The sequence below is a fragment of the Vibrio aquaticus genome, assembly GCF_003970385.1.
Taxonomy (GTDB): Bacteria; Pseudomonadota; Gammaproteobacteria; order Enterobacterales; family Vibrionaceae; genus Vibrio; species Vibrio aquaticus.
The window spans coordinates 519042-576712 of sequence record NZ_RXZH01000002.1 but is presented as its reverse complement, the minus strand read 5'-3'; the positions used below and the strand labels follow the sequence as shown (position 1 = coordinate 576712).

Sequence of the window (57671 nt, the reverse complement as noted above, 5' to 3'; positions counted from 1 at the left end):
CGATCGGACTGCCCCACGATATCGGATTTGATTCGGCGGTTAAATTCGTGCTTGAGGGCGTATTGATGCCTTTGTTGTAAGCGCTTATCCATGCAACGCTGAACCGCTTGTAGCATTTGTTCTAAGTTGAACGGTTTAAGAATGAAATCTGATGCGCCGAGCTTAAGTGCAGAAATTGCCGTTTCAAGATCCGCATACCCCGTCATGAAGATCACGTCAGCTTTTTTATCTTGATCGTCAAACGCTTCTTCCCATTCGATACCTGATCGCCCAGGCAAATTAATGTCGAGCACAATCAAATCATAGTGGTTAGCCACTCGCAGCGCTTCGGCTTCTTCGATGCTACCTGCGCACTCAACTTTACCAAACCACTTGCCCAACGCTTTGTTAAGAATGGTTTGCATACCAACCTCATCATCAACGACAAGAACTGAGAATGCTTGATACTGAGAAGCCTTATTAGGATCAAATGACGCGTTCATACGGGGATACTTATTTTTTGTAATGATTGGGACAGAGTGTACCAAGTTTCATTAAGTGCGCCTCAAGTAATGTGCGACATTTTGTCTCAAATCAAACTTTAATATGCTAAGTCATTGATTAAACGTTTGAAAATAGTCACATACTTCTGGCATTAAGATTGCTTTATATGCGTGCCAGTTTATAACTCTGTCGTTGGCATAGGTATCACTCAGTCACTGAGTACCAAAACAAAATAAGAAAACGGAATATAACAATATGAAAGCTATCACTTTTACTTTAGCAACAGCGTCTTTGGCCCTAGTCAGTTACTCGGCTTCATCAGCGGGTGACAATCCTCATGTTCGCTTAGCAACCACAACCAGCACCTACCACTCAGGTCTATTGGATTACTTATTACCTCAATTCACTAAAGATACCGGTTATACGGTTGATGTTATTGCTGCCGGTACGGGTAAATCTCTCAAGATGGGTGAAAATGGCGATGTGGATTTGGTGATGACTCACGCACCAAAAGCTGAAGCGAACTTCGTTGAGAAAGGTTATGGCGTTCTTCCTAGAAAACTGATGTATAACGATTTTGTGATTGTTGGTCCACATTCAGATCCAGCAAAGATTGCTGAGCAAAAGAATGTTCCAGGCGTATTTAAGAGCATCGCGACCAATAACGTAACGTTCGTTTCTCGCGGCGATGACTCTGGTACACACAAAAAAGAGAAAGGCATTTGGGAACAGAGCCAAATTGAACCAAACTTTGGTGGTTACCGCAGTGTTGGTCAAGGCATGGGCCCAACGCTTAACATGGCCAACGAAATGCAAGGCTACACAATGACTGATCGTGGTACTTGGTTGGCCTACAACAATAAGCTTGATCTCGAGATCCTTTTCCAAGGCGACAAGCAGCTGTTTAACCCATATCAAGTGATCCTTGTAAATCCTGAGCGTTACCCAAGCATCAACTACCAAGGTGCGAAAGAGTTCAGTGATTGGTTGGTAACGCCTCGTGGCCAAAAACTGATTAACGAGTTCAAGTTAAACGGCAAACAACTGTTTGTTGCTAACGCGAACGAGAAATAACACCCTATGAGCCTATGGCAAACCACGCTTGATGCACTCAAGTTATTAGTGAGTTTTGACGCTGAACTGTGGGAGATCGTTGCGGTCTCCTTTAGCGTTTCTTTGTCTGCGATTTCAATTGTGTTGCTTCCTGCAATCCTGTTGTCGTTTGTACTCGCCTACACCAATTTTAGGGGCAAATGGCTGCTGCTTTCTTTGGTGAATACGCTTCAAGCCATTCCTACCGTTGTGATTGGCTTACTGCTATACATGATGCTGTCACGCTCTGGTCCCCTAGGCGACTGGCAAATGTTGTTCACCCAACAAGCCATGATTGTCGGGCAAATGCTCATAGGCTTCCCTGTTCTCGTTTCAATGATGCACGGCGCTTTACAATCAAGCGATCGCCGTGCGGTTGAAACCTCGATCACCTTAGGTGCATCGATCCCTCGTATTGTTGCGACTATGATTTGGGAAACGCGTTTTCCTCTTCTTGCTGCAGCCATTGCCGCTTTCTCGCGCATTGTGACTGAAGTCGGTTGTTCAACCATGGTTGGCGGCAATATTATGGGGATCACACGAAACATCCCTACTGCCATTGCAATGGAAAGTCATAAAGGCGCTTTCGCTCAAGGTGTGGCACTTGGTATCGTGCTATTGACCCTCGCTCTGGTTTTGAATTTCATGCTAACCAGCATGCGTGGCAAAGGCTATTTAAGGAGTTAGGTGCTGTATGACGATAAAAATAACCGCGCAGCAACTTTCAATGCGTTTCAAAGATCGTGTTCTATTCCATATTCCGACTTTGTCTATCGGCCCAAATGATGCCATTTATCTCAAGGGCGATAATGGCGTTGGTAAAACCACGTTATTGAAGATATTGTCTGGATTAGTCAAACCCACCACGGGCAAGGTTGAAGCCCCTAACGATACTTGGCTGCATAAGCTATTCCCTCGTACAGGCCGAAAAGACGTTATTTATCTGCATCAGTCTCCTTATCTATTTGATGGCAGTGTGTACGAAAACGTTGTTTATGGTATTCGTTATCACAGAGAAGAAGCAAAAGATAAGCGAGCTCAAGTTATCAATGCATTACGCATGGTAGGGTTAGAGACATTAGCGGATGAACATATTTCGGTTCTATCAGGCGGTGAGAAGCAACGCGTTGCTATGGCAAGAGCATGGATCTTAAGACCATCAATCCTATTAATGGATGAGCCAAGTGCTTCTCTTGATCAAGAATCTATCGAACGTTTGGTGGTGATGGCTCAAGACTTACTCGACCGAGGGTCCAGTTTAGTCATTACCAGTCACCAACAGAACGCTCTAACCGAACTATGCCGTAAACAATGGTGGATAAAAGAGGCAACTTTGATAGAGTCTCCTCTGCTACAAGTAATTTCAGATAAAGAGTTAAATAAACCATATGCTTCTTCCAAAGCAAACTAGCTGGGTAATTCTAGCTGGTGGGCAAGCAAGCCGAATGGGCGGCCAAGATAAAGGGCTCGTCCAACTCAATAATAAGCCACTCATCGAGCATGTTATTGAACGCCTTTCTTCACAAACTGATCGCATCTTAGTCAATGCAAATAGAAACATTGCGACCTATGAGAAATACGGTGTCGTATTTAGCGATCAGTTCCAAAACTTTCCTGGACCAATGGGCGGCATTCACGCCGGTCTCTGTCACGCTGATACCGAATGGGTAGGTTTTGTGCCATGTGATAGCCCGCAGATCAATATGGATCTGGTTGAGCGATTTTGCCAAGCCGTGAATGAAGAGAGTGAAATCTTAGTGGCCCACGATGGTGACCATCAACAGCCTGTTTTCACCCTTTACCGCAAGCGTGTGTTAGATCGCTTAACCGCATTTTTAGAACGTGGCGATAGAAAGATCATCTTGCTCTACAATGAATGTCACACACAATACGTTGACTTTAGTGACTCTCCGCAATGTTTTGTCAATTTGAATACGCCAGACGAATTGGCCCATTTTGGTACCATTAATTCATGAACATCCAATTACCTATTCCGATCTTAGGCTTTGCTGCGTACTCAGGCACAGGCAAAACAACGCTTCTTGAGGCCCTACTTCCTAAACTGACCAATGCTGGGTTACGTATTGGTATGTTGAAACATGCCCATCATAACTTCGACGTCGATAAAGAAGGCAAAGACAGCTACCGTTTAAGAAAAGCGGGCGCCTCTCAAATGCTGATCTCTTCTCGTAATCGTTATGCATTAATGACGGAAACCCCAGAGTCAGAATCTGAATTCGACTATCTGCTCACCCGCTTTGACACTGATAAGCTTGATATCATTTTGGTAGAGGGCTGTAAGAACATCGCCTTCCCAAAAATCGAGCTTCATCGTGAAGTCGTGGGTAAACCTTGGTTGTATCCGAGTGACAACAACATCATCGCTATTGCCGCTGACAGTAACGTGACCGATTCTTCATTGCCGCAAATGAACATCAATGACCTTGATGCCATCGCACAGTTTGTTATCGATTATGCGCAGCAGAACAATCAGCCAAAAGCTCAAAAGAGTGAAGGCGCTTGTTGCGATACACTTTCCCCTGCTTTCCTATCTGTCACACAAGGGCAAGAAAAAATCTTGTCTCTCGTTGCACCAGTACAAGAAGTGGAAGGCTGCTCTATCGCTGATACGGTAGGTCGCGTGCTCGCGAATGACGTTTCTTCACCTGTGAATGTGCCTCAGTACACCAATTCAGCAATGGATGGGTACGCTATCCGAGGTGAAGACGCAGAATTGAGCGACTTTGACGTTGTCGCAGAAGTCTTAGCTGGCCACGCTTACGATAAGCCATTAGAAAAAGGCCAAGCGGTTAAAATCATGACTGGCGCGCCAACGCCTGAAAATGCTGATACCGTTATCATGCGCGAGCAAGCACAACAAGAAGGTGACAAGGTCACGTTTAATGCAAGCATTAAGGTCGGCCAAAACGTTCGCCAAGCGGGTGAAGATCTCGCGAAAGGAAGCGCTGTCTTCGAAAAGGGCCAACGTTTTGCTTCACCAGAAATGGGCATGATAGCGTCACTTGGTTTCGGTCAGTGTGAGGTATTTCGTAAGCTAAAAGTCGCCATCTTTTCTACTGGTGATGAAGTCCAAGCTCCAGGAAGCGAACAGCAAGAAAACGCGATCTATGATTCCAATCGCTTCACCATTATGGGCATGCTCAACAATCTAGGTTGTGAGATTCTCGACTTCGGCATTATTGAAGACAATGAAGCACTCATGATTGAAGCGCTGGAGAACGCCTCCCAGCAAGCAGACGTGGTTATTACTTCTGGCGGCGTTTCGGTTGGTGATGCCGACTACATTAAGTTAGCACTGGATAAGTTAGGTCAAATTGATTTCTGGCGCATCAACATGCGTCCGGGGCGCCCTCTTGCTTTCGGTCAAATCAACAATAAGCCTTTCTTTGGTCTTCCGGGTAACCCCGTTGCAGTTATGGTGTCATTCATTAATTTCGTTGAGCCCGCACTGCGTAAGATGCAAGGTGAAGTGAATTGGCAGCCGCTTAAAGTGAATGCCATTGCGACGGAAGATCTGCGCTCTCGCCAAGGACGCACTGAATTTAGCCGCGGTATCTACGAATTAGACGCACGCGGTCAACTGACGGTTCGTACGACAGGAAAGCAAGGCTCAGGTATTTTACGCTCTATGAGTGAAGCAAACTGTTTGATTGAGGTTTCTCCCGCTGTAGATACGGTTAAAACCGGAGAAAGCGTGACAATCATCCCACTTCAAGGCAGAATCTAGCCCATCAACTCAGGCCAGCGCTGCTGGCCTTTTGTTTTATCGATTTGGAAACACTCATGGCTCGTACAATCCTGTATACCTACAAAGAAGAAGAGAAAACACTGACGTTCTCTTACCAACAACACCGTAATATTCATGAAGCCGTCGCAGAAGCGGAAGGTATTGATATCTCTGAGTATCTAAAAATGGAACAGCAGATCGAAGCGATCTCTGATACAAAATCAATGCGCAATTATCGCGACAATCACTTCAGAAAGCTTGGTTTTGGTCGCATTACGCTGGCACAGAAAGAAAACCTCGGCGTTGGTAAAAAGAAGCAATAGCCTTGCGCTTAAGCATAAAAAAGAGCTTGCCGTGGCAAGCTCTTTTTTGTTATTCATTCACCCTAGTTAAAGGGAGCATTCATTACTTAATGTTTAGGAATGCTGCGCCGCGAACACCGCCTGAATCGCCGTGCTTCGCCTTAATGATCTTTGGACATTTCGCTACTGACAGTAGGTATTTAGGAATACGTTTTGGCATCTCTTCGTAGATAAGTTCGAAGTTTGATAAACCACCGCCCAATGCCACCACATGAGGGTCATTACCAGTAAAGATGTTAGCAAAACAGATTGCGAGTAGCTCCATGAAACGTTCAACGTGCTCAACCGCTTTCTCTTCGCCTTGCTCATGAGCTTTGATGATCTCGATCGCTTTCTTTTCTTCGCCAAAGTAATGGGCGTAAAGCAGCTCAAAGCCACGGCCCGATAGATAACTATCAAGACAGCCCTTCTTACCACAGCCACAGCCAAGAAGCGGTGCGTTGTCACCAAGGTGGAACCATGCGTCAATGGGTAGTCGCATGTGGCCTAACTCGCCTGCTACGTTATTTCGACCGCCAAACACAGCGCCATCATAGATAAGGCCGCCACCGAAACCAGTACCTAGAATTAAGCCCATCACTGAAGGTTCGCCTTGAAGCTCATCATCCCACGCTTCTGACAGCGCAAAACAGTTCGCGTCATTTTCAATTTTTACGCTACGGCCAATTTTTGCTTCTAAATCAGCACGCAATGTTTTGCCTTTCGCCGCAGGAACGTTAACGGTGAGTACCGTTGCGTCATCTGCATCTTCCATTCCCGGAAGACCTAGGCCAATTTTGCCTTCACAACCAAACTCTTGGTCGTATTTATTGACTAATCCTGCAATGGTATCAACCAATTGTCCGTAATCTTCGGTTGGGGTTGGCACACGTTCCGTTGCTACCCTTTCCAACTTTTCGTTAAACGCACCGAACTCGATCTTAGTGCCACCAACGTCAAAGCCGTAGTACATTGTTTCTCTCCCAGAACAAACTTATAAAAATATGAATTAGGGCATTATCCATATTGATAGGCCTGCAAACTGTGATTTAGCACCGATTTAGCCTGTAGGTCGCCTTAACTGAACAGTCTCTGTCCAACCAAAGCCTATTTATTAGAGCCGTTTCTCTTTTTTAATCGACTTGATGATTCGGTTTCTGCGCTAGGTATCGCTGTAGCGCTGGTCTTGTCTCATCTGGTTTATGCCTTGTCTTGCTGTTCATGTAAGATTCGCGAAAGACACCAAACCAATCAGCCAGTACATTTGAAGCATGTTCACGACCTAATGCTTTTAGGACCAAAATCGCTACTTCTGCCGTTGCTAAATGTTGCTCATTGTCAGAGCGGCGCATCATGTACTTAGACACTTCACTCGGATTGATCGACATAACCGGCAAGCCATCAAGATAAGGGGACTTTTTAAAGATACGCCTTGCTTCACGCCAGCTGCCATCAAGGAAAATCATCAATGGTTTTTTGTCAGAGTTCAAGGGCTGCGTTTCACTAAACAGCAAACGCTCTTTCTGCTCAACGTACTCGTCAGGGAAAACAACGATTGGTTGATATTGAGGATCAGCAAGCACATCCAACATCTCTTGGGCGGGTTCTGTTCGGCTCCATTGATACGCATAGCCTTCTTGTACAGTATCAAGTATTAGTCGCCCAGTATTGCTCGGCTTAAACACTTCGTTTTCAGACAAGATCAGCATCACTGCCACATCGCTTTTGATGTCAGGCTGATGTTCGCACAAGCAGTCTTTCTGCGACACTTGGCAATATTGGCAACGAACAACTTTGCTGCCCCGTGCATTAAATGGTTTGGTCGATTGGGCTAAACGCTGTTGATATAAATGATGAAAGGCGTGGATTCTCATGGAGTATCGTAGATAATGAACAGGGAGAGCAAGTTTACTCACTCAACGTGGAGTTGCAAGGACTAGAACCATGTATGACCCAGATTCAATTCGACTGTTTTTTTTCATCCTAGTGCTGTGCTTATGCGGCCTTTGGGAGTGGCGGGCTCCTCGCAAATTACTCACTCAAAGTAAGTGGTATCGCTGGATGAACAATCTGGGCCTGATTGCATTCAATTCTTTGTGTTTGACCTTGTTGATGCCGCTATTGGCTTATCAAGCTGCAGTTTGGGCGCAATCGAATCAGTTTGGCTTGTTTAACCTGGTCGCAGACTTACCTATTATTCCAGTGACGATCATCAGCATCATCGTGATGGACTTGGCAATATACGTGCAGCATCTTATCTTCCATCATGTTCCCCTACTTTGGCGTCTGCACAGAATGCATCACGCTGACCAAGATATTGATGTCACGACCGGCACTCGCTTTCATCCAATAGAAATTTTGCTCTCGATGTGGATTAAGATAACGTTGATTGTATTACTTGGCATTCCTCCTATCGCCGTGGTGATCTTCGAGATCATCCTAAACGCCAGTGCGATGTTTAATCACAGCAACGCCTATTTACCTCTCAAATTGGACCGGCTCCTGCGAAAACTCATCGTGACGCCTGACATGCACCGAGTGCATCATTCCGTGATCACCAAAGAAACTCACTCTAATTTTGGATTTTTTCTCTCGGTTTGGGACCTAAGGTTCGGTACTTATCGTGACCAACCTGAACTTGGCCATAATGACGTTAAAATCGGCATCCCTCTTTTCCAATCTAGCCAAGAACAGCGCATCGATAAAATGCTTACTCAGCCGTTTAGGAACGAATAAACCTTAAGACAATAGACAAGTGTAAGTTGTCAGTTTACTCTGATTAGCGTCCGCATTTGCTCAGTTTGAGTAGGAAACTAAGGAATCGTAGTGACACCTTTAAAAAAGGTTTTTAGAGTGTCACTTTGTTCGATCAAGGAAGGGAGTAATTTGGCAATGAGCATCATCAAAAACAGGCATTTTCAGCTTGGTCTCTTGTCTTCCCTTCTTATTGGTTGCAGTAGCTCATCTCAGCACGACTTTAACCAACCGACTCCTAACGTCATTCACTCTGAACATCAAATTGCACAACAAAAAGTCACTAAATCTTCATTGCTCGATATTTATCAAGTTTGGAAGGGGGCACCTTATCGCCTAGGTGGAACAACGCTTGGTGGTGTCGACTGTTCTGCCTTTGTTCAAACGGCTTATAAGGATGGTTTAGGGCTGACTCTGCCTAGAACCACGCTGGCTCAGGTAGAAATTGGAAAAGAGATTGAGTATTCGGAAGCAATGATCGGTGATTTGGTGTTTTTCAAAACTGCGCCAAACACCCGCCATGTTGGTGTTTATCTTGGCAATAAACAGTTTATGCACGCATCGACATCAAAAGGTGTGATTATCTCTCGATTAGATAATCCATACTGGGCATCAAAGTATTGGCACTTTAGGCGAGTAAATTACTCGCCCACATCATTGTAACGGTTGAATCGATCAGTCGTACTTCGCAACGGCTGAATCAAATAGGTTTTTCAGTAGTGCTATGTACTCATCGAGAAATGAAATCTGTTCGTTTGTTGCAGGTTTAGCCCAAACACCAGCAAGCACCTCTCCAAGATCTTCAACCACAGAATCGGCTTCTTTCAATAGCTGAAAACGAACGCTAGAGTGCAACTCAGGGTTTTGTTCAAAGATCGACATAATATTACTAGCGACCATATCGGTTACAACATCTTCTACACTTTCAGAACCCGTGTCACCATCATCCGAAGCGAAAACATCAAGGTTAAAAGCTAAGTGTTCAATAAGCGCTAAATAGCCATCGGTTTCTACAACCACTGTTTATCTCCATTCTACAAACTCGGCGAGTTCGGCTTTTAGTAATAGTAAGCTATATCAGTAAGGATACACAACCAAAGCCCATTTATCTGCTGATAATTCCCACAACATCGCCAACTTACCGTACAAAAGAGTGTATGAAGAAACTGTTAGCATCAGATTTTGAACAAGTATCACAAAAGTTGACCACGGTTCGCTCCTAGCTAGAGCTGAAAATGATGAGAATCACAGTTTCGTCATTGTAAGCTGCAATATCTCTAAATGGTTGAATTTTTTGCACTATGAATCAGAATTCATTCAATCCTTCATCTACACTATAACAATATCGAACTGGGTGTGGGATAAGTTATGTGGCAAGCCATCTCTAAGCAATTATCAGAAACTCTATTGTTCTCTTATAACATAAACGAAAAAGTTAAGGTTCATGGCGGTGACATTAACGATTGTTATATGATCTCTGACGGTGAGCAGCGCTATTTTGTTAAAACGAATCGACGCGAGTTTTTGCCTAAATTTGATATCGAAGCGGAAAGTATTCGGCTTCTCCACGAAACCCGTACCGTTTTTGTTCCGGAGCTCATCCTAACCGGGAAATCAAAAGAACACTCTTTCATTGTGCTCAACTATATCCCCACTAAACCCCTCGATGACAGCAAACACAGTTACCAATTTGGGCAGCAGCTAGCGCGACTGCATCAATGGGGAGAACAGAAAGAATACGGGTTTGACAGCGACAACTACATCGGAACGACACTTCAACCCAATAAGTGGGAGAGAAAATGGGCACGATTTTTCGCTGAGCAACGTATCGGTTGGCAGCTTCAACTGTTGAAAGAAAAAGGCATCGACCTCGTCAACATTAACGATTTCACTCAGTTGATTCAAAGTCGATTGGCGAACCATCAACCAAAACCAGCCCTACTTCATGGTGACCTATGGCATGGTAATGTGGCGAATTCTGTCTTTGGTCCTATTTGCTATGATCCTGCGTGTTACTGGGGAGACCGCGAATGCGATATTGCCATGACTGAGTTGTTTGAAGGGTTCCAGCCTGAATTCTATCAAGGCTATGAAAGCATTCTTCCGCTTGATCTTGCTTATGGTGAGCGCAAAGACATTTACAACCTTTATCATTTGCTCAACCACTATAACCAGTTTGGTGGTCACTACTTAGAACAATCAGAGATCTTGATTAAGCGCATCCTATCTTACTAATCAACCGCTTAGACCTAGAATTACAACATTTGTCAAACCCTGCCCAGCTTTTTGGTGACATCACTATCGCTGGGTTTTTGTTTTCATTATCTAGGTCAACTTTCATACTTAATTCATGACTAATACTAACTTCTCAGCATATTATTACAGTGTCTAAAGGGAGACTTTCGTAAGTCAATTAGGCACTGTTTTCGAACATATTTAGCTCAGACAGTAGTGAGCCCATACTGCAGATGTTGGACTAGATATAATGATGTAAGGAAAAGAGTTATGCGAAATTACACTGAAAAAATGGTCTCATGCCCTCATTGTGGGCATAGCATTGGTATTACATTGGATGCATCAAATGGTGATCAGAACTTTTATGATGATTGTCCAGCCTGCTGTAACGCTATCCACTTAACCATGACGGTTAACGAGCAAATGGACAGTATTGAACTGCTCGTCGATGCCGATGACGAGCAGATTTTCTAACTCTTCAGTGAAGCTCGTCGCTCAGATCTGACAAATTCTTGGTCGGTAGCAGGCTTACACTTGCTACCGACTTTTTAGATCATCGCTTTTTGTGCAAGCACACGTTCAACCGTATCAACAATGGCCTGCGTTTGCGGATCAAATTCAACGTTGATCTTATCGCCTACTTGACGCTCACCAAACAGGGTACGTTGCAATGTTTCTGGAATAAGGTGAACGCTAAAACGGTTGCCTTCAACTTCACCAATGGTCAGTGAACATCCGTCTAAACCGATATAACCTTTTGCGAGTACATACTTGATCTTCTCTGCTGGGACTTCGAACCAAATCGTGCGGTTATTCGGAGTGTCGATAACTTCAGTGACTTCACCAACTAAACTGATGTGGCCAGACATAGAGTGCCCACCAATTTCATCGCCAAACTTTGCAGCACGCTCTATGTTGACTCGAGAGCCCGGCTCTAATTCACCAAGGTTGGTTAATGACAGGGTTGCCTGCATTAAATCAAAATCAACCAGCTCACCAGAGATCTTTGTAACGGTAAGGCAGCATCCGTTATGCGCGACCGATGCCCCAATGTCCAAGCCCTGGCTTAAAGCACCTGGAAGTTTCAAAGTGTGTGTCTGAAATTTGTCTCGCTTATCAATCGACACGATTTCAGCCATGCCCTGAACGATTCCTGTAAACATACGATAATTCCATTAGTTTTAAGCAGTTTTTATTGGTGCTTAGTGTGACATTTCTTTATCATCGCACACAATAATTTTCTGGTGTTCAATCTAGAAACTACCCTCCGTTCTATCACTATTTTTTGGAGTGCTCTCTTTGCATCGTTATAAAGAAGAAGCCAATACACTACTCAAACTCGCGACTCCGGTACTGATCGCCTCTATCGCACAAACCGGTATGGGTTTTGTCGATACCGTCATGGCTGGCGGCGTCAGTGCGACCGACATGGCTGCAGTCTCTATTGCTGCGAGTATTTGGTTACCATCCATTCTGTTTGGTGTTGGTCTTCTAATGGCCCTTGTGCCTGTTGTTGCTCAACTTAACGGCTCTGGCCGTCAAAACAAAATTCCTTTTGAGATTCAGCAAGGCATCACCATGGCATTGCTTATCTCAATCCCTATTGGCGCAGTTTTACTCCAAACCAAGACGATTTTGAACTTGATGGATGTCGAAGCGTTAATGGGGCAAAAAACCATCGGCTATATGCATGCTGTGATTTACGCTGTTCCTGCATTTTTGCTTTTCCAAGCCCTACGCAGCTTAACGGACGGTATGTCACTGACGAAACCGGCAATGGTGATTGGTTTTATTGGTCTATTACTGAATATTCCGCTTAACTGGATCTTCGTTTACGGTAAGTTTGGTGCACCAGAATTGGGTGGTGTGGGTTGTGGCGTCGCAACAGCCATCGTTTACTGGGTGATGTTCCTAATGCTGCTGTTCTATGTGTTAACATCAAAGCGCCTAGCGAAGATCAACCTGTTTGGTCAGTTTCATGCCCCTGAACTGAAAGCGTTAACTCGTTTATTTAAACTGGGTTTTCCGGTTGCAGCGGCGATGTTCTTTGAAGTAACACTGTTCGCGGTTGTTGCCTTACTTGTTGCACCATTAGGATCGCTCGTTGTGGCTGCGCACCAAGTGGCCATTAACTTCTCATCATTGGTCTTTATGATTCCAATGAGTATCGGTGCTGCCACCAGTATTCGTGTTGGCCACCGACTCGGTGAAGAACGCGTTGAAGCCGCTGCTATCGCGTCACGTGTTGGTCTCTTTGTTGCGGTATGTGCCGCTTCTCTGACGGCCTTGTTAACCGTGCTGTTTAAAGAGCAGATTGCCCTGCTGTATACGGACAACAGAGCCGTTATTGAATTGGCTCTTCAACTTCTTTTACTGGCGGCCATTTATCAAATTACCGATGCTGTTCAAGTGGTTGCCGCTGGCGCGCTGCGTGGTTACAAAGATATGGCAGCGATCTTCAATCGTACCTTTATCGCTTACTGGGTACTTGGCCTTCCTCTGGGTTACATCTTAGCGATGACAGATTGGATTGTAGAACCAATGGGCGCACAAGGATTCTGGCTAGGCTTTATCATCGGCCTATCATCTGCGGCGATTATGCTCGGCATGCGTTTACGTTGGATGCATAAACAGAGTGATGAGATGCAATTGAAGCTCGCGTCTAAATAAATACCGCATAAACCAATAAAGGGCCTAAATTAGGCCCTTTACTTTTATTCTATCGATTATTTTATTGAACGCGTTCGCGTAGATATCTTGCAAACTTTGGCACTCCGTTACTGGTATAGCCGTTATAACGGAATGTTATTGTCGTACCCAGTTCAGGAGGCTCTCTGCGAAGATCGTCACTCAACCCACTGCCGATATAAAACTGAAGCCCGGAATCTAACTGAACAAGCAGAGCCCCAAGCATGCCTTTGTATTTCCCGTTCCCGACTTTATAGCCAATCACCACCGCTTCGGCATCTTGGTGTTTCTTTAGCTTAAGTAAATCACTGCTTCGGCCTGCTTGATATCGACTGGTGATTTTTCTCAGCATCAGCCCTTCACCCGCTCGACCATCAACGTTATTCAGATATTCAAACAGTTCATCGTGGGATTGTATTGGGGAATGCTCAACATATTTTATGTGGTCGATTTTCAAAGAGTGCACTAGGTGGACCAAACCAAAATAGCGTTTTTGGTAGTCCCCAGCAGAATGAGGCATATCAAATAACATGAAATCAATCTTTTTCCACGCTTGGTCGTTAGGCTGACTATCAAGCACAGTTTGTTGAACCAAGTGGAAATTGCCTCGCCCAGCCCACAGCTCTCCTTCCACGGGAAAATTCGGTAACGGGTCGGTAAACCAAGTAGGCGCAATAATCGGATTACCATTGCGCGTCGTTAGGTGTTGCCCATCCCAAATAGCTCGAATGCCGTCAAGCTTTTCACTCTTCCAATAGTCTGAAACCTCTACGTCACTATCAAAGCTGGTCGCTAACACAACGGGCATAAAATGCTCAACTTTCTCAACCTGAGAAGCCATTGCTGAGGTGGATAACATAAGCGCCACGGTAAGCGCAGATAAGCGTAGTTCCATATCGGTTACTCAATAAAACATCTGCTGCTATTTACTGATCATTTAGTTATCTCCGCAAGGCGATCGATAACAACCTCCGATACATATCTAATCGTTCATTTGCTTACAAAATTATTAGTTACATACGTTTAGCTGACCAAAATCCTGTGACTTAGGCTGAATGTCAAATTGAGAAATTGAGTTTTTCAAATTGAGAAACCCGCACAACGAACACATAAGCATCTGAATTTTAACAACTTAAAATCTGGCATGCTATCTGCTCTAGTTAATACAACCCAACAAGGAGATAGCATTATGGAACTACGTAAAATTCAAGCAAACGAAACGATCACTACCCTAATCATCAACGGTAATTTAGACGCTGACGGTAGCCGATTCGCACAACCTCATATTGATGAAATCATCGCAGACGAAACCAATCGTGATATCGAAATTGATTTCAGCCAAGTGCAGTTCCTTGATTCTTCAGGTGTCGGCGCGTTGGTTTACTTATACAAACGTTTGATCGAGCGTCAACGCAATATGCGTATCGAAAACGTATCAGGTCAGCCGCTAGAGATCATGAATCTTCTACGTATTGATCAAGCAATTCCCGTTAATTCTCATACTCACTAATAACAATAATAAAAACACTAACAAAGGACGTTGGCATGAGCACTCATATTACACACATAGCCCTAATTGCGGCTGCCATAAGCTTAAGTGGCTGTAGTAGTTATCCTGAAGAAGGCCGTGGAGGGATTGGAGAGCAGTACATTCAATCTTCTTTCACTCCAGTGATGCCTGATGAACCACTCGGCCCAGAGCATGGATTACGATTCGACTGGCAACTTGCCAAGTTACAACTGGACACTCTAATCCGTGAAGGCGCTCGTTGGTGTTTCCCTGCCGCTGTGGTTCAAGCATTAGAAAAACAGAACCGTATAGCACGAGAACTAGAGGCAGGCCTATTACTTGATGCCGCTAACGACATTGTCATTCAACGCAAACGTCTTAATGAATTAGAACTACAACTGGACTATGTCACCTCTCAAGCCAAATGTGCACCACCAGCGAATGAATATTCATTCCAACAACATCTGGCCATCATTGATACCCTTTACAACTTGCTCAATGTCGACAATCAATTTGCCTTTAACTCGACCGAAATCAATCCAAAGTACATGGGCCATTTGGCTGAAGCTTCAAACCTATTAAAACAACACACCTCACTGCACTTAACCGTCACCGGCCATGCAGATTCAGTGGGTGATATGTCATACAACCAAGAACTCGCCATGGGACGCGCCCAACAAGTTAAGCGTTACCTAACCATTTTTGGCCTTTCTCCACAACGTATTGAAACCAAGTCTGTTGGTGAGTCTCTGCCACTGTATGAAGGCGATACCGATGGTGTACGTCTTACCAACCGCCGCGTAAGCATTGAAGTTATTGATACTCAAGAAGGCGAAGAAGTGCGTTTACAAGGAGGCTACCATGAAATGGACTAACCTACTGGCTATGGCCCTACTATCACTCACGCTTACCGCTGTTGAAGCAAGTGAAGAACGCGTTCAAATCGGTGACCTTGTTCAAGTCAATCTACCAGGAGAGTCAACACTCAACAAAGGCTTTCAAGTCGATAAACGCGGTCGAATCACCCTCCCTGAAGTGGGCGCACTCTACGTCGCTGGTTACACGGAAAGCCAGCTAGAAAACGCCGTGAAAGAGTCATTAGAAAAAGTCTACCGTGACCTCTCTTCGGCCTCAATTTACATTGCAGAACAGCAAATCTTAGTGTCGGTACAAGGTTACGTTAACTCTCCGGGTGAATACACCTTAGCGAAAACCGCAGACATTCAAATAGCGCTTCATGAAGCAGGTGGTTTAAGAGCCGGCGCTCAACTGAACAACCTGTTTATCAAACGTGGCAAGGACAAAATCACTTTCAATTACAAAACGTTTTTGGATACGGGTAATGAAGCCCTACTGCCAACGTTAGAATCACTCGATACTATTTTTGTTCCTGCGTCACCATTAGTGGGCAATATCGAACAAGAGTTTGACGCGAATAAGCTTGCCAACGCAGGTGACAGTGCCGATGGTCGCACAGCCATTAAAGTCTTTGGCGAAGTAAACGCACCCGGTTCGTTCAGCTTTAAGCAAAACACTGACCTTGTGGATGTCATAATGCGCGCCGGTGGTGTAACTCGTTATGCCTCTGTCGAGCAAATCCGCGTCATTTCCAATAACACGCCTAAACTATTTAACCTAAAAGCGTACTTGGACAGCGGTGATGTATCAATGCTGCCGACCCTAACGCCGGGCACAACCATCTTCGTTCCAAAGCAAGAAGAAGAGATCAAAGCCGGTGCCAATGTGGTTTACATCATGGGTGAAGTGGCCCATCCAGGCGCTTACGAAGGCAAGAACAACGCCTCATTTATGGATATTTTGGCTAATGCCGGTGGCCCAACTCGTTATGCTGAGTCTCGCCAAATCCGAGTCATTAAAGCCGATGGTCGAGTGGTTAAATTTGACCTGACGGCATTTACTGAAGGGTTAACACGCCGTAGCCCACCGTCAATTTCTCCGGGTGATGCTATTTTTGTTCCTGAAAAGACCGACATGAATGAAAAGTCATGGCTAAAAATCTCACCAAACCGTGCAGTTAGTGTGATCGGGGAAGTGGTTCGCCCGGGCCGCGTTGAGTGGTCTGACGAAATGGATATGATGGATCTCCTCGCTCACGTTGGCGGCCCGACCCTAAGAGCCGACACATCTAAAATAGAAGTTGTCACACAAAACAACCAGCTGCATATCTTTAACTTGGATGAGTTTATTCTCAATGGCGCACAACCGAATGAACTCCCAGTTATTTCGGCAGGTTCTATCATTCGCGTGCACGATCTTCCGCAAGATCCTTCTGATAATAAATCACAATGGGTACGTCAAAGCTCTGATGCGTCTATCTATGTGTTTGGGCAAGTGAATGCACCCGGTCGCTACCGTTTTACTAAAGACATGCACTTCCTTGATATTCTTTCGGCGGCAGATGGCCCAACAAAAGACGCCGACATTCACAACATTCGCATCACTCACCGCGATAAGAGCTACTCGAAAGTCAGCAAATTGAATCTATCACTGTACTTTGAAACGGGTGACGAAAGTTTACTGCCGAATGTAACCATGGGCGACACCATCTACATTCCGGAAAAAGACAAAATCTGGCTCGATCGCTCAAAAGAATCCACCGTTCGCGTGCTAGGTGCAGTCAACAACCCAGGTCGCTATGTCTTCGATGACAACATGACGATCCTTGACCTATTGGCAGAAGCCGGCGGCCCATCCGAACGAGCGTACTTAGAAAAAATCTCAATCGTGAATATGTCATGCTGCCAAGAGCAAGCAAGAACCTTTGATTTGATTGATTTCAGCAAAACCGCAAACCTATACAAACTGCCTATCCTCCGCTCTGGTGACACGATTTACGTTCCGGATAGAAGCGAAAGCTTTATGGAGAAAGCACGAGTAGGTCTTGAAGATATCCTTCGTCTAACAACCACCATTGTCTTAATAGGAGCGCTGTAATGATTATTCCTGCGACCCACACCGAAGTGGAACAGATTTATCTAGCGGCAGAAATGCAAGGCTGCCGCTCAGTGTGCGTAACCTCATGCCAACCTGGTGACGGCGTCACGTCTATTGTGACTGCGTTAGCCGAGCGTTACCTGTTTTCTGGCTACAAAACCTTGTTGGTTGACCTCAATACCTTCCACCCAGCGTTTGAAGGTGTCGAAGTAATGCCTATCGAGCAATCGGATGAACACGTTGGAACATTGATTTCTCATTCACATACGCATCAACTGTTCACCGGTTTGACCATCCCAAATACCCAAGCCGCGATATTGCCGTTCAAAGATCCAACTCACCTCTCTTCTGCCGTGAACCACTGGTTAAAAGAGTATGACCGTGTGATCTTTGATACCACCCCTATCCTGCACATCAACCGTGGCAGTATTCCAGCGCAGGTCGTTGCGAGTGCGTGTGACCAAACCATCATGGTGATTATGGGGGGCAGTACCTCTACGAGTCAGTTAGAAAAAGCGATGAACCTACTCGATAACAAGTCTATTTCTCTACTGGGCTCCATACTTAACCTCAAGCAACAAGCTTCACTCGGCCAAGAGCTGGTCCGCGAGCTCAATCGCTTTAAATTCATCCCCCAATCATGGCGTAAACGCCTTGGCGACAGAATCCTCGCCAATGATTTTCTCGCCCAAACCGCTTAGAGGAGATATTCCCATGAAGAAGTTCATCGCTGCATCTTTACTGCTAATCTCTTTGCCAAGTATGTCCACAGAGACACTGACTTTCGGTATTGTTCCCCAACAATCCGCCAGTCGGTTGGCTCAACACTGGGGGCCATTAATGGAGTACCTTTCTGAGGAAACTCAACTCAACATTGAGTTCAGTACCGCGGCGGATATTCCTACGTTCGAACGTCGCTTAGCGAATGGGGAATACGACCTCGCCTATATGAATCCTTATCACTACACCGTCTTCAGTCAAAAGTCCGGTTATCAAGCACTCGCAAAAGCGAAAAACAAACAAATCAAGGGGATACTGGTCACTCAAAAAGGCCGAAAATCAAATGACTTACAGCAGTTTGATGGCGAGACTCTGGCCTTCCCCTCGCCTGCAGCCTTCGCCGCGACACTGCTTACGCAAAGTGACTTGAATCTTGCCGGTGTGACGTACCAAGCCAACTACGTTTCTTCCCACGATTCTGTTTACCTTGCTGTTGCCAAGGGCCTTTACCCAGCCGGTGGTGGCGTTATGCGCACGTTTAACGCGATTCCCCAATCACTTCGCGACCAACTCGAACCGGTTTGGGTGACTCAACCCTATACCCCTCATGCCATCGCTTACCATTCCAATATTGAACCATCTAAACGACAGCCCATTTTAGAGGCATTAGAGCGATTGGATTCAACCGAAGAAGGGCAAGTGATTCTTGAACGGCTAAAAATTCGCGGCTTCATCCAAGCACAAGATAGTGACTGGGATGATGTACGACAACTCAATATTCAAGTATTGAAGTAGCGAGGAACCGATGATGACTTTACGTACCAAAACGATTTTAGGCATTGCATTTATAGAGATTGTCGTCTTGGCAGTGTTAGTCGTGAGCGCAATGGATTTCATGTCGACCTCAAACGAGAAACAGCTGATCCAAAGAGCCAATTCTAGCGCAACTATGTTTGCTCATGCCGCTAAAGACGCGGTGATATCAACTGACCTTGCAACACTCGATGACTTAGTTAATGAGTTCATGACATTAGAAGATGTCGCTTACGTTCGTATTCTGCGCGACGGCAATGAACTCGCCTGCGCCGGCGATAAAGCCTTACTTGAACGAGCTATGCAGAACGATGAGTCATTAGGCTCAGTGGATGATGGCATCTTCGATTCAAGAACACCGATAGAGGTTGGCGGTAAGCCTTATGCGTACGTGGATATCGGGTTTGAAACTGCCCCAATCAAAATGATGCTGCAAGACGCTAAGAAAGCGATTGTCGGCATCGCCAGTCTAGAAGTCGTTTTGGTCGCTTTCTTTTCCTTTGTCTTAGGCACTTACCTCACTCGTGGCCTATCACGCCTGACCTCTGCCGTGCATCGGGTGCGAGAACGAGGACCTGGTTACCAAATTCAGCACCATAGTAAAGATGAACTCGGCGAAGCCACACGCGCTTTTGATGATATGTCAGCTAAGCTAGAGCAGAATTACCAAGATCTCATGTCGGCCAGAGAAGGCGCCGAGCAAGCTTGTAATTCAAAGAGCCGATTCTTGGCCTCCATGTCTCATGAGATTCGTACACCAATGAATGGCGTACTTGGGATCCTTAACATTCTTGAAGAGACCAATCTCTCGAAAGAGCAACAAAAGCTTGTTACCACTGCGACTGAATCCGGCCATTTCTTGTTGTCTGTCATCAACGATATTCTTGATTTCACTCGTATGGAATCCAATACCCTGATTTTGGAACATAAAACGTTTGATTTTCGCCATTGTGTAGAGAGTGTCGCCGATTCGTTTACCCCAACGGCTGAAAGCCAAAACCTGATTTTGCACTGCTACATTGAAGGTGACGTTCCAAGCAAAGTGTGTGGGGATGAAAACCGAATCAAGCAAATCTTGCTTAACATCATCGGTAACGCCATGAAGTTTACCCACGAAGGCAGTATCACAGTCAAAGTCTCCGCAGAGCGAAAAGACGAGAACAAAGTACAGATCCATTGCCAAGTTCAAGACACAGGCATAGGTATCAATGACCAAGCACTTCGTTATCTCTTTGATGAATTTACCATGGTCGATCAAACCTATTCGCGAACCAAAGAAGGATCTGGCCTTGGGCTCGCGATCTGCCGCCGCTTGTGTAATTTGATGGACGGTGAAGTCACCGTGGAAAGTCAACCTGATGTGGGTAGCACATTCACTTTTGACATCACACTCGAGATGAGTGACGAGTTGATCTCTTCACCTATTGCTGTTCATCGCCAAGATCTGATCAATCACAATGTGCGTGTCCTTGTAGCTGAAGATAACCGAGCCAATCAACTGGTCATTAGAGAAATGTTTAAACGACTCGGAGTCGATATAGACATTGCAGAGAACGGCTTAGAAGCCGTCGAGATGTCGACACAATATCAATATGACATCATCTTTATGGACATTTCTATGCCACAAATGGATGGTATGCAAGCGTGTCAAAAGATTCGTCAATTTGAACAAGGCCAAAGTAACCAAACCACCATCATCGCCCTCACCGCCCATTCCTTAGCCGGTGATAAAGAGAAGTTTCTAGAATCGGGGATGGATGATTATCTTTCAAAACCCATTCGTCTTTCTCAACTGGTTGAAAAAATTAATCTATTCTTAACTGAAGAGCAGAACACTGCGTCAGTTCAAAAATCAGACCCTCTGCGTTTGAAAGAGCAACATGATGCACATATAACTAAAGTTACCCCACAGCATAATGAAAACAAGGAAACGTTGGATTTGGAACTCGTTGATGAAATCATTATTAAACAGGTTATCGAGGACACCTCCGCCGAAGTTCTCCCTATTCTTATCGACCATTACATCGAAGAGTCTGAGACAAGGCTGACCAAAATATACCAAGCGATGGCAGCCGCCGACAAAGATGTGCTCGAATTTGAATCGCACACACTGGGGAGCTCCGCATTGGCCTTGGGTAATCGTACCCTCTCTAATTTGGCGCGAAAAATCGAGCACCTTTGCCTTGATGGTCAACATGAACGAGCATTTACTTATAAAGGTGAACTCGAACAAATCGCCGTTGCTTCAATTGAGGCAATAAAAGAGCGAAAACAACAAGGGTTCAACGAACCAACAGCCAATTAAGTTAGGAAATCAGGAATGAAACCAAAAGTCTTATTAATCGAAGATTCCACCTCGCTGGCTATTTTATACAAACAATACGTCAAAGATGAGCCGTATGACCTTTTCCACGTAGAGACAGGTAAAGAGGCGATGGCGTTTATTGAGCGAAATGTGCCTCAGCTGGTGATTTTGGATCTTAAATTGCCAGATATGGATGGCGAAGACATTTTAGATTGGATCAATGAACGTCAGATCCCAACTTCTGTTGTGGTCGCCACGGCTCATGGCTCGGTGGATGTCGCCGTAAGCTTACTTCAGAAAGGCGCTAAGGACTTTCTCGAAAAGCCCATCAATGCTGATCGCTTGAAAACCTCCATCACCCTTCATCTCCAGCAAGTGAAGTTAGCCAACTTGGTTGACGACATCGAAAACAAATTTGACCGCAATCGGTTTCACGGCTTCATCGGTTCTAGCCTTTCCATGCAAGGTGTCTATAAGATCATTGATTCTGTCGCGCCAACCACAGCCAGTGTGTTTGTCATTGGTGAAAGCGGTACCGGTAAAGAAGTGTGCGCCGAAGCCATACACAAAGAAAGTAAACGCAAAGACAAGCCTTTCATCGCCATTAACTGTGGCGCGATTCCAAAAGATCTCATGGAAAGTGAGATCTTTGGTCATGTGAAAGGAGCGTTCACCGGTGCGACTGCGGATAGAAAAGGCGCCGCCACTATGGCCCATGGCGGTACCCTGTTTCTCGATGAACTTTGTGAAATGGAACTGGAGATGCAAAAGAAACTGCTGCGCTTTTTGCAAACCGGGACCTTTACCCCACTGGGTGCCACTAGAGAGTCTAAAGTCGATGTTAGAATCATTTGTGCGACCAACCGAGATCCACTTCAAGAAGTCGAAGAAGGCCGATTCAGAGAAGACCTCTACTACCGCGTACATGTTGTTCCCGTCGATATGCCAGCTCTGCGTGAGCGGGGTAACGACATCATTACCCTCGCCAATCATTTCCTAAAACTTTACGCCAAAGAAGATGGCAAAAAATTCAGAGCCGTTCATCGAGACGCGGAGTCGACCCTCAAGCATTACAAATGGCCGGGTAACGTTCGACAGTTACAAAATATTATCCGCAACATTGTGGTGCTTAATGATGATACCCATTTAAGGCTGTCTCACCTGCCAGCACAGTTTACTGCGAAGCAATCACCAAGTAAGGTCGCCTCAGTGGTCGCTCCTGCACAAGTCGCTGTCGCAGTCGCGCCATCAACACCAACAGTGCATGACTTTGAACCAACCACTTCTTCGGCTGAAAGAGGCCCAGTTACGATTAGACCAATGTGGCAGATCGAACGCGAAACCATTCAGCAAGCGATCGACTTCTGCGAGGGTAACGTGCTCAATGCTGCGGTTCTGCTAGAGCTTAGCCCTTCTACTGTTTATCGTAAAAAACAAGCATGGGAAGCTGAGGATGAACAGCAGCTCATCTAACGCGGTATGGCTGATCATAGATAGCCTCACATTTGGTGGCATTGAAACTCACTTGCTTGAGCTCGCAAAAGGGCTCAAGCAATTTAAAACGCCCGTCAAAGTTTGGATTTTACGCCAATATTCTGAACCGCCTTTATTACTCTCCAAACTGCAATCCGCCAATATTGACGTTGACTACTTACAAACATCAAAGCGTCATTACTTGCCCACTCTCATTAGCAAGATACGCCAGTACTCTCCTGCTGTTGTTCATGCTCATGGGTATAAAGCGAGCCTGGCTTGCAAACTCGCCAGAGTGATCACTGGTATTCGTCAGGTATCAACTTACCACGCCGGTGAAACGCCATCTGGTCGAGTCTGGCTCTATGATTGCCTCGATCGATACAGCGCATTTGTCTCCTCAGCTTCAATTGCAGTCAGTGATAAAATCGCGAACAAGTTGCCTGTCGCTTCACAGTCATTCAATAATTTTATCGATAGTAATGGTTTAGCCAACAGCAAGGGGAACGAAATCGCATTTGTTGGGCGTTTGAGCCATGAAAAAGCGCCTGATCGTTTTGTTGAATTAGCGCGGCTTAATCAGGAGTTGAATTTTCACATCTACGGTGATGGCCCGATGTCTTCGACCCTGCGGTCATCGGCTCCAACTAACCTCTCTTTTCATGGTCATCAAACGAATATGGACAAGGTTTGGCAGAATGTGGGTATTTTGATCATCTGTTCTCGTTATGAGGGCCTTCCGATGACAGCGATTGAAGCAATGGCGCGCGGCATCATCGTCATCTCACTTGATGTCGGAAATCTGCCAAAACTCATCCGTCATGGCCAAAATGGTTACATGACTCATTCCATGACCGCTTTAAGTGACGCATTGAATCAATATCTTGCATCTGATGTTCGACACCGAACTGAACTTAAGGCCCAAGCCGTTCACGCGGTCAACAGTGCGTTTTCTGTCAGCGCTGTTATCCCGCAATTACTCGCGCTTTACTTTCCACACTCGTGTCATTCTGATTATCAAATTGAGAAATAGATTTCCCACCCCCGGAAGAAACCCAACAAAACCTCTACAAAACAAAGCTTTAGTTTAGATTCAATATCTGGCACTCAGTTTGCTCTAATCACCTTATCTCCGCAATATTAATGCAATGTCAACGAGAGGGACTGGGTATGGCAAAGAAGATTTTATACGTACACTTTGGTGACAACTGGATTCGTGGTAGCGAAAAATGTTTACTCGATCAAGTGCGCTTTGTTCGCGAACATGGCTACCAAGCATTTGTCTGGACCAATAGCGAAGCACTAACCCATGAACTCGATAAGATGTATGTGCCTCACCAGCTTTCAGGGTTTCCAATGTTACTCGGTTGGCAAAAGCCCCGTTTTGACGTTTCTGCTTGGTTTGGCCTCTTTACAATGGCACGCGACCTTATCGAACAACGAAATATCGATATTGTTCACATCAATAGTGCGGCGCCTTGTCAGTGGGTGATTGCAGCCGCTCGAAGTAAACAAGTCCCCGCGGTTACTCAGTTACATTGTCACTACCCTGCCCGTGAGCGCCTGACGACAGGTGTCCATCTATCTCAACACATCATTACCGTAAGTCATCATGTTGCTGAGTCACTGCTTCAAGATGGTTATCCCATCGAACAACTGTCTACCATTCACAACGGCATTGATGTCGAGGCCCTTTCTGCGCAGAAAACCGTAAACGTAAAAAAAGAGCTAGAGATCGATGACGATGCCTTTGTTTTTGCCACCGTAGGCTCATTGATCAAACGTAAAGGCGTCGACCGTATTCTCACTGCTTTGCGTCACTTAGTGTTGGAGTACCCAAACGTTCGCTTGGTGGTGATCGGTGATGGTCCTGAGAAACATGAGCTAGAACTGCAAGCCGAATGCTTACACCTCGCTGACCGTGTTCACTTTGTCGGTGAGCAGAAAAACGTTTTAGGTTGGCTAAAGGGGTGTGATGGGTTTGTCAGTGGTGCTCGCAGCGAAGCGTTTGGACTAGTCGTTGCCGAAGCCGCATTGGCGAAGTTACCGATTGTCGCACCTTTTGAAGGCGGCATTCCGGAGTTTATTCAACATGGTAAAACAGGGGTGATTTACCCGAACCACAATGTTGCCCCTTTAGAAAAAGCGATGCGTATCGTGGTCGCAAACCCAACCGCATGTAACAAAATGGCCCAACGTGCCCACCAGCATATTCTGACGCATCACTCTGTTGAGCAGGCTGGCCAGAAGATTCTTGGCGTATATCGCGCTTTACTGCAACGTCCTGCGATTGAAAAGCGTTCTCTGTTTCACACATTTTCGCCAATCAAATCTTACCTTTCAAATCGCTTTATGACGGGAGAGCAACATGGCTAAAATCAATAAAACGCTCGTATTTGATCCTATTCCGTTTAAAGGTGGGTCAAAAATCGCCACCAGTGATGCGTTAACCTGTAGTAGTACGCAGCTGCATCAATTTGTTGTCCTCAGCGTGACACCTGACTATTGGGAATCAACCGATTTCTACGCCAAGCACGACGTCAGTGTTATCCGTTTGTTTCACTCTGGTTGGTTGATCAAGCACCATAACGGTCCCCTTTACTGGCTAAATCAATTGACGCTGCTGGTACAACTCTTCTTTGTGCTTTGCTTACAGGGCAAAATCACCAAAATAGTGGGAGCATCTGGCCCTGGCATCGACATGCCTCTCTATCTTGCCAAACGCCTGTTCTCTTTTGAGCTCATTCAAATGATCCATGGTAACGTTGGCTGTTCTCGTTCAATCGGTTACTGCTTAACCAATGCCGATTCGGTGTTCTATTTGCCGTCAGCGAGACCAAGCATGAAAACAGCACTCATTACCTATTTAAGCAGTCTAAACAACATTGCCGACACTGAGCACATCGCAGAGTGTTACCTTAAATCAGCCAACTACCAATCGTTTGTGAACGGGATTCCTGAGCACCGCTGGCCGACACAGAGCGAGCAGAGTTTGCCGATCTTTTTCTGGTCTGCGTCTCTACTCAAATGGAAAGGTCTCGATCTGTTTATTCAAGCCGCGCGAATTGCCTCAACCTTTAAGCCGTTGGCAATGAATATCTGTTTTATTCGACCTAAACAGACGTGCTTACCTATCTCTGAAGCACCGATTAACCTTAATCGACATACGCAGTGGTACGACGATCCAAGCAACCTCGATGAGATACGCGCCAATTCAAATATCTTTGTTTCTACCAGTGTTAATGAGCCGTTCGGGCTGTCGATTCTTGAAGCATTGGCGGCTGGCATGTGTGTCATCCTTCCTCAAGATGGCGCGTTTTGGGACCAACAGCTGGAACACAACGTTAACTGCATCAAATATCAGCCTAACGATCCTGAGTCTCTTTCCAATGCGTTACTGTTGGCTGCTCATGATCCCCTTTTATGCCAACTTTGTCAGACACATGCATTAGATATTGCCAAACAGTTTAAAGCGGAATATCGCTATATGAAGTTTGCTCAATGTTTGAATGGCGCTGGAGTGACACATTTGGTGAGTAGTCTCGACCACTCCTAATTGGCGGAAGGTGAAATATGAAATCAGCACAAATCAAGAGTATTAGCCTATACGCCTTCAGTGTATTCCTAATGAAAGGGTTTTCACTGATCACCCTTCCTCTTATGGCGTATTACTTGCTGCCAGAACAGCTCGGTCAGCTCGAACTTATTGGCATCACTACCGTTTTTGCGAGCCTTGTGATTGGGCTAGCAATGCATGAAAACCTGTATCGCTTTATCGGCACTGTCGATGACGAGGAACAGCAAAAAACCATTGCCTCAAAGCTCTATTACGCCACCCTGTTGATTTCCCTTGGCGCGACAACGCTGCTCGTTGCGGTTTACTATGCTGTCCCTGTTAAAATCGAGTCATTCAGCGATTCAATTCTGGGATTGATGGCATTAGTACTTTGCTATGAAGCGCCGCTTGCAATCTGCCTTGCCTGGTTACGCTTACAAGGCCAAGCAATGCGATTTTTCAAAATCTGCACCTGTACCGTTGCTTTGCAGTTCCTATTGTTGGTATGGGCGTTAAACAACAGCCCCACCGTCACGACTGTTTTCGCCATTAATGTGTTTTGTACATTGAGTCAGTACCTTTTCTTGCACTTCACCATTGGGTTTTCATTCACATTACCAACCCGTAAGGTGATTCTAGAATACGTTCGTTATAGCTCTCCCCTCATGCTGTCAGCCGTTGTTGCCTTTGGATTAAGTGGCGCAGAACGTTGGATCATTGCAGGCACCACCGACTTGGTGACATTAGGCATGTATGCGATTGCCGCGAAATTTGCCTTAGGCGTTGGTATTTTGATTCAACCTTTCCATATGTGGTGGATGCCGAAACGCTTCCACGCTTTGGAACAATTTGGACGACACTACACTGCGCAGATCACACAACAAGGCATTATGCTGCTTTGCTTTTTGGCGCTAATTGTAGCGTGGTTAAGCCAGCTGTTTATTCAATTACTCCTACCTACCAACTATCTATTGGCTGCGTCTTATGTCAGCTTAGCAATCATTACGATGCTGTTTAAAGAGCTAGTAGAACTGACCAACCTGGGCGTTTTGTATCGTAAAAAGACCACTCACCTTTTACTGATTAATCTCTCGGCAACCTTGATTGCTTTCTCACTTTGTTATTTCTTTAGCGACCTTGGTATCAAAGCGATTTTGGTCGCTCTGGTTGTCGGCCAAGTGGTGCGATTTGTGGCAACCTTTTGGCATAGTCAAACGCTCGCGCCACTTCGCTATCAGTCACCTTCGATTTTAGGGCTGATCCTCCTCACCACACTGTTCCTATTTACCAGTGGTTACCAAAACAATGTCGAACTGGCGCTGCTTATGTTGGTACTTCAACCATTAGCCTTGGTGGCATATGGACTTAAAGCCAAGCTCATCGATCCTGATACGTTCAAATCTGCGTTTTCTTATCTGCAGACTTACCTTGGTAAAGCATCATGAGCCATATTGATCGCACTAAGAGCCTTCTCACCATGACGCTCATTAGTGGCGTACTTGGTGCTGTTTGGTTTCTTGCACCTCACCCTGCTGTAGCGATCGTGCTCTGTTTTGCTCCCCTTGGCGTGCTGTTTGTTCTCAACCAAACGTTTTGGCTAGTCAGTCTGTTTGTTCTGTTCTCTTTCTTCCGCATCCATGAAGCTATCCCTGCTCTTTATTCACTGAAGATTCCACTTCTGCTATCACTTGGCGCGTTAGCAGGGCTACTATGGCATTCATTGATCAGCCGAAAAATGGATACCTATTGGCACCCTTGTTTTACGTGGCTTGCAATCTTTTGGCTGTTGGTAGTTATCGGTTCAATCTTGTCCTCTAACCCGGGGCTGGCCATCACTTATTTCAAAAACATCTACTGGAAGATCATTGTCATGACACTGGCGATTGCCTGGCTGGTGAATAGCGAAGAGGAAGTGAAGAAAATCGCCACACTGATTATCTTAGCCGGACTACTCATCGCGACGGTGGCCTTATACAACTCAGCCAGTGGCATTGGCCTAGTCGAAGGCTCTCGTGTCACCATTGGTCGAGCACTGGGTTCTGTACTTGGCGATCCAAACGACTTGTCATTGGTGTTAATGTTCCCCCTAGCCTTTGCGATCAGCTTTGCGACAACTAAGGGGATAGGAAGCGCGCGACTTCTTGGGCTAATCTGTTTGGTTTTAGCCATGGCTGCCGTTATCGCAACACAAAGCCGGGGCGGCCTGTTGGGCTCTGTCGCGGTATTTGGTATTTTTGGTCTTCGCTTGATTCGCTCTAAAACGGTGCTGTTTGTGATTGCAATTGTTGGCCTGCTCGTTCTTTTCTCCGTAGCCGGCATTTCAGATCGTCAGTCAGGAGGCGCTGCAGAAGAAGGCATTGATGCTTCAGCAATGGGTAGACTTTATGCTTGGGAAGCCGCGTTCAAAATGGCAGTGGATAACCCTTTAACCGGGGTCGGCCTCAACAATTTCTACTCAAATTATTTTTACTACAGTCCACACTGGGATGGTTTGAATCATGCTGTTCACAGCACTTGGTTTGGGGTGCTAGCGGAAACCGGCTTCTTAGGCTTAATCATCTTTATCGCGATCATTATTTCGCTCATTCAAACCAGCCGACACACACTCATTGCAATCGAAAACAGCGCTGAGCCAGTCAGCCCTTATATGTATGCGACTTCGTTGGCGGTTTACGCTGGAATCATCGGGACTATTGTTTCGGGCACCTTCTTAACCCAGGGCTTTACTTGGCCGATTTATATCCTTTCCGCTCTATGTGTGGCGCTTTCTCGAATCACGCAAAACTATTCTCAAAATGAGAAAACACCCAACTGAGTTTATTGTCTTTATTTAACTAACTGTTTTTATTAAATTATTATTTTGGCACGCAACATGAAATAGCTCTTTGTAAAATAGCAAAAGGAGCATGTTATGTTGGCAGCGCAAATATCTGAATTTAAAACTTGGCTAAAGAACAATGACAATCCATCGTATCGAAAATTGTTCGCTTTCCTTAAGGCAGTTCGCGCCTGCGACCTACCTACTCCCCACATCCTGAATCAGCTGATTGCTTTCTTGTATGGCACATCGACCAATCTATTCAACAATGTACTGCGAGTTCTTATTCATACTCCCGCTTTTAAAGGCAAACTTCGCCGTTACGGCCGCGGTCTCTATTTATTCGGAGGTGTCCCTTTTGTCTCTGGTCCACTGGCCATTGAATTAGGTAAGGATTGCCGTATATCTGGCCACACCACATTCAGTGCTCGCCCTGAGAGTCCTTCACCTGAGCTTATAGTCGGAAACAACGTTGATATTGGTTGGCAAAGTACGATAGCCATTGGTCGTAAGGTGATCATTGAAGACAATGTGCGCATTGCTGGTGGTGCCTTCTTATTTGGTTACTCCGGCCATTCATTAAACGCTAAGCTTCGCGCTGAAGGTCATGGCGATCTTGATTGCGATGTCGGTAACATCATCTTGAAAAAAGACGTTTGGTTAGGGACGAAAGTGACGGTTTGCCCAAATGTCACCATTGGGGAAGGCACCGTTGTTGCGACAGGCAGCGTTGTGACCAAATCACTGCCTCCGTTCGTTGTCGCAGCCGGAAACCCTGCAAAAGTTGTGAAACAGCTGAATCCAACGGGAGGCTATCATGCGTGATCTCATTGTCTTTGGCGAAGACTTTGGCGGTTTACCGTCAAGTACACAACACCTCATCACTCGTCTTGCTCAATATCGCAAGGTGCTGTGGGTAAACTCCATTGGTTTACGTCAGCCCAAGTGGACGACGCAAGACATCAAGCGCGCTGCGTTAAAATTGATGGGCAAAGGGAAATCTGGTTACCAAACATCAAAGCAACTGCCAAGTAACATCACAGTGGTTAATTTACGCACGATTCCTGCACCGAGCTCTATGTTCGCGCGTCAGGCAGCAAAAATGATGCTCTGCCGCCAGTTGAAGCCACTCATCAAACGGTTGAAGCTGAATAACCCCATCTTGTGGAGTTCGCTACCAACCGCTGCCGACTTATGTGGTCATCTGGGCGAATCGGCAGTCGTCTATTATTGTGGTGACGACTTCGCTTCTTTAGCAGGTGTGGATCATCAAACAGTCGCCGAACACGAGAGTAAGCTTATTGAGAAAGCGGACCTTATTTTTGCCGCGAGCAGTAAGTTAGTCAGCAAGTTTCCCCAAGCCAAAACACACTATGTTCCCCATGGCGTAGATACCCAATTGTTCAGTACACCTACTGCTCGTGCGTCCGATCTCCCTGATCCATGCCATAAAATCGCTGGCTTTTACGGTAGCCTGTCTAATTGGTTGGATTATGAAATGATTGAGAAGGTCTGCCGAACCAATAGTGACTGGCAATTCGTCTTTATCGGTCCAATTGAGCTGACAAGCAATCCGCTTCCCAAACTCAACAATGTGCATTACTTAGGGCCTCGGCCTCATCACGAATTACCAAGCTACAGTCAACATTGGGATGTGAGCTTACTGCCCTTCCTTGCTAACGACCAAATTGCTGCGTGTAGCCCACTTAAACTGCTGGAATACCTGGCTGCAAAGTCAAAAGTGATCAGCACGCCATTTCCAGCACTCACACCTTATTCCGAGCACGTTGATGTCGTGACCGATGCGGATGGCTTCTCGCTCGCACTCGCACGCATCGCCACAACAGCGTCACCCAACCGTTCCGTTTCAGAGATGTCGATTAACCGTAACAGTTGGGATGAGCGTTCACAGCAAGTGCAGCACATGTTGGAGTCTTTATGAACGAACTCAAGCTCAGATTCATTGTGATTCTTAATGGCATGTGGCGTCAGCGTTACGTGATTATCGTGCCGATCTTGATTTTCCCGTTTATTGGTTTGTTCGTCGCCAAAATGGCACCAACCAATTACGTTTCGCATACATCTATGCTGATTCAAGAGACTGCAAAGATGAATCCATTTTTGGAAGATATTGCTGTGTCGACCATGCTCAAAGAACGTCTCAATGCACTCAGCACCTTGCTCAAAAGTCGCCACGTTTTAACCGCAGTCGCCAAAGAGCATGACCTCATTAACGATCAAATGTCGGCGGCAGAGCGTGATCAAATGATTTATCGCCTCTCAAGTAACCTTAATGTCACTCAGCCAGGTAAAGATTTTTTGAAGATCACCTTTACCTCCAACAAGCCTGATGGCATGAAAGAAATGTTAGAGTCAATCAGCCAACATTTTATAGATCAGCTACTCGCCCCAGAGCGTTCATCGATACAAGACTCCTCCGAGTTTCTAGCCATTCATATCGAGAAGCGCCGTTTAGATCTGGAAGAAGCCGAAAACAAACTGGCCGAATTTAAAAACCGCTATGCATCCGTGACCCCTGAGATGCAAAGCCAAGCGTTAGGTCGCTTAGCGGCACTCAAGCAAAGCTATGCTGAGAAGAAAGCCGAGCTGGCGGGTGTAGAAAGAAGCTTAGGTTCACTCGATCAACAACTTTCTAAAACCAACCCTGTCGTCGGTAAGATAGAAGATCAGATCATTGAAATTCGCAGTGAACTTACCCTATTAAGAGCTAAATACACCGACAACCACAGCGCGGTTCAAGGTAAAGAGCGTGAATTGCGTCGACTCGAAAACGAGCGTGCCATCTTGCTGCAAACCGAACAACCGAATATCAGCAGCGATCAATTGTGGGACATCGCGAGCAGCGCGAAAGTCGAACAGTTGGGGGATGTTCAACCTCTATTGGTCACACAACTGCACAGCCTGCAACTGGTCAGAAGCCGATACGAATCGCTGTCAGAAGAAACCAAAAGCTTAGAGCGCATGATCAAAGAGCTTGAACAACAAGCGAACCGATTTGGTGATAATGCCAAAAGCATGCATCGTCTAGTTCGTGATGCCGAAATCAAACGCCAACTCTATGATGAACTCATACAACGCTATGAGATGGCCCAATTGACTGGCTCACTGGGTATTTTCGAACAAAACAAACGTGTAAAGATCATCGATTTGCCTTATACCCCAAGTCGCCCGGCTAACTTTCCAACGTTCGTTTACATTATTGCCGGAATCATTGCGGGAATGGGCCTTGGTTGTGGGCTCGCGATTGTCTTTGAGTTATTTGACTCTTCTATTCGCCGTAAAGAAGACATTGAGCGAATTACACGTGCACCTATGCTGACGCAAATTCCCAAAATTAAATCTCTAGATTCATAACGAGATTCAAATTGAAATATCACAATTCCAAACAGAAAAATCAACCCCAAACCAATGATATTAAACAACTTTAAATCTGGCACAGTTCATGCTCCATACAATTACATATACCTAATTGAGTGATTGAGAGGAGCAATATGATGCAAGGAACGACAACCATTCACGTTGTACAGCACTTGTCTCCGGGTGGACTCGAAGCGTTAGCACTGAATATGCTGCAGTTCTCAAGCCCAACCAATCAAGTGATGATTGTCAGCTTAGAAGGAAACAAGGAAGCCGCTATCAAACAATGGCCGCGATTGGCACAAGTTGAAAAGCAGCTTATCTTTCTCAACAAACCATCAGGTTACAGCCTCAATACCCTATCGAAGCTCTATCAGCTGTTCGTCATGCTTAAACCCAATGTGGTTCATACCCACCATATTGGCCCCATTTTATACGGTTCAATTGCAGCCAGGCTCGCCAATGTAAAACATCGAATTCACACTGAACACGATGCTTGGCACTTATCCAACCCAAAACATCGTTTCTTACAAGATCTCGCTTTGAAACTGGGTAAACCAAGACTCGTTGCCGATGCCAGCCTAGTGCGGGACCAAATCAAACAGTACTTTACCCATCAATCCGTTACGGTAATCAAAAATGGCATAGATAGCGCAAGCTTCAAGCCTGGGTCTCAAATACTTGCTCGTCAATCTCTAGGCTTAGCCACCTCCCCAAAATTTATTGGTACAGCTGGTCGACTTGAACAGGTTAAAGGTCACGATATTCTGATCAATGCACTCTGCTTCTTACCTAACAACATTCAACTGGTCATTGCGGGTGATGGTAGCCAACGAGAAGCGCTTCAGCAACAAGCCAGGCAGCTTGGACTCAACCATAGAGTGACCTTTCTTGGACTGGTCAATGACATGCCCAAGTTCTACCAATCTCTCGATCTATTTTGCCTACCCTCACGCAGTGAAGGTTTCCCGCTTTCTACTTTAGAAGCGCAATCTTGTGGTATCGCGACAGTAGCAACAGACGTGGGTGCAACCAAAGAAACGCTATGCCCTAAAACCGGCCAGCTCGCCCCTGCAGAAAACCCAAAACTGCTCAGTAAGGCACTGCGCAAAGCGTTAAGTTCAGCGTACCAAGAGTCACCACGCGAGTTCATCGTCAAGAACAACGATATCCGTAATATGGTTCTGGCATACGAAGCGCTAACAGAGGAGAAATGCGCATGATTGATGCAATCTTAATGGCGCTGTTTGCGCTAAGCAGTGCGCTGGTGGTCTATCACCACGTCGGCTACCCGATCCTTCTGTCTTGGTACTCTAAAAGCCACCCTATCAAGCAGCTGAAACTTAAAGTCAGAGGCTATAGAAAAGCGAAAGCAGACCGCACCTGTCGTAGCATGACTATTCTGATCCCTGCTTATAATGAAGAACAATGGATTGCAGATAAAATACGCAACGTTGCTTCTTTAGACTACCCAAAAGACAAGCTTAAAATAGTGATTGCATGTGATGGGTGCACAGATAGAACCGTACACATTGCCGAGCAAACCATCCAAGAAGCGATCTGCTGTGATGCACATATCGAAATTCGTGCTTTTGACAACAACGTCGGTAAAGTGTCGCTCATTAACCAGCAAATGAAGCAGATTGATTCGGATATTGTTGCGCTCAGTGATGTCTCTGCCCTGATTTCTGTTGATGCCTTGTGGATTGCCAACAAACACTTTAATGATCGCCATGTTGGCGTAGTGAATGGCCATTATCAGTTGTTTGCTAGTCAAAATGAGGGCGAAAACCGTTACTGGCAGTACCAGAGCAAAGTCAAAATGGATGAATCAAGCTTAGGCTCTACGCTTGGTGCTCACGGTGCGTTTTACCTGTTTAGAACCCACCTTTTTGAAGAGATGGAACAAAATACCATCAACGATGACTTTATCATTCCAATGATGATTGTACGCCAAGGTTTTAGTGCAATATATGAACCTCAAATGGTGGCACTTGAGCTTGAACCCTCTAACCAAGTACAAGATTTCAATCGCCGCTTACGTATCTCTGCGGGTAATATGCAGCAAGCAATTCGACTCTCCGATATGTTTCTTCCTAGACACCGTGGAGTCGCTTTTGCCTTCATTTCAGGAAAAGGATTACGCCTCGTCACCCCTTATTTACTGGTGTACTGCTTGCTTAGTTCCATTTACCTCATTGAATACCCTCTGTTTCAAGCAGCACTGTTAGCACAAATTGCACTCTATTCGCTTGCACTGCTGAGTTACTTTATCCCATACATTTTTAGCCACAAGCTGTGCAAATTGGTCTTGTATATCGTCGTAGGTCACTACGCCAATTTTGTCGGTGGATTACGTTATTTATTCGGATTTGAATCAGGAAAATGGTCTCGAGTGGACCAATAAGGAGTTACCATGAACAATGTAGCAAATCACACCTCAATCTGGTTAGCCAAACGTCTATTTGATCTATGTGGCGCGCTTGCTGGCCTACTTGTACTGATGCCAATGATTCCCTTCATTGCCATTGCCATTAAGGTCACTTCTCCTGGCCCTATTTTCTACAAACAACTGCGCGTGGGTAAGTCTACACCGGAGAAAATGGTGTTTTTCGAAATCATTAAGTTTCGAACCATGTACCAAGATGCAGAGCAACGTACCGGTGCTGTTTGGGCAACAGAGAATGACCCAAGAATCACACCCGTTGGACGCTTTTTACGCAAGACCCGTCTCGATGAGATCCCACAACTGATCAATGTCGTTCTTGGCGATATGTCACTGATTGGTCCTCGCCCTGAACGACCAAGCTTTTACAGTAAACTTGAGAATGCCATTCCTTACTTTGCTGACCGAACCTACGGTGTCATGCCGGGCATCACAGGTTTGGCTCAGGTGAATCAAGGCTATGATACCTGTATTGATGATGTGCGCAGAAAAGTCGGCTATGACCACAGCTATGCCCTATCTCTCTGTTCAATGAAGTCATGGCTAACAATGGATATGTCGATTATTTCTAAGACCATTATCGTCATGTTTGATGGCCGAGGCCGATAGCCTTCACGTAAAAAAGCCCACCAACTATAAGCTCCGAGACTTGTTTACTTTGCAAGATACGGAGCTTTAACGGGGGATTATCTATAATTATGCGAACCCATCCGTATTTTCTAAAAGCCTTCAAATTCCCAGTAACAAAAATCTTCAAAACACTTTCAATTAACAATACAGCATGCTAATAATGTACGATTAGTCATACACTTGAGCAACGAACACTATGCGCTTGGCCGGAAAAGCCTTAATACTTGCATGCGGTATATTTACTATTTCACACAATAGTTATGCAAGTACCAACGAAGAGAAGCACTTGAACTATGGCGTTCTCTCCTCAAAACCGAAAAAACGCATTAAAGATAGCTACCCACTGTTTTCTTATGTTGCAGAGCAATTGTCTCATCATGGCTATACCGACGCCCAGATCAAAGTGTACACATCGATTGATGAGCTGATATCCGCCATTCAGTTAGGTGACGTCGATCTCATCAGCTCAACGATTTACCCTACACTGATTATCAAAGAGAAGTCTCCCATCGAACCAGCTCTTGTTCGTTGGAAAAAAGGCCAAAGCTCATACAGCTCTATCTTTGTCACCAATAAAGATAACGGATATAAGAACCTATCGGATCTTCAAGGTAAAGTTGTTGGATTTGAAGACCGAGGTTCCACCAGCGGGTACTTTCTACCGATGGTGAGCTTGATTGAGCAAGGACTTAAAGTGCAGCACCTCACCTCACTTCAAGAAAAGCCCGATGCAGATAAAGTTGGTTATGTTTTTTTTGATGATCTGCTACGCGAAACCAACGAAGTCAACATGACCTTGTGGGTAGCCAGAGGCATGGTAGATGCTATCGCGTATAGCTCTTCGAACTGGGATAACCCGAAAGACACGCCCATCGCTCTAAAGCAAAAACTGTACACTTTTGCGCAGACACAAGATTACCCTCGTTCAATCATCAGTATCTCTCACAGCCTAGATCCTACTGTAGCTGCAGACCTCAAGCGTACTTTGCTTGAACTCGATACCAATGTTCATGGACTCGGCCTACTAAACCAATACCAAAAGACGAAGAAGTTTACTGCGTTTGATAGTCAAACAGAAAAGCAGCTCTACGATGCGCAGACACTTATCCATATACTCGATACGACTCAGTAACCAATGAAAAAAAAGGGATTTAAAGGGCATTTGATTTTTGCAACCGTTTGCGTTGTAACCCTCGTTTGTGCCCTAAACTTTGTGCTCTACAGCGCTGCCTATAAAAGCCAGTCAGAACAGATTTACGATAAGATTACTAAGAGTGTTGAAGCTTCTTTACAGAAAAAGGTTGAGCAGCAAGCCATCGCGCTCTCTCACATTCTCAGTCAACAAGCCTTTAACCCGCTTTATCACTACAACGTCTCTGAAACACTGCATCTATTGCAGACCAACCTCAGCCAACCTAATGTCGAGGTCATACAGATCATCGATCAAGAGGGTTTGATCTTCCACGATGGTACGCCCGATATTGTGAGCTTTGGCCTTCCACATAAAAAGCCAGAACTGATCGAACAAGTGCTCACAACTGGTGGGACAATAAAACGTCACGAAGATAATCTTCTGTTGGTGGCCGCCCCAATTGCGGAGCAAGATAATTTTATTGGTGTGGTTTATTTAGAGCTAAACAAGCACAGCCTAATCAATGAGGTCAATAACAGCGCGCAACAGCTAAGTACACTTGGGCAACTCGATAGCGAGCGAATGAACCGATGGCAGCTATTGTTTTCTGGTGTTGGTTTGATCTGTGGTATTGCGATGGCCTACAGTGTCGCGAGCTCATTTGCGAACCCAATTACTCAAATCATTAAGCAGCTTAAGCAAACACGAGACGGACGCTTTGAGCCCATCGAACAATCTGCGCCTTATCAAGAGCTCGATAGTTTGGTCGATGCGTTTAACGAGATGCAGCACTCCGTTTCAAAGCACAACGATCATATTCAGCATATGGCATTCCACGATCAATTAACGGGATTACCTAACCGATTTAGGTTTATTCAGCTTGTAGATGACCATATCGCCCAAAACCAAGACCAGTTACTCGCTCTGCTCTTCATCGACTTAGACGATTTCAAATTTGTAAATGACAACTATGGCCACCATGTTGGAGATGACGTCATCAAACAGGTGTGCGCACGCCTTAACAGATTGCTCGACGAACCGTTACTCGCGCCTCATAAAGATAAAGTTCTTCTCTCTAGAGTTGGCGGTGATGAATTTATCCTGATGGTGCCTTACACCCGCGATATACGAATTACAGCAATTGCAGATACTGTGCTTAAAGCGATCATTGAGCCTCTTGATCTACAACGCTTTAAGCTCAGCTGCAATGCCAGTCTCGGCATTGCCTGCTACCCTGATTTTGGCACCGATGCAGACACCCTTTGCCGTAACGCAGAGCTGGCTATGTTTGAGCAAAAGCAGAAAGGGAAAAACGCTTACAGTATTTATACTCGCGAGATGGACAAAGCGGTAGAAGAGCGCCTTTACATAGAGCAAGAGCTACGCAAGGCAATGGATGACCTGTCTCAATTTGAGCTTTGGTATCAACCTAAGTTCGACATTAAATCCCGTAGTATTAATGGGGCTGAAGCCTTAGTTCGTTGGAACCACCCTACTCAAGGCTATATCGGCCCAGACAAGTTTATTCCGGTGGCTGAATCAACCGACCTTATTTTAACGCTCGGAGAGCACCTTATTCACCTTGCAGCTAAGCAAGCGTCTATCTGGCGTCAGGAGTACGGACAACACTTCTATATCGCGTTAAACCTGTCGCCAAGGCAACTGCACAGGCAGAACTTGTCGCAGCTGTTTAAAGAGGTACTGGCCACTTATGAGCTACCCGGTTCATCTCTGCATGTTGAAGTGACTGAAACCCTCCTGCTGTCAGACAGTGCGAAAATCAAAACCGTACTCAGCGATCTGCGTAATCTCGGGCTAAAGGTGTGGCTGGATGATTTTGGTACCGGGTATTCATCACTCAGCTACCTTCAAGAATACCAATTTGATGGTGTAAAAATCGACCGTTCCTTTATTTTCTGTCTCTCACCAGAGAACGAGAATACTTCTCTGATTGAAGCGATTTTGTCGATTGCAGAAAGCATGGGAATGAACAGTGTTGCGGAAGGGATCGAAACCGAGCATCAGCTTGCTCTACTTAATCAACTGGGTTGTAAGTTAGGTCAAGGATACCTCATCAGCCGCCCACTTCCTGTCGAAGAGTTTGATAAAAGTAATGAGACTATCACCGAGCTAGCCTAAGCTAGGTAAGTGATTTAACGCACATTTTTAAATAAGATACGCGTAAAACAACACCAATTCGATTAGTTCTAAAGCAAACGAGTTCAAATCAGGTAATTTGCTCTTGCACCGAACCGAAACAGTGGGTAACATCCTTCTCGTTCTTAAGGAATGGGTCCGTAGCTCAGTTGGTTAGAGTACTACCTTGACATGGTAGGGGTCGGCGATTCGAGTTCGCCCGGACCCACCACTCCTTAAAGTCGTGTTAAAACCAAAACATGCCGAACATTAAATTTGGGTCCGTAGCTCAGTTGGTTAGAGTACTACCTTGACATGGTAGGGGTCGGCGATTCGAGTTCGCCCGGACCCACCAAATTTAGTTCCTTGTGAACAAACGCAAAGCCCAGCAGAAATGCTGGGCTTTGTTGTATTTGGAGTATACTCCTACCCTTACGCAGGCTTACAAAACTTCGATCGATTCAGCTCATCTATGCGTTTAAAGTTGCTTTGTTTCCAATCGATATAAGAAGTTCGCTATGTTCAAGAAACCCCTTTTTTTACTCCCTCTTCTCTCATTAGCGTCAGTACAAGCCATCGCCGATAGCAATATCGTCTATGAAATGTCTCACATTGGATTTGGCTACAAACATGCCAACCTAGATGCCGGTGCTACCGAACCTTACTTGAACGGTCAGTACAGTAATGATGTTGATAAGACCTATGGCGGCTTATATGTCGATCTCGGCTTGAGCATGACCGAAGCGCTATTCTTAGAAGGTAACGCAAGCTTTGTCACTCGATTCAGCTCTGAAATTGATACTTGGCAAGTGGGTGGTGGTTTTAATGTACCTGTCTCACCACTTGTCGCCCTCCCGCTCTCTTGCGGAGTGATCAATTATCGAGCAGACAGCGATTACTCGTCTTCCTACTCAGAAAACGCCCTGTACTGTAAAGGCGGCGCAAGAGCCCAAATCGCGAAACATTGGTTGATTGATGCGTCTTATCAGCATGCTTTCCTTGATGTAGCAAAAGACACCTATCGATTGAACAACGTTTTCCAGTTTGGTTCTGTGTTTGGTTTTACCGCTGGCTTGGAATATGCCAAGAGAAACAAATCAGAAACGGCATTTACTGTCGGGTTGCAGTTTACTCTCTGATTTAGAGACGAACGCCTGATCAACGTAAAACAAAAACTCCGGCACTAAGCCGGAGTAATAAATTCTTTGGATACGGTAATTCGATTAGTTAAAACGCACTGCGTCTTTATCTACGTAAACCGTATCACCAATGGTCGTTTTCACTTCAAAAAAGCCTTTGTGACGCTGCTTTATTTCACCACGACGCTTGCGATCAATCTTGCGACACTCACCCGGTAGCTTTGCCACTTTGTTACTGGCTTTCTTACGAGCTAAGAATGTCTTCATCGCTGCTTCTGTTTGGCACACAACACGCTCTTTTGGGATAACAACATCAGCACTTGCCGACGCACCAAATGATACCGAGCACATAACAGCAATTAGAGCTAATTTCTTCATAACACTCTCTCTATAAGATTCAAGTCACCGAATATCATACCAAATAAAATTATATTGTACATCGTTTTTTATATTGGCGTTTTTTTTGCTGCGGCTTGTGAGCGGTTATTCGTGCTTTGTAAGGGGAATCTTGATAGGATCTGCGGCAAATCTAGCATCGAGCAATACCATGAACCGTAAGAAAAAGATCAACAGTATTCTGAAAGCAAAGCTAAAAAAGAAAAATGCTAAGCTTCACAACAGCAACAAGCCTCGCTATATCTCAAAAGCGGAGCGAGCAAAATTAGAAGCCGAAGAACAAGAGAAAGCGTCAGAAGTTTCAGAAGCAAGCGAACAAGAACAGGTTGAAAGCACCGACATCGGTGAGACGACTAAATAGCAAAAAGTCAGCGTTAATCGCTGACTTTTTTGTATTCAGTTCATTCTGGTATCAATGTCCATCAAATGAAACGAGTTTAATTTCAAGTTGAGCACCAAAATATCTCAGGGCCAATCTTGGCTCTTGCTCATCAGACACTTTCTTGCCCAATGCTTCGAGTAGATCGGCCATAAAATCCTTAACTGGCTGATCTGCCTCTGCTAAATGTTGTTCTAGAGTGTGATTTTTCATTTTTAACCTAGCCATACTGTTAAATTTCCATCATGAATAGGTTCTCTATAACAACCAGAGGACAACTCAAATGGAAATCATTAAAACAATCTTAAATGGCAACCACTACCGCTACTCATACCACCACTGTGAAGATTCAGATCAATATGTCATTTTTTTACTCGGAGCTCTGCAGGACATCGAAAGCGTACATTCTTTTTCGTCACATTTTGCGACTAAATTTAACTGTATCACCATCGAAGTTCCGGGTACTGGACACACCGAGAATCTCGAATCAACCACAAGTATTCGTGATCAAGCAAAGATGTTGCACGATTTTATTGACTATTTAGGCGTGAACTCTGCACACATTATTGGTTTTTCTTATGCCACCGCTGTTGCTGTTGAACTTTGCGATATGTGGCCAAATGTGCAGTCAATGTCTATTTGTGGCGGAGTACCTGGCATTCCCTCTTCTGGACGTTTAGCGACCAAGCAAATGATTGCAGCTGCAATGGATAACCCAAGCCGTTTTGCAAAATCATTTACGGAGTCTCTGACCGTTCAAAATGACGCAATACCAAAGAACAAAGCCATTATCCGAGCAACAGTACGAAATATTACTGCCATGCCTCAGGAACGCATAGACGTATTCTTTGAAAACTCAGTGCGATTACTGGTACACACTCCAAGCAACATCCAAAACATCTCTATACCTTGTACGATATGCGTTGGTGAGTTTGACCCGTATGTAACCAGAGAAACCGCGGAAAGATTTGCCAAACAATTAAAGAATGGGCATCTGGTCGTGATCAAAAACGCGGATCACCTTGTCCATTTGCAGCACCCCGAAAAAGTTGCTTCTGCGATGTTAGCCCAAGCCGAGGCTAAACAACTACTGCAGAATACTTTGGCAGCCCTTGCCTAAATAAATCATCACTATTTTTATTTTTTAGGCTGATATAATCAACTCAAGTTCATGTGCAATTTGAGTTGGTTATTTTCACTTGCCACATCTATATCACGTTTTTTATGTAAATCTTTGATAATGTAGTCAGTATCTCTACTGCACGTTTCTTGCATTCAGGGTTTAGCGGACGTAGCGCTTCAACAATGAGTAAATCACGAATGTGCTGTACTTGTCGCAATTGATGAAATTGAGGAAACAACTTCATCTCACTGGTAAAGTTAACGTGAGAGCTCAGCTCAAAACCTAGCTTAACCCTAAAGCCAATGGCGACTGAAAAGTCACGGGTTTTTGAAACATCTTCAAGCTGAATGTATTGATAGTCAGAGAGGCCTAACACTCGCGCGATAAGCTCAATTGGGATGTTATGTTCTTGCCTAAAGCGTTTCACCGTAATCGCAACTGAGCGATAGTAATCAATGGCGAAAGCATTAATATCAAGCACGGGAGGTGGGAGTAGTTCATCATAACAAATGGCAGGATCGACCTGAGAATTAAGCTCTTCTCGGTAGGCTTGAAACTTCAACCTAGCGTCAGGCTCCATCAGGTTTTTCACCATATCTAAGTAGAGCTCAAACTGTTCTGTCGGCAGTCGCCCAATGCAGTAAAGCGCCTCAATCGCTTTATCGTCCATTCCGCGGTAATACTCTCGCATTTTCACCGCATAATAGAAGCTCGTCATCGGTACCATCATTACCCACGACATCGCTGCCACCATGTGAATTGGACGAACTGAAGGATAACTTTGCTGCATGTAGCGTTTAAGAGTAGAGCCATTTAAGCCAGAGACTTTCTGTTCTAGCTCTCGGAAGGACATGCCTTGCGCGCGACGGACAAATGACATAGAAACGGCCATGTCAGTATCAATGGTCTCAAGAAGCGAATCCAACATTTGAATTCTCTCTTCAGAAACCGTGACGGTAACTTGATCGGCGCTGTTATACATGGATGAGTTCTACTCTAGAAGTGACGTAAACACTCTATCACATGGTCAATAAACAAACTATCTTTGAAGAGAAAATAGACTCTGCTATTTATTGGAAATACAGGAAGTTAGGCTTAGCTAACAAATTAGTAAAGCGCTAATTGATCGGTCCAAGTGAAACCATTACTGATGTCTTGTCGACCTTCAGAGATTTCACCTTCCATTGCGTTATATAAGTAGTAAGAAGCATTATGAAGGTCGCCATCCAATTGGTAGTAATGACAATAAGATACGCCAACATTAAAACGTTGATGGATAAACACGTTATAGCCTTCATCGATCGCTTGTTGAAGATTTGATGCGCTGACTGTTTGCTTGTTTGATCCACCGAGTGTATTTCTAGGTGGATAGTCTAAGCTCGATTTAGAAAAGTAATCAGTGGCTGTCAGTGTTTCGACTAGTTCAACACAGGCTTGCGGATTATTAATATCACGCTTTATATAACTGTTGGTGTCTTTCGTATTACTGACAGGGAAGCATGAACCCGTAAAGTTAGAGCCAATTCCTTCAACATCGGTACCCTGAGTATAGCCATCAGGGCGGCCCCCTTTTTCGTCAACCACGTCCCCACCGCGAGCAAGGCATGCTCCGCGATAGATTTGTACCGCACTGGTCATGTTTCCGAAGGTGGTTTCAAATGCTGCGGTCCTTGAATCACTAGCAAAGTTTAAGAACCTTGGCGCAGCAAAGATCGCGAGTACCGCTAAGAGAACGATGACAATGATCATCTCTATCAGCGTAAACCCCTTCTCTTTTTGAATATTCTGCATAGTAGCTCACCGCACCAACCTTACAATCAGTGCAGCATACCATTAATATACAGAACTTAGAACGCTAAATTAGAGAATACACAACGACAAATGACTAATAACTCAGCACTGTCTGTTAGCGCTTGTTAATCAGTAAGTTTTCATCAATAGGGATAAAACGATCGGATGCATCAATGAGTGATTGTGCACTCAATCCGGGTACACCATAAACATCGACCTGAGTATTAAAGCGCTGCTGAATGCGCTGAACTAACACTTCAAAATCACCATCGCCGGAAAGTAAGATCACTCGATCAACCTGGCTTGCCGCTTCAAACACATCGAGGGCAATACCAACATCCCAGTCCCCTTTTGCGCTGCCATCCATACGTTGAATATATGGCTTTAGCTTTACATTAAAACCAATACCACGAAGGATGTGGTGAAACTGACGCTGTTTAGGATCATGAGAAGCGATGGCATAAGCATTGGCTTCAATAACTTGCTTACCTTCCGTCGCAATATACCAAAATTGGTTGTAATCGAAATTGCTTCGGTACTTGTCTCTGGTGGTGTAGTAGATGTTTTGTACATCGACAAAAATAGCAACGCGTTCCATGGGTATCCTATCCAATGAATGGGGCGTTGACTCTAACAAAAGTGTGAACAGAATACAGCTCTCTTTTGTACTCGAGTCAGCACATTCTCGCCAATACCCCTACCCTATGAGGAAAACCAATTTAGCTTGTCGTGTAGCGAGGTGACACTGCCGACAACAATAAGCGCTGGGCTAACGGCTTCTTTCGCCATATTGGGCAGATCTTTCAATGGGCCAGTAAATACACGTTGCTCTCGGCGTGTACCGTTTTCAATGATGGCACATGAGATCTCAGCGTCTAACCCTGTTTCCAGTAACTTCTCAGTAATGTAACCGCTCTGCTTAAGACCCATGTAAAATACAAGCGTGTTGTTTGATTGCGCAAGAGACTGCCACTCAATCTCTCTGCCATCTTTTTGTACATGGCCTGTAATGAATTGAACGCTCTGTGCATGATCTCTGTGAGTCAGTGGAATACCAGCATAGGCCGTTGCACCTGCCGCTGCGGTAATACCCGGAACGACTTCAAATCGAATTCCGTGCTCAGCAAGCTCTTCTAACTCTTCGCCACCACGCCCGAAAATGAATGAGTCACCACCTTTAAGGCGCACGACACGTTTACCTTCATTCGCTTTTTCAACCAAGATTTGGTTAATTTGATCTTGGGGAACGCAGTGATAATCGAGCTTTTTGCCTACGTAGATCATTTCAGCGGACTCATTGGCTAACGCTAAGATATCTGGCGAGACTAAACGGTCATAAACAACCACTTCCGCCTGTTGAATCACTCGGTAACCTTTCACGGTGAGTAAATCAGGATCACCTGGACCTGCGCCCACTAAAGAAACAAAACCTGAAAGAGTAGTTTGGGATAGATTCGCTGTCATATTCTCAACGCCTATAAGTCAAAATTTGGGTGTTTCGATTGTGGTTAAAGGGTCTTAATCACAACGTTGAACATAAAAAGTAACACTCGGTATATCTACCTCTGAGGAATTATTACTTTTTATAGTCAATGCAATTAACTGTTTATCGATAGTTGAGAGAAAAACGGCCCCAGAATATGGGGCCATTATTTGATTATTTCGTGTTTAGTGCCGCTTGAGCGTTCACTGTTTCTTCTGAATCAAGAGAAGGTGCTGTTTTCGCGTGAGTTAGGTAAAGCGGGATGCAAGTCATAATGAGACCACCAACAATGTTACCTAGGATTGTTGGGATTAGGTTGAAGTTCAACCAAGTCGCAATACCAAAGTCAGCACCAAGAATCATGCCCAGTGGGAATAGGAACATGTTTACTACTGTATGCTCAAATACAAGTGCGAAGAAGATGAAGATTGGGAACCACATCATGGCTACGCGGCCAGCGACAGTACGTGCTGTCATGTTACCAATCACACCTAGACAAACCATTAGGTTACAGAAGATACCGCGTACGAAACAGGTAATCCATCCGTCCATACCCATGTTTTCGAAACCTAGACTACGTGCAGTAGAAACAGCAATGAACTTCTTAGCAACTGCGTTTAGCTCTAGAGAGAAGTTACCCGTTAGTGATACTGCGACTAAGTAAGCAACAATCAAAGAACCGATAAGGTTACCTAGACCAACAAGACCCCAACAACGGAAAATGCGGTTCCAAGTAATACCTGGGCGACCTTCAAATTTAGCCAATGGCGCTAGACCAAAGACACCTGTTACCAAGTCATAGCCCATCACAGAAAGAATCACGAAGCCAACTGGGAAGACAAGAGCACCCACAATGCCCATGCCAGTTTGTACGATTGTTGTAATCGCGACGACTACCGCTAGAGATAAGATGATACCTGCCATAGTGCCACGCAAAAGCAAGTCACGAGCACTTGTCTTTGTCTTAGCTTCGCCAACGTTGATCATTGTTTGTACGAATTCAGCGGGTTTAAAGTCTGTAGACATGAATGTGTCCTTATTCAAAAAAATTGAAGGTTAAAAAGTTAAAATTGAATAGTGAAAGGCTCGCGAATTTCATGGTTTCTTCGCCAAGAAATGACGAGCCTTTAAGCTATTAAATCTCAGTTAACGGATTATTAAGCCGCAATTTCTACTGCACCTTTGGTCACTCGTGCTTTGTAAGCTTTCACGTTGAACTGCTCATTTTCCATGCACGCCCCTGTTTTAAGGTTAAAGCGCTGCTTTTTCAGCGGGCTTGCAACCCACAGCTGCTCATCATGCTCAACAATCAGGCCACGAGATAACACGTTAGATTGGAAGAAAGGGTCCATATTGTTAATCGCAAACACTTCTTCTGTCGCACGTGGGCGGAAAATTGCGACTTGCTCACCGTCTACCAAAGCCACGACACCTGTGCCTGGGATGATGTCTTCAATGTTACAAACTTTTGTAAATGCCATAATCTCTTCTCCCCTTACACGACTTCTACGTGAAGGATGTCGCCTTTCGCTTCAGGATGTTTTTCAGTGAATGTTGCCGGGCGATGCTGCTCACGGCCATCTGTTACAAACATAACGTTGTCATCTCGTTCATCAGAGTTCACAAAGTGCGCAAAACGCTTCAGCTGAGTTTCATCGTTAATGGTATCCGTCCACTCACAGCGGAACTCTTCCACCAACTTAGCCACGTCTGTTTCTAGTTGATCGTTAATGCCTAGTTTGTCTTCAATGATCACTTCACGCAGATAATCAATACCGCCTTCTAGGTTCTCGAACCAGACTGATGTGCGCTGAAGTGGCGCTGCAGTGCGGATGTAGAACATCATGAATCGGTCGATGTATTTGATGAGTGTTTCTTGGTCTAGGTCACCGGCTAGTAGCGTTGCATGACGAGGCTTCATACCACCGTTACCACACACGTACATGTTCCAACCCGCGTCTGTTGCGATGATGCCAAGGTCTTTGCCTTGCGCTTCTGCACACTCACGAGTACAACCAGACACACCAAACTTCATCTTATGAGGCGTACGGATGCCTTTGTAACGGTTCTCGATCATCACGCCAAGGCCAACTGAATCTTGAACGCCGTAACGACACCAAGTAGAGCCGACACACGTCTTAGCCATACGCAGTGCTTTTGCATACGCTTGACCCGTTTCGTAGCCCGCTTCGATAAGCTTTTTCCAGATTGCAGGAAGGTCATCTTTTTGAGCACCGAACAAGCCAATACGCTGTGCGCCAGTGATCTTAGTGTATAAGTTGTATTCAGCGGCTACGTCTGCCAGGGCAGCAAGTGCTTGTGGTGTGACTTCACCACCAGCCATACGTGGAATAACAGAGTATGTACCATCTTTTTGCATGTTACCTAGGAAGTTATCGTTGGTATCGTGCAGTTTAACCAATGACGGTTTAAGGATGTGGTCACCCCAACATGAAGCAAGAATAGAACCCGCTAGCGGCTTACATACTTCACAGCCGTAGCCAGTGCCATGTTTCTCTAGTAGCTCTTCATACGATTTGATTTCACCGATACGCACTAGGTGGAAAAGCTCTTGGCGAGAGTAAGCAAAGTGCTCACAAACGTCTGCTTTTACTTCAACGCCTGCTTTTTCAAGTTCAGCGTTAAGCACTGACGTGACAAGTGGAATACAGCCGCCACAGCCTGTGCCTGCACCTGTTACCGCTTTAATATCACCAATCGTGTGGTGACCTTGTGCAACCGCTTCTGCGATTTTACCTTTAGTCACATCAAAACAAGAACAAATAACCGCAGACTCTGGCAGTGCATCTGCGCCTAGCGTTGGTTTTTCTGCGCCTGCGTGCGCTGGCAGAATCAATGCGTCTGGGTGTTCTGGTAAGTCGATTTCATTCAACATCAGTTGTAGAAGATCGCCATAATCAGACGTATCACCGACCATTACTGCGCCAAGAAGTTTCTTGTTGTCTTCAGAAACGATGAGACGTTTGTAAACTTCTTGCTCTTCGTTCTGGTAAACGTAGCTCTTACAACCAGGAGTACGGCCGTTAGCATCACCAATAGAACCAACTTTCACACCGAGCAGTTTAAGCTTCGCTGACATGTCAGCGCCTTCAAACTTACTGTCGTTACCAACCACATGGTCAACCGCCACGGTCGCCATCTTATAGCCCGGAGCAACCAAGCCGTAGAAGGTTTCATTCCAAGAAGCACATTCACCGATCGCGTAGATGTTCTCATCAGACGTCTGACAGAAATCATTAATTGCAATACCACCACGCGGAGCAACGTCAAGCTGCATATCTCGAGCAAGCTTGTCTTGTGGACGAATACCTGCAGAGAACACGATGAAATCGGTCTCTAGTTCAGTACCGTCAGCAAAACGCATAACGTTGCGTGATTCTTTACCCTCAGGAGCGATTTCAAGTGTGTTTTTGTTTGTATGAACCTTAACACCCATGCTCTCGATTTTTTGACGAAGTTGATTGCCGCCCGCTTGATCTAACTGCTCTGCCATTAGCTTTGGCGCAAACTCAACCACGTGAGTTTCTACGCCAAGTGCTTTTAATGCACCCGCGGCTTCAAGGCCAAGTAGGCCACCGCCGATAACAACACCGATTTTACTCTTCTTCGCACACGCTTCGATCGCTTTAAGATCTTCAATAGTGCGGTAAACAAAACAATCTTTACTTTCACGGCCTTTGATAGGTGGTACAAACGGAAATGAGCCAGTTGCCATAATCAGCTTGTCGTATTGAATTTCACGACCCGTGCTTGAATGGACGATACGTTTCTCGCGGTTTACGTTAATGGCACGTTCGCCGATTAACATCTTGACACCATGCTTGTCGTAGAAACCTTCTTTAACTAAAGATAACTCGTCCGCTGTGTGGTGAGAAAAGTAAGAAGAAAGGTGGACACGGTCATAAGCGACACGTGGTTCTTCACAGAAAACAGTGATCTCATATTGAGATGCATCCGCCTTCTCGACTAAGTCTTCAATGTAACGGTGTCCTACCATACCGTTACCGATAACGACCAGCTTCAACTTGCTCATAATACTTCCTAAGGGTTAGGTTCTTATCTACGCGCATTGTTAAATATGACAAATAATTAATACATGATGTAAATCAATTACAGTTTCAAACTACCCTAAAGGGGTAGGAACATAAAATAACCACACAAATTATGTAATTATTTTTCATTTTTGACCTTTATTGTTATTTTCCGTGAAATGCGTCGAATGAACACCAACACGTATTTCCCTTCTTTTTACACATCACAGTGCTGAGTTATTTTTAATAACAGAGATTTATTAAAATAATAATTATCGATAATTTTTGTTTCTCATCGTCTGCACCTATACTTCATTTCATCGAAACAAAGCACGAAACGTATTAATCAATTTTGGAGAATGTTATGAAAATGAATCACGTTGGCATCATGGTTGGTGACATGGACAAAGCCGTTGAGTTCTACACAAAGGCACTAGGTCTGCGCATTGTAATGAATAACACCAAAGTTATTGAAGAGCGTGAATCTGCGATTGGCCGTATGTGTATCGCAGTCTTCGGCGAAGGCTTCAAAGGTTTTAATATCGCGCACCTTGTGACTTCAGACGGTATTGGTGTAGAACTGTTCGAAATGAAAGAGCGTCAGGAACGCCACGAAGTGGACTTCTCTCGCCTAGGTATCTTCCACTTCTGCCTGCAGGTATCGAAAGAGCAGTTCGAAACAGCAATCAAGCGCGTTGAAGAGTTTGGCGGTAAGGTTCGCATGGATATCCACCGTTACCACCCAGAAGACGAACTAAAACAAGCGCAAATGGTTTACCTAGAAGACCCATTTGGTAACTTATTTGAGTTTTACTCACATTCTTACGAAGAGACCTACGCGTCTGATTACGAGTAATAGCTAAAAAATAGCACTGAGGGGGCCTGGTTTTTCCAGCCCCCCTCTTTTGTTTCAGTCATTTATATATAGGGCTGACTTAGCTTAATTCTCCACCAGATCCGCACTGCACACTAACTGACCATTTCATCTCTAAGTCATTGAGTACAAATGGGTAGCATTCGGTATATATCCATGCCATTAATGTGATCTTCGTCCAGTTTTATCCTTGATTCCACCAATGAAACGAATACTATGACGTCATATTCACATTAAAGCATATACTCGTTAAGGGACGTCATGGAGCTAGACATATTCAACCCCTCGCGCCAGTTGCGAAGAGCGGTGCTGTTCTGGTTAAGTATATTGCTTGCGTTCTTAGCTTTGATCGTTGCAGCTCTCAATACCTTCTATGGTGGCTACTACCTTCTTGCTGCTGTCGAAGTCCTTTGTAGCCTATTCTCTCTTTACGTGGCGTATACTTGCTACAAACAAGAAGATATTTCCCTTTTCTGCTCCAACAGCTTTGTCTATGTTCTCGTCGGTGTGGTTTTTCTTGCGACTTATGTTCACCCAATCGAACATGGCAGCTTTCTCTGGAGCTTGCTCTTTCCCGTCTTGTTCTATCTTATTTTAGGCAAACGCTATGGCATCATCGCGACCGGCGTGGGCTTTGTCAGCCAAGTCGTACTTGTCATGCACAAAACCTATCATGAAGGGACGCTTAACTTCTTCGAGTTATCCATCAACTTTATGCTGGCCTACTTAGTTGCTTGGCTCGCGGCCCATATATTAGAAGTCAAACGCAGAACATCAGAAACGTCTCTAGGATTACTTGCTTCTCGTGATGCATTGACCGGCGTCTATAACCGACATGCACTGGTCCATAATTTCGAACGCTACCGATGCGAAAGCAGTAAAACGCCGCTTTCTTTGCTGATATTGGATCTCGATTTTTTCAAGAACGTGAACGACCAACATGGTCACGACATTGGCGATAAAGTGTTAGTCCAAACGGCTGCGCTGATTGATAGCCACTGCGACGAGCACCTAGTGTATCGGATTGGAGGCGAGGAATTTTGTATTGCGCTGCATAATACACAGGTAACGCAAGCGGCCCATAAAGCGGAACAAATTCGAATTGCGATAGAGCATTACACCTTCAATGACCGACACAACCCGATTCACCTCACAGCCAGCATTGGCATTTATCAATGTGATCAATACAAGAGCTTAGAAGACGTCTTAAAAGAGGCGGATAAAGAGCTCTATCGCGCGAAAACAAATGGCCGCAACCAAGTCATGGTATGCGGCCAACAGAAGTGTTTAAATTAATTAAGTGCGCTTGCAAAGCAAACTGTGATTACTCGGCTTCGTCAAACACCACATTATAGTTTTCTGTATAAGTACACTGTGGTTGACGGCTACAAGTAAAGAACCGTCGACCTTTGTGCTCTCCTTGACTGGCGATCTTCACTGTCATTGGGCTACCGCAACGCTTACAAAACCTGACTTCTTTGTCCGATTCGATCAAATCGATATGAGCGGCGAGTAGACGTCTTAATCTTGATACCTGATAGCTGTGCTTAATACTCGCTCCAATCAGTGGAATACCCGCAGATTTGCACACATGAATCAGTAGTTTTTGACGATCAACTTTCCCTTTATTCAGCTCTTTGCCGTTATCTAATTCAATTGCGACACGAACTTCAAGCGTTCTAGGATCGCAAACAACAAAATCAAAATAGCTCTTTGCGATTCGGTTATTGGCGATAAACCACTGCTTTTTCTCTGTCGCGAGAGGTGTTAACACATTGGCGAGGTTTACTTTAGCGAGCACAACACCATGCTGGCCTACTGCACTAATCAAGGCGTTATAGAAAGCGGTTTCTTGCGAGTTAAGCAAGGCTCCTTTTTTCTTGTACGCACTATCTTTGAGCTCATCTTGTCTTAAATAACGCTTTTGAATCACAAAGAAGAAGGCGACTAAGATGACAACGATGATAAAAACACTTTCCATTTGAGTAAAATCAACCCTTTAGCAAGCTATACATTGATTAGTTGATTCTATACGCATAGACATCAGGATGTTAGTGTTTTTGACCTCAACTTTCTGGGAGTTCAAGGTTTATCACGACCCTACGCTCTTCATTCAACCGTTTTTTACTTTCTCCCCAATATTTATCGATCAACCTATCGATCACGCCCTCTACTTTTGCTTTTTGAAGTGCGTCTTCAATGAGTTGCTGATGAGGTAAGGTGGCGCTTGATAGGTAAAATTTGAAATCACGTTCATAAACAAGTAATAGGTTTTTCTCGACCACAAGATGGCTGTTTAGATCGGCTTCGTTGCTTGCTTCGTTGATGCCTCTAGGAAAGTAATTCACCTCCCCATCCACACTTAGGGATTGGTAGAGCGAGCGCCACTCCCCATCGGCCACATACACTTTAAGATGATTGTTTTTCCATACATCCACATCAAACCAGTTCATACCAAGACCAGCGACTAGGTTAGATTCTCGCAACGCTTCAAGGGAACGAATCTCATCAAACCGTGTTTGCAGTTCAGGAGGAATTAACAGAACTCTCCGCCCTATCAATCCATTGGTTAGTGGCACAGAAATCGATGGGTAGAGCTGGTCTCTCCGTTTACTGCTGATCAGCCAAGTCAGGCTTAGCTGATTGCTTTCTACCATCTTAACCACACGCTTTTGGGGAATATGTTCACTCGGGGTTGTGATGGTAACCTTGTGCCCTGCCCTTGATAGCGATTCATACAGTAGCTCATGGTAGAAGCGGTGCCCGCCATCAACTTGTGAAGGAAGGACGAGCGTCAGTGACTCCCCAGCGACACTTTTTAGTGATACCACTACGATCATGAGTATCCATAACTTCATAGTTCACCTTACCGATATTTTGAAATAATGCGCTCAAATGGGCTTGCGGTGCCATCTTCTGTGACTTTTAACTCATCAAGCGCTCGCTGAAATTCTCCAACTAAACGACTGTCCACTTCCAAATTGAAGGCAAAATAGAGTTCGCCTTCATTTAATACGTAAACCACCTCGTAATCATCCGTATTTTGCCCTGCTTTCTTCAACCACCATTTCGCAACGTTCTCCTCGTAAGCCCATAGGTCAATACGGTCTTTGATCATCTGGTTTGCGAGAGTTTCTGGCACCGAGCTTTCAACCATCGAGTCTCTTGGTACACCGAGCTCAAGCAATAACTGTTCTCCTACGTCATCACGAATAACGCCTATCCGGTATTGCGCTAACGCCATAGAATGCTCAATTTGAATCTGCTGAGATTTTTTCGCCAGTACAACGATTCTGGTCGAGGTAATTGGACCGGCCCATTGGAAGATATGCTCTCTGAGCTGGGTACGCGTTGTAGAGAATAAAACGGTATTGGTTTTGATCAGCGCTGAACGATAAGCTCTAGGCCAAGGCTGCACTTGAATCTTGTCACGCGAAATGGTGCTTTGAACTTGCTCTCCAACCGCGGTGAGTACATCCACTGCAATCCCTTGGAGGCTCCCTTCCTCTTCAAAATTATAAGGGGGATACTGTTCAGTTAGGTAGGTTAGCTCATTAATTTGAACCGCTCGTGCAGTCTGAGCTAATACTGCAAAGCTAACGAGTAAATAAATAAAAAGTCGCATAGACGACCTCTACATGGTGTGTATGGCTTTATATAAATGTAGAGGTCGATCTCATTTACGTCTAGAAACGTGACGTCAGCGAGAGATTTTGTCGTGCCTTACGGCAAATTTAGGCGGCTTTTTATCGTTTACTGCGCTTTTTTGTAAGTGCGCTCTGGCCTGCCCACCGTTCCATAGTTTAGATCGGCTTCTAGCTCTCCTGTACTAATTAAATACTCTAGATAACGGCGGGCAGTGGTTCGACTCGCGCCTATCAACTCCCCCGCTTCATCGGCAGTCAGTAAAGTCGTTCCATTGAACAAAGCTTTAATTTTATCGAGAGTGACCCCATCAATGCCCTTTGGCAGTCGATTTTTAACGGGATCACTGCTCACTGGTGATTGCATCATTTTGTCGACCATGTTTTGGTCTAAGCCGTCGGTATGATCAAACTGATGCTTCTGAGAAATGTACTTCGTTAATGCCGCTTCTAATCTTGGGAACACCACGGGCTTTAATAAGTAATCGACCACACCGCCGCGCATAGCTTGTTGAAGTGTTTCTACATCTCGGGCAGCAGTAATCAATATCACGTCACAGCCAATATGATCTGAGCGAAGTTGGTGCAAAATCTCTAGGCCAGTGCCATCGGGCAAATAGACATCAAGTAGCAATAAGTCCGGCTTGAGAATATCGAGCTGAAGGCTGGCTTCTTGCTTCGTGGTTGCAATACCAATCACTTCATAACTGTCCATTTGCTCTAAATAACGTTGATGCAACTGAGCAATCGCCAAATCATCCTCAACAATCATGATGCGGGTTAACTCGGTCATCGTTGCTCTTCCTTCGGTAAATAAACTGTCATCCTTGCTCCATGTTGCTTATTGTTTAGCATTTCAAGTTCGCCATGATAGCGAATCGCCAGTTCACTGACTAAATAGAGTCCAACACCCCTTGTTTGGCTATCTTTACTTGAAACGCCTCGTGTGACCAACGCTTGTGTACTTAGGGTATTAGGTAGACCGCACCCTTGGTCATTCACTTCTAAAATCACTTCGTTGCCAAAGTCGCTGATCGACACTTCAATGGTCCGTCTATTAGGGGAAAGTAGCGGTTCAAGGCGAATCGCTTCTCTTGTCGCATCAAAGGCATTATCAATCAGGTTGCCTAAAATCGTCACTAAGTCTTCTGGGTTGATTCGGTTCGGCAACGGCTCAAGTCGAGAACCTTCCTCTACCACCAATACTAAGCCGAGTTCACGTGCTCTTTCAGTTTTACCGAGTAACATGCCTGCTATAAGGGGCTCTTTAATGGTCTCTCGCAAGAACTCAATAAGTGCTTGGTAATGCGCCGTTTCTTGACCAATTAAATACTGCACGGCATCCAGCTCCCCCATTTGTACCATTCCGCTGATCGTGTTGAGTTTATTGCGGTGTTCGTGGGTTTGAGAGCGCAGCATCTCTGCGTATTCTTTGGTTTTCGCTAGCTGTTCTGTCAGTTCAGTGAGATCGTCCCTTAGACGGAAGCTCGATACCGCCCCAACCACTTTGTCATTGACGATGATCGGGCTTCTGTTCGCGATGAGACGTTTATCATTCAGATACAAATTAATATCGTGATCGGTTCGAGCAGTTTCGATCACCGTATGTAAATCACTTTCGGGTAAGACGTCGCTGAGCGGTCGGTTTATACATTCCGATTTGACCAACCCTAAAATCTGACACGCACTCTTATTAATAGCGCGTAATTTGCCGCCTTCATCAATGGTGATGATGCCCTCTTTTAATGTTTCAAGGGTAACGTCAAGTTCCACATAAAAACGCCCAATTTCCTCAGGTTCAAAGCCAAGGATCTCACGCTGAAAACGGTGTGATGCATAGCTAGAAACAACGCCATTCGCCGCAACAACAAGCAGTGCCATGCCAAGAAGATAAATGAGAAATGGTTCGATTCTATCTTGAAGCCGGTCAATCAAATAACCAACTGAAACTACACCAATGATCTCTCCATTGGCATTTAGAACGGCTGATTTTCCTCGGACAGAATAGCCTAAAGAACCTTTGGCTACCGAGATGTATGCTTCGCCATTAATCAAAGCGCGGTGGTTGTCACCGCCCTTCATTGGCTTACCTACCCGCTCATCTATGGGGTGAACTAAACGTATCCCTTTATGATCGCCAATAACAATGAATGTGGCGCCAATAAGAGTGGTGAGATTCCGGTAACGCTGCTGAGACTCGTCTGACACACCGTTTTCTATCATCTCGATGACATAAGGTGATTTCGCAAGAAATGAAGCGACTCCGAGCGCCTTATTCCCCATCTCGTCTTCTTGAGCATATTTGACGTATACAAAGCCCGCTGCAACTAACAACAGTAACTCAATCAACCCAGATAAGGTCATGATAATCAGCATTCGATGTCGAAAGCTGATACGACTCCATTTCATAACGACTCCTTGTAGCGCTTACAAGATAACATCTGAATAACAATTTCATGAACGAGAGAAGCGTTGATTTGTGATAGCGAGGGGCAATAATTGATAGAAACCTCTTATAGTGGCTTAACCAACAATCAGCTAACTGCTTGTTTTTAGAACTATGCAAAAAATCTAAATATAAAACCAGTGGAATAGTTGACTTAGATCATACGATTTTTAGGTTATTTTTTACCCAATAGTGCGTTTTGTTTCGTATAATTATTGAGCACTACAATGTGTGGTTAGGTTTTTAAGTGTCTTAACAGAGATTAAAACAACAGGCACTGGCGAAAGGGAAAGACGATGAAACGGGATGTTTTTGGGATCTGCATATCAAAGAATATGCTATCAAATAATCTATCGAGTACGTTCACGCACATCAGAGCGTACCAAAAGCTTGGTAAAGGAGAAGATGTGGCTGTTTTGCATGCATTTCCTCAATTATCGGGCCAAGAGTTACTGCACAATATGAACTCCTCGCAAACGCTGCTTTGGCGCGCGGAGTTTGTGTGTTCTAGCTTAAAATAAGCATCAAAAAGGGAAGCTTAATCGCTTCCCTTTTTATTAGCTTGTTGATTCTGCGTTCACTTTGCGTAACTGAGACAAATACTTAATCCAGCTCTTCGCTTGATTTGAAGGTTGCGCTGCATCGGCGCGTTTGGCTTCAATCAACGCATTCTCTAACTGATAGAGTTTGTAGAAGGCTCTGGTTTTGGCTAAAGCCACGTCCGCTTTTCTGCCTTTCACCTTATTCAGTACCACTAGCGATTCCTGATAATGCCCTTGTTGCACCATTAGCTGAGCGACATTCCAGAGATATTTAGATTCATGTTTAGCCGCTTGCTGCCAAATTGAGATTGCCGTCTCCCACTCTTTCGCTGCTTGCCAATAGGTGGCTTGTTCAACCAACAGCGCAGCATCCTGACCCGCCCCCTCCAATTGGCTGATTTGAAGCGCGGCTCTCTCTGGGATCCCTTTTTTCGCGTAAAGCTGCGCGAGCATTCTTAGGTCGCTTTGGCTAAGCTCCAGCCCTTTTAACTTAGCTAGAGATAGCGTATCGAGCGCAGCCGAGTCTTGGCCAATTCTTAGTTGTAAACCGACTAATTGACGCCACCAGTTTGTTTGAGAAGGCTGAAGT

General features: G+C 45.0%; 58 protein-coding genes and 2 tRNA genes (2 of these 60 cut by a window edge). 39 read left to right on the top strand and 21 right to left on the bottom strand.

All coding sequences use genetic code 11. From position 1 onward, the window contains the following. Positions 1-482: the beginning of a sigma-54-dependent transcriptional regulator gene (locus tag EJ063_RS08540; protein ID WP_126573851.1), read on the bottom strand. Its footprint begins 967 nt before the window's first position; 482 of the gene's 1449 nt are visible here — the first part of the coding sequence; the start codon lies at positions 480-482; its stop codon lies off the left edge, out of view. Positions 483-738: 256 nt separating this feature from the next. Here EJ063_RS08540 and EJ063_RS08535 point away from each other — a divergent pair, with 256 nt between their 5' ends. Genes EJ063_RS08535 through EJ063_RS08510 form a run of 6 tightly spaced genes read left to right on the top strand, consistent with a single transcriptional unit; the run spans position 739 to position 5646 of the window. Continuing rightward, entirely contained in the window at positions 739-1557 is an 819-nt protein-coding gene (locus EJ063_RS08535; protein WP_126573850.1) for an ABC transporter substrate-binding protein, read from the top strand. A gap of 6 nt (positions 1558-1563) precedes the next feature. Further along, positions 1564-2262 carry an ABC transporter permease gene (locus EJ063_RS08530; RefSeq protein WP_126573849.1) on the top strand — a complete coding sequence of 233 codons (699 nt, stop codon included), beginning with the start codon at positions 1564-1566 and terminating at the stop codon, positions 2260-2262. 7 nt (positions 2263-2269) lie between these two features. Next, positions 2270-2986, top strand: a complete 717-nt coding sequence (locus EJ063_RS08525; RefSeq protein ID WP_126573848.1) for an energy-coupling factor ABC transporter ATP-binding protein — start codon at positions 2270-2272, stop codon at positions 2984-2986. Beyond that, positions 2964-3551, top strand: coding sequence for a molybdenum cofactor guanylyltransferase MobA (gene mobA, locus EJ063_RS08520; RefSeq protein ID WP_126573847.1), 588 nt, complete (start codon positions 2964-2966; stop codon positions 3549-3551). Before EJ063_RS08525 ends, mobA begins: the two co-directional genes overlap by 23 nt. Beyond that, complete coding sequence (locus EJ063_RS08515) at positions 3548-5323, top strand: bifunctional molybdopterin-guanine dinucleotide biosynthesis adaptor protein MobB/molybdopterin molybdotransferase MoeA (protein WP_126573846.1); 1776 nt, start codon at positions 3548-3550, stop codon at positions 5321-5323. Before mobA ends, EJ063_RS08515 begins: the two co-directional genes overlap by 4 nt. A gap of 56 nt (positions 5324-5379) precedes the next feature. Continuing rightward, a complete protein-coding gene (locus EJ063_RS08510; RefSeq protein WP_126573845.1) occupies positions 5380-5646 on the top strand; it encodes a DUF2960 family protein in 267 nt (88 codons plus the stop codon). A gap of 82 nt (positions 5647-5728) precedes the next feature. Here EJ063_RS08510 and nagK read toward each other — a convergent pair whose 3' ends face one another. Together nagK and EJ063_RS08500 are read right to left on the bottom strand one after the other, a co-directional pair. After that, positions 5729-6637, bottom strand: a complete 909-nt coding sequence (nagK, locus tag EJ063_RS08505; RefSeq protein ID WP_126573844.1) for an N-acetylglucosamine kinase — start codon at positions 6635-6637, stop codon at positions 5729-5731. 160 nt (positions 6638-6797) lie between these two features. Then, on the bottom strand, positions 6798-7538 hold the full coding sequence (locus EJ063_RS08500) for a tRNA-uridine aminocarboxypropyltransferase (RefSeq protein ID WP_126573843.1): 741 nt from the start codon (positions 7536-7538) through the stop codon (positions 6798-6800). A gap of 70 nt (positions 7539-7608) precedes the next feature. Between EJ063_RS08500 and EJ063_RS08495 the strand changes: the two genes are divergently transcribed. Both EJ063_RS08495 and EJ063_RS08490 read left to right on the top strand, forming a co-directional pair. Further along, positions 7609-8400, top strand: a complete 792-nt coding sequence (locus EJ063_RS08495) for a sterol desaturase family protein (RefSeq protein ID WP_126573842.1) — start codon at positions 7609-7611, stop codon at positions 8398-8400. 156 nt (positions 8401-8556) lie between these two features. Further along, entirely contained in the window at positions 8557-9081 is a 525-nt protein-coding gene (locus tag EJ063_RS08490; RefSeq protein ID WP_126573841.1) for an NlpC/P60 family protein, read from the top strand. Positions 9082-9093: 12 nt separating this feature from the next. On the opposite strand, the gene EJ063_RS08485 is transcribed toward EJ063_RS08490, so the two are convergent. Next, positions 9094-9438, bottom strand: coding sequence for a DUF3802 family protein (locus tag EJ063_RS08485; RefSeq protein ID WP_126573840.1), 345 nt, complete (start codon positions 9436-9438; stop codon positions 9094-9096). A 348-nt stretch (positions 9439-9786) separates the two neighbouring features. Between EJ063_RS08485 and EJ063_RS08480 the strand changes: the two genes are divergently transcribed. Together EJ063_RS08480 and EJ063_RS08475 are read left to right on the top strand one after the other, a co-directional pair. Further along, entirely contained in the window at positions 9787-10653 is an 867-nt protein-coding gene (locus EJ063_RS08480; RefSeq protein WP_126573839.1) for a fructosamine kinase family protein, read from the top strand. A gap of 270 nt (positions 10654-10923) precedes the next feature. Beyond that, on the top strand, positions 10924-11127 hold the full coding sequence (locus tag EJ063_RS08475; protein WP_126573838.1) for a CPXCG motif-containing cysteine-rich protein: 204 nt from the start codon (positions 10924-10926) through the stop codon (positions 11125-11127). A gap of 74 nt (positions 11128-11201) precedes the next feature. On the opposite strand, the gene EJ063_RS08470 is transcribed toward EJ063_RS08475, so the two are convergent. Further along, positions 11202-11816, bottom strand: coding sequence for a riboflavin synthase subunit alpha (locus EJ063_RS08470; RefSeq protein WP_126573837.1), 615 nt, complete (start codon positions 11814-11816; stop codon positions 11202-11204). A 136-nt stretch (positions 11817-11952) separates the two neighbouring features. Here EJ063_RS08470 and EJ063_RS08465 point away from each other — a divergent pair, with 136 nt between their 5' ends. Then, complete coding sequence (locus tag EJ063_RS08465; RefSeq protein ID WP_126573836.1) at positions 11953-13323, top strand: MATE family efflux transporter; 1371 nt, start codon at positions 11953-11955, stop codon at positions 13321-13323. Between the two features lie 61 nt (positions 13324-13384). Here EJ063_RS08465 and EJ063_RS08460 read toward each other — a convergent pair whose 3' ends face one another. Then, positions 13385-14236: a DNA ligase gene (locus EJ063_RS08460; RefSeq protein WP_126573835.1), complete on the bottom strand. Its 852-nt coding sequence runs from the start codon at positions 14234-14236 to the stop codon at positions 13385-13387. 294 nt (positions 14237-14530) lie between these two features. Between EJ063_RS08460 and EJ063_RS08455 the strand changes: the two genes are divergently transcribed. The 23 genes from EJ063_RS08455 to EJ063_RS08345 all read left to right on the top strand — a co-directional run bounded on the left by EJ063_RS08455 (position 14531) and on the right by EJ063_RS08345 (position 40352). Then, the gene (locus EJ063_RS08455; RefSeq protein WP_126573834.1) at positions 14531-14851 is read left to right on the top strand and encodes an STAS domain-containing protein; all 321 of its coding nucleotides are present in this window, start codon (positions 14531-14533) and stop codon (positions 14849-14851) included. Between the two features lie 35 nt (positions 14852-14886). Continuing rightward, a complete protein-coding gene (locus EJ063_RS08450; RefSeq protein ID WP_126573833.1) occupies positions 14887-15726 on the top strand; it encodes an OmpA family protein in 840 nt (279 codons plus the stop codon). Further along, positions 15713-17806, top strand: coding sequence for an SLBB domain-containing protein (locus EJ063_RS08445; RefSeq protein WP_126573832.1), 2094 nt, complete (start codon positions 15713-15715; stop codon positions 17804-17806). The genes EJ063_RS08450 and EJ063_RS08445 overlap by 14 nt, the downstream gene beginning before the upstream one ends. Then, the gene (locus EJ063_RS08440; protein ID WP_126573831.1) at positions 17806-18507 is read left to right on the top strand and encodes a P-loop NTPase family protein; all 702 of its coding nucleotides are present in this window, start codon (positions 17806-17808) and stop codon (positions 18505-18507) included. Before EJ063_RS08445 ends, EJ063_RS08440 begins: the two co-directional genes overlap by 1 nt. Positions 18508-18520: 13 nt before the next feature. Further along, positions 18521-19321 carry a phosphate/phosphite/phosphonate ABC transporter substrate-binding protein gene (locus EJ063_RS08435; RefSeq protein WP_126573830.1) on the top strand — a complete coding sequence of 267 codons (801 nt, stop codon included), beginning with the start codon at positions 18521-18523 and terminating at the stop codon, positions 19319-19321. A 13-nt stretch (positions 19322-19334) separates the two neighbouring features. Continuing rightward, positions 19335-21644 carry an ATP-binding protein gene (locus tag EJ063_RS08430; protein WP_126573961.1) on the top strand — a complete coding sequence of 770 codons (2310 nt, stop codon included), beginning with the start codon at positions 19335-19337 and terminating at the stop codon, positions 21642-21644. 15 nt (positions 21645-21659) lie between these two features. Continuing rightward, positions 21660-23117, top strand: a complete 1458-nt coding sequence (locus EJ063_RS08425) for a sigma-54-dependent transcriptional regulator (RefSeq protein WP_126573829.1) — start codon at positions 21660-21662, stop codon at positions 23115-23117. Then, positions 23098-24150 carry a glycosyltransferase family 4 protein gene (locus EJ063_RS08420; RefSeq protein ID WP_126573828.1) on the top strand — a complete coding sequence of 351 codons (1053 nt, stop codon included), beginning with the start codon at positions 23098-23100 and terminating at the stop codon, positions 24148-24150. The genes EJ063_RS08425 and EJ063_RS08420 overlap by 20 nt, the downstream gene beginning before the upstream one ends. A 137-nt stretch (positions 24151-24287) precedes the next feature. Beyond that, positions 24288-25493 (top strand): glycosyltransferase, encoded by a 1206-nt coding sequence (locus EJ063_RS08415; RefSeq protein ID WP_126573827.1) that lies wholly within the window; start codon positions 24288-24290, stop codon positions 25491-25493. Next, positions 25486-26673 (top strand): glycosyltransferase family 4 protein, encoded by a 1188-nt coding sequence (locus EJ063_RS08410; protein ID WP_126573826.1) that lies wholly within the window; start codon positions 25486-25488, stop codon positions 26671-26673. Before EJ063_RS08415 ends, EJ063_RS08410 begins: the two co-directional genes overlap by 8 nt. 17 nt (positions 26674-26690) lie before the next feature. Next, positions 26691-28118, top strand: a complete 1428-nt coding sequence (locus EJ063_RS08405) for a lipopolysaccharide biosynthesis protein (protein ID WP_126573825.1) — start codon at positions 26691-26693, stop codon at positions 28116-28118. Next, entirely contained in the window at positions 28115-29488 is a 1374-nt protein-coding gene (locus tag EJ063_RS08400; RefSeq protein WP_126573824.1) for an O-antigen ligase family protein, read from the top strand. Before EJ063_RS08405 ends, EJ063_RS08400 begins: the two co-directional genes overlap by 4 nt. Positions 29489-29584: 96 nt before the next feature. Continuing rightward, a complete protein-coding gene (locus EJ063_RS08395; RefSeq protein WP_126573823.1) occupies positions 29585-30316 on the top strand; it encodes an acyltransferase in 732 nt (243 codons plus the stop codon). Then, entirely contained in the window at positions 30309-31433 is a 1125-nt protein-coding gene (locus tag EJ063_RS08390; RefSeq protein ID WP_126573822.1) for a glycosyltransferase, read from the top strand. Before EJ063_RS08395 ends, EJ063_RS08390 begins: the two co-directional genes overlap by 8 nt. Then, positions 31430-32866, top strand: coding sequence for a GumC family protein (locus EJ063_RS08385; RefSeq protein WP_126573821.1), 1437 nt, complete (start codon positions 31430-31432; stop codon positions 32864-32866). The genes EJ063_RS08390 and EJ063_RS08385 overlap by 4 nt, the downstream gene beginning before the upstream one ends. 137 nt (positions 32867-33003) lie before the next feature. Then, positions 33004-34092: a glycosyltransferase gene (locus EJ063_RS08380; protein WP_126573820.1), complete on the top strand. Its 1089-nt coding sequence runs from the start codon at positions 33004-33006 to the stop codon at positions 34090-34092. Continuing rightward, positions 34089-35276, top strand: coding sequence for a glycosyltransferase family 2 protein (locus EJ063_RS08375; protein ID WP_126573819.1), 1188 nt, complete (start codon positions 34089-34091; stop codon positions 35274-35276). Before EJ063_RS08380 ends, EJ063_RS08375 begins: the two co-directional genes overlap by 4 nt. Positions 35277-35285: 9 nt before the next feature. After that, entirely contained in the window at positions 35286-35924 is a 639-nt protein-coding gene (locus EJ063_RS08370; RefSeq protein ID WP_126573818.1) for a sugar transferase, read from the top strand. Between the two features lie 307 nt (positions 35925-36231). Beyond that, the gene (locus tag EJ063_RS08365) at positions 36232-37077 is read left to right on the top strand and encodes a phosphate/phosphite/phosphonate ABC transporter substrate-binding protein (RefSeq protein WP_244225166.1); all 846 of its coding nucleotides are present in this window, start codon (positions 36232-36234) and stop codon (positions 37075-37077) included. A 3-nt stretch (positions 37078-37080) separates the two neighbouring features. Further along, complete coding sequence (locus tag EJ063_RS08360) at positions 37081-39216, top strand: bifunctional diguanylate cyclase/phosphodiesterase (protein ID WP_126573816.1); 2136 nt, start codon at positions 37081-37083, stop codon at positions 39214-39216. Positions 39217-39368: 152 nt separating this feature from the next. Continuing rightward, positions 39369-39445, top strand: a tRNA-Val gene (locus EJ063_RS08355). A 46-nt stretch (positions 39446-39491) separates the two neighbouring features. Next, a tRNA-Val gene (locus EJ063_RS08350) sits at positions 39492-39568 on the top strand. A 163-nt stretch (positions 39569-39731) separates the two neighbouring features. Next, complete coding sequence (locus EJ063_RS08345; protein WP_126573815.1) at positions 39732-40352, top strand: outer membrane beta-barrel protein; 621 nt, start codon at positions 39732-39734, stop codon at positions 40350-40352. An 84-nt stretch (positions 40353-40436) separates the two neighbouring features. Here EJ063_RS08345 and EJ063_RS08340 read toward each other — a convergent pair whose 3' ends face one another. Beyond that, on the bottom strand, positions 40437-40730 hold the full coding sequence (locus tag EJ063_RS08340; protein ID WP_126573814.1) for a hypothetical protein: 294 nt from the start codon (positions 40728-40730) through the stop codon (positions 40437-40439). A 169-nt stretch (positions 40731-40899) separates the two neighbouring features. Here EJ063_RS08340 and EJ063_RS08335 point away from each other — a divergent pair, with 169 nt between their 5' ends. Continuing rightward, positions 40900-41109, top strand: a complete 210-nt coding sequence (locus EJ063_RS08335) for a DUF2986 domain-containing protein (RefSeq protein WP_126573813.1) — start codon at positions 40900-40902, stop codon at positions 41107-41109. Positions 41110-41160: 51 nt separating this feature from the next. Here EJ063_RS08335 and EJ063_RS08330 read toward each other — a convergent pair whose 3' ends face one another. Continuing rightward, positions 41161-41340, bottom strand: coding sequence for a hypothetical protein (locus tag EJ063_RS08330; protein ID WP_126573960.1), 180 nt, complete (start codon positions 41338-41340; stop codon positions 41161-41163). A gap of 70 nt (positions 41341-41410) precedes the next feature. Between EJ063_RS08330 and EJ063_RS08325 the strand changes: the two genes are divergently transcribed. Next, positions 41411-42247: an alpha/beta fold hydrolase gene (locus EJ063_RS08325; RefSeq protein ID WP_126573812.1), complete on the top strand. Its 837-nt coding sequence runs from the start codon at positions 41411-41413 to the stop codon at positions 42245-42247. Between the two features lie 88 nt (positions 42248-42335). On the opposite strand, the gene EJ063_RS08320 is transcribed toward EJ063_RS08325, so the two are convergent. From EJ063_RS08320 to nirB, 7 genes are all read right to left on the bottom strand, one after another. Next, positions 42336-43232, bottom strand: coding sequence for a hypothetical protein (locus EJ063_RS08320; RefSeq protein WP_126573811.1), 897 nt, complete (start codon positions 43230-43232; stop codon positions 42336-42338). Between the two features lie 125 nt (positions 43233-43357). Continuing rightward, complete coding sequence (locus tag EJ063_RS21320) at positions 43358-44041, bottom strand: type II secretion system protein (RefSeq protein WP_126573810.1); 684 nt, start codon at positions 44039-44041, stop codon at positions 43358-43360. Positions 44042-44156: 115 nt separating this feature from the next. Further along, on the bottom strand, positions 44157-44639 hold the full coding sequence (locus tag EJ063_RS08310) for a LabA-like NYN domain-containing protein (RefSeq protein ID WP_126573809.1): 483 nt from the start codon (positions 44637-44639) through the stop codon (positions 44157-44159). Between the two features lie 104 nt (positions 44640-44743). Then, complete coding sequence (gene cobA, locus EJ063_RS08305; protein WP_126573808.1) at positions 44744-45505, bottom strand: uroporphyrinogen-III C-methyltransferase; 762 nt, start codon at positions 45503-45505, stop codon at positions 44744-44746. 193 nt (positions 45506-45698) lie between these two features. Next, positions 45699-46550: a formate/nitrite transporter family protein gene (locus tag EJ063_RS08300; RefSeq protein ID WP_126573807.1), complete on the bottom strand. Its 852-nt coding sequence runs from the start codon at positions 46548-46550 to the stop codon at positions 45699-45701. 131 nt (positions 46551-46681) lie between these two features. Next, a complete protein-coding gene (gene nirD, locus EJ063_RS08295) occupies positions 46682-47005 on the bottom strand; it encodes a nitrite reductase small subunit NirD (protein WP_126573806.1) in 324 nt (107 codons plus the stop codon). A 14-nt stretch (positions 47006-47019) separates the two neighbouring features. Next, positions 47020-49578: a nitrite reductase large subunit NirB gene (gene nirB / locus EJ063_RS08290; protein WP_126573805.1), complete on the bottom strand. Its 2559-nt coding sequence runs from the start codon at positions 49576-49578 to the stop codon at positions 47020-47022. A 362-nt stretch (positions 49579-49940) separates the two neighbouring features. Here nirB and EJ063_RS08285 point away from each other — a divergent pair, with 362 nt between their 5' ends. Beyond that, on the top strand, positions 49941-50432 hold the full coding sequence (locus tag EJ063_RS08285) for a VOC family protein (protein ID WP_126573804.1): 492 nt from the start codon (positions 49941-49943) through the stop codon (positions 50430-50432). A gap of 279 nt (positions 50433-50711) precedes the next feature. Then, the gene (locus tag EJ063_RS08280; RefSeq protein WP_126573803.1) at positions 50712-51746 is read left to right on the top strand and encodes a GGDEF domain-containing protein; all 1035 of its coding nucleotides are present in this window, start codon (positions 50712-50714) and stop codon (positions 51744-51746) included. A gap of 28 nt (positions 51747-51774) precedes the next feature. Here the strand turns inward: EJ063_RS08280 and EJ063_RS08275 are convergent, their stop codons facing one another. From EJ063_RS08275 to EJ063_RS08255, 5 genes are all read right to left on the bottom strand, one after another. Continuing rightward, on the bottom strand, positions 51775-52431 hold the full coding sequence (locus EJ063_RS08275) for a DUF2726 domain-containing protein (RefSeq protein WP_126573802.1): 657 nt from the start codon (positions 52429-52431) through the stop codon (positions 51775-51777). Between the two features lie 85 nt (positions 52432-52516). Beyond that, entirely contained in the window at positions 52517-53308 is a 792-nt protein-coding gene (locus tag EJ063_RS08270; protein ID WP_126573801.1) for a hypothetical protein, read from the bottom strand. A gap of 8 nt (positions 53309-53316) precedes the next feature. Further along, the gene (locus tag EJ063_RS08265; RefSeq protein ID WP_126573800.1) at positions 53317-54075 is read right to left on the bottom strand and encodes a substrate-binding periplasmic protein; all 759 of its coding nucleotides are present in this window, start codon (positions 54073-54075) and stop codon (positions 53317-53319) included. A gap of 128 nt (positions 54076-54203) precedes the next feature. Beyond that, the gene (locus EJ063_RS08260; RefSeq protein WP_126573799.1) at positions 54204-54887 is read right to left on the bottom strand and encodes a response regulator; all 684 of its coding nucleotides are present in this window, start codon (positions 54885-54887) and stop codon (positions 54204-54206) included. Further along, entirely contained in the window at positions 54884-56503 is a 1620-nt protein-coding gene (locus EJ063_RS08255) for an ATP-binding protein (RefSeq protein WP_126573798.1), read from the bottom strand. The genes EJ063_RS08260 and EJ063_RS08255 overlap by 4 nt, the downstream gene beginning before the upstream one ends. 333 nt (positions 56504-56836) lie before the next feature. Here EJ063_RS08255 and EJ063_RS08250 point away from each other — a divergent pair, with 333 nt between their 5' ends. Next, positions 56837-57061: a hypothetical protein gene (locus EJ063_RS08250; protein ID WP_126573797.1), complete on the top strand. Its 225-nt coding sequence runs from the start codon at positions 56837-56839 to the stop codon at positions 57059-57061. 36 nt (positions 57062-57097) lie between these two features. Here the strand turns inward: EJ063_RS08250 and EJ063_RS08245 are convergent, their stop codons facing one another. Continuing rightward, positions 57098-57671, bottom strand: the end of a protein-coding gene (locus EJ063_RS08245; RefSeq protein ID WP_126573796.1) for a tetratricopeptide repeat protein. 596 nt of this gene lie beyond the right edge of the window; only the last 574 of its 1170 coding nucleotides appear in the window; its start codon lies off the right edge, out of view; its stop codon occupies positions 57098-57100.

What these genes read in the sequence shown, in the direction of transcription:
- EJ063_RS08370 (WP_126573818.1), top strand. Translation starts at nt 35,286, where the DNA reads ATGAACAATGTAGCAAATCACACCTCAATCTGGTTAGCCAAACGTCTA.
- EJ063_RS08450 (WP_126573833.1), top strand. Translation starts at nt 14,887, where the DNA reads ATGAGCACTCATATTACACACATAGCCCTAATTGCGGCTGCCATAAGC.
- EJ063_RS08385 (WP_126573821.1), top strand. Translation starts at nt 31,430, where the DNA reads ATGAACGAACTCAAGCTCAGATTCATTGTGATTCTTAATGGCATGTGG.
- EJ063_RS08515 (WP_126573846.1), top strand. Translation starts at nt 3,548, where the DNA reads ATGAACATCCAATTACCTATTCCGATCTTAGGCTTTGCTGCGTACTCA.
- EJ063_RS08525 (WP_126573848.1), top strand. Translation starts at nt 2,270, where the DNA reads ATGACGATAAAAATAACCGCGCAGCAACTTTCAATGCGTTTCAAAGAT.
- EJ063_RS08445 (WP_126573832.1), top strand. Translation starts at nt 15,713, where the DNA reads ATGAAATGGACTAACCTACTGGCTATGGCCCTACTATCACTCACGCTT.
- EJ063_RS08400 (WP_126573824.1), top strand. Translation starts at nt 28,115, where the DNA reads ATGAGCCATATTGATCGCACTAAGAGCCTTCTCACCATGACGCTCATT.
- EJ063_RS08255 (WP_126573798.1), bottom strand. Translation starts at nt 56,503, where the DNA reads ATGAAATGGAGTCGTATCAGCTTTCGACATCGAATGCTGATTATCATG.
- nagK (WP_126573844.1), bottom strand. Translation starts at nt 6,637, where the DNA reads ATGTACTACGGCTTTGACGTTGGTGGCACTAAGATCGAGTTCGGTGCG.
- cobA (WP_126573808.1), bottom strand. Translation starts at nt 45,505, where the DNA reads ATGACAGCGAATCTATCCCAAACTACTCTTTCAGGTTTTGTTTCTTTA.
- EJ063_RS08330 (WP_126573960.1), bottom strand. Translation starts at nt 41,340, where the DNA reads ATGAAAAATCACACTCTAGAACAACATTTAGCAGAGGCAGATCAGCCA.
- EJ063_RS08280 (WP_126573803.1), top strand. Translation starts at nt 50,712, where the DNA reads ATGGAGCTAGACATATTCAACCCCTCGCGCCAGTTGCGAAGAGCGGTG.
- EJ063_RS08300 (WP_126573807.1), bottom strand. Translation starts at nt 46,550, where the DNA reads ATGTCTACAGACTTTAAACCCGCTGAATTCGTACAAACAATGATCAAC.
- EJ063_RS08435 (WP_126573830.1), top strand. Translation starts at nt 18,521, where the DNA reads ATGAAGAAGTTCATCGCTGCATCTTTACTGCTAATCTCTTTGCCAAGT.
- EJ063_RS08425 (WP_126573829.1), top strand. Translation starts at nt 21,660, where the DNA reads ATGAAACCAAAAGTCTTATTAATCGAAGATTCCACCTCGCTGGCTATT.
- EJ063_RS08440 (WP_126573831.1), top strand. Translation starts at nt 17,806, where the DNA reads ATGATTATTCCTGCGACCCACACCGAAGTGGAACAGATTTATCTAGCG.
- EJ063_RS08265 (WP_126573800.1), bottom strand. Translation starts at nt 54,075, where the DNA reads ATGCGACTTTTTATTTATTTACTCGTTAGCTTTGCAGTATTAGCTCAG.
- EJ063_RS08250 (WP_126573797.1), top strand. Translation starts at nt 56,837, where the DNA reads ATGAAACGGGATGTTTTTGGGATCTGCATATCAAAGAATATGCTATCA.
- EJ063_RS08375 (WP_126573819.1), top strand. Translation starts at nt 34,089, where the DNA reads ATGATTGATGCAATCTTAATGGCGCTGTTTGCGCTAAGCAGTGCGCTG.
- EJ063_RS08410 (WP_126573826.1), top strand. Translation starts at nt 25,486, where the DNA reads ATGGCTAAAATCAATAAAACGCTCGTATTTGATCCTATTCCGTTTAAA.
- EJ063_RS08285 (WP_126573804.1), top strand. Translation starts at nt 49,941, where the DNA reads ATGAAAATGAATCACGTTGGCATCATGGTTGGTGACATGGACAAAGCC.
- EJ063_RS08530 (WP_126573849.1), top strand. Translation starts at nt 1,564, where the DNA reads ATGAGCCTATGGCAAACCACGCTTGATGCACTCAAGTTATTAGTGAGT.
- EJ063_RS08335 (WP_126573813.1), top strand. Translation starts at nt 40,900, where the DNA reads ATGAACCGTAAGAAAAAGATCAACAGTATTCTGAAAGCAAAGCTAAAA.
- EJ063_RS08320 (WP_126573811.1), bottom strand. Translation starts at nt 43,232, where the DNA reads ATGTATAACAGCGCCGATCAAGTTACCGTCACGGTTTCTGAAGAGAGA.
- mobA (WP_126573847.1), top strand. Translation starts at nt 2,964, where the DNA reads ATGCTTCTTCCAAAGCAAACTAGCTGGGTAATTCTAGCTGGTGGGCAA.
- EJ063_RS08310 (WP_126573809.1), bottom strand. Translation starts at nt 44,639, where the DNA reads ATGGAACGCGTTGCTATTTTTGTCGATGTACAAAACATCTACTACACC.
- EJ063_RS08260 (WP_126573799.1), bottom strand. Translation starts at nt 54,887, where the DNA reads ATGACCGAGTTAACCCGCATCATGATTGTTGAGGATGATTTGGCGATT.
- EJ063_RS08405 (WP_126573825.1), top strand. Translation starts at nt 26,691, where the DNA reads ATGAAATCAGCACAAATCAAGAGTATTAGCCTATACGCCTTCAGTGTA.
- nirB (WP_126573805.1), bottom strand. Translation starts at nt 49,578, where the DNA reads ATGAGCAAGTTGAAGCTGGTCGTTATCGGTAACGGTATGGTAGGACAC.
- EJ063_RS08360 (WP_126573816.1), top strand. Translation starts at nt 37,081, where the DNA reads ATGAAAAAAAAGGGATTTAAAGGGCATTTGATTTTTGCAACCGTTTGC.
- EJ063_RS08325 (WP_126573812.1), top strand. Translation starts at nt 41,411, where the DNA reads ATGGAAATCATTAAAACAATCTTAAATGGCAACCACTACCGCTACTCA.
- nirD (WP_126573806.1), bottom strand. Translation starts at nt 47,005, where the DNA reads ATGGCATTTACAAAAGTTTGTAACATTGAAGACATCATCCCAGGCACA.
- EJ063_RS08480 (WP_126573839.1), top strand. Translation starts at nt 9,787, where the DNA reads ATGTGGCAAGCCATCTCTAAGCAATTATCAGAAACTCTATTGTTCTCT.
- EJ063_RS08420 (WP_126573828.1), top strand. Translation starts at nt 23,098, where the DNA reads ATGAACAGCAGCTCATCTAACGCGGTATGGCTGATCATAGATAGCCTC.
- EJ063_RS08390 (WP_126573822.1), top strand. Translation starts at nt 30,309, where the DNA reads ATGCGTGATCTCATTGTCTTTGGCGAAGACTTTGGCGGTTTACCGTCA.
- EJ063_RS08340 (WP_126573814.1), bottom strand. Translation starts at nt 40,730, where the DNA reads ATGAAGAAATTAGCTCTAATTGCTGTTATGTGCTCGGTATCATTTGGT.
- EJ063_RS08460 (WP_126573835.1), bottom strand. Translation starts at nt 14,236, where the DNA reads ATGGAACTACGCTTATCTGCGCTTACCGTGGCGCTTATGTTATCCACC.
- EJ063_RS08535 (WP_126573850.1), top strand. Translation starts at nt 739, where the DNA reads ATGAAAGCTATCACTTTTACTTTAGCAACAGCGTCTTTGGCCCTAGTC.
- EJ063_RS08500 (WP_126573843.1), bottom strand. Translation starts at nt 7,538, where the DNA reads ATGAGAATCCACGCCTTTCATCATTTATATCAACAGCGTTTAGCCCAA.
- EJ063_RS08395 (WP_126573823.1), top strand. Translation starts at nt 29,585, where the DNA reads ATGTTGGCAGCGCAAATATCTGAATTTAAAACTTGGCTAAAGAACAAT.
- EJ063_RS08475 (WP_126573838.1), top strand. Translation starts at nt 10,924, where the DNA reads ATGCGAAATTACACTGAAAAAATGGTCTCATGCCCTCATTGTGGGCAT.
- EJ063_RS08470 (WP_126573837.1), bottom strand. Translation starts at nt 11,816, where the DNA reads ATGTTTACAGGAATCGTTCAGGGCATGGCTGAAATCGTGTCGATTGAT.
- EJ063_RS21320 (WP_126573810.1), bottom strand. Translation starts at nt 44,041, where the DNA reads ATGCAGAATATTCAAAAAGAGAAGGGGTTTACGCTGATAGAGATGATC.
- EJ063_RS08270 (WP_126573801.1), bottom strand. Translation starts at nt 53,308, where the DNA reads ATGAAGTTATGGATACTCATGATCGTAGTGGTATCACTAAAAAGTGTC.
- EJ063_RS08455 (WP_126573834.1), top strand. Translation starts at nt 14,531, where the DNA reads ATGGAACTACGTAAAATTCAAGCAAACGAAACGATCACTACCCTAATC.
- EJ063_RS08415 (WP_126573827.1), top strand. Translation starts at nt 24,288, where the DNA reads ATGGCAAAGAAGATTTTATACGTACACTTTGGTGACAACTGGATTCGT.
- EJ063_RS08380 (WP_126573820.1), top strand. Translation starts at nt 33,004, where the DNA reads ATGATGCAAGGAACGACAACCATTCACGTTGTACAGCACTTGTCTCCG.
- EJ063_RS08495 (WP_126573842.1), top strand. Translation starts at nt 7,609, where the DNA reads ATGTATGACCCAGATTCAATTCGACTGTTTTTTTTCATCCTAGTGCTG.
- EJ063_RS08510 (WP_126573845.1), top strand. Translation starts at nt 5,380, where the DNA reads ATGGCTCGTACAATCCTGTATACCTACAAAGAAGAAGAGAAAACACTG.
- EJ063_RS08275 (WP_126573802.1), bottom strand. Translation starts at nt 52,431, where the DNA reads ATGGAAAGTGTTTTTATCATCGTTGTCATCTTAGTCGCCTTCTTCTTT.
- EJ063_RS08345 (WP_126573815.1), top strand. Translation starts at nt 39,732, where the DNA reads ATGTTCAAGAAACCCCTTTTTTTACTCCCTCTTCTCTCATTAGCGTCA.
- EJ063_RS08430 (WP_126573961.1), top strand. Translation starts at nt 19,335, where the DNA reads ATGACTTTACGTACCAAAACGATTTTAGGCATTGCATTTATAGAGATT.
- EJ063_RS08490 (WP_126573841.1), top strand. Translation starts at nt 8,557, where the DNA reads ATGAGCATCATCAAAAACAGGCATTTTCAGCTTGGTCTCTTGTCTTCC.